Annotated in this window: 57 protein-coding genes and 1 pseudogene (2 of these 58 cut by a window edge); 17 read left to right on the top strand and 41 right to left on the bottom strand. The window is 37.0% G+C overall.

The window, feature by feature from the left end; all coding sequences use genetic code 11:
* The 3 genes in view from BUB91_RS00260 to BUB91_RS00270 are tightly spaced (at most 27 nt apart) and all read left to right on the top strand, a layout consistent with a single transcriptional unit that may run on beyond the window.
* Nucleotides 1-546 carry the 3' end of a serine hydrolase domain-containing protein gene (locus BUB91_RS00260; protein ID WP_073095652.1) on the top strand. Its footprint begins 594 nt before the window's first position, so 546 of the gene's 1,140 nt are visible here — the last part of the coding sequence; the start codon falls outside the window, past its left edge; it ends in the stop codon at nt 544-546.
* Between the two features lie 2 nt (nt 547-548).
* Nucleotides 549-1,262, top strand: a complete 714-nt coding sequence (locus BUB91_RS00265; RefSeq protein WP_073095654.1) for a 3'-5' exonuclease — start codon at nt 549-551, stop codon at nt 1,260-1,262.
* A gap of 27 nt (nt 1,263-1,289) precedes the next feature.
* Nucleotides 1,290-2,981: an ABC transporter ATP-binding protein gene (locus tag BUB91_RS00270; RefSeq protein WP_073095656.1), complete on the top strand. Its 1,692-nt coding sequence runs from the start codon at nt 1,290-1,292 to the stop codon at nt 2,979-2,981.
* 464 nt (nt 2,982-3,445) lie between these two features.
* Here BUB91_RS00270 and BUB91_RS00275 read toward each other — a convergent pair whose 3' ends face one another.
* The 7 genes and pseudogenes from BUB91_RS00275 to BUB91_RS21180 all read right to left on the bottom strand — a co-directional run.
* Complete coding sequence (locus BUB91_RS00275) at nt 3,446-4,102, bottom strand: 3-oxoacid CoA-transferase subunit B (RefSeq protein ID WP_073095658.1); 657 nt, start codon at nt 4,100-4,102, stop codon at nt 3,446-3,448.
* 1 nt (nt 4,103) lies between these two features.
* Entirely contained in the window at nt 4,104-4,742 is a 639-nt protein-coding gene (locus BUB91_RS00280; protein WP_073095660.1) for a peroxiredoxin, read from the bottom strand.
* Nucleotides 4,743-4,776: 34 nt separating this feature from the next.
* Nucleotides 4,777-5,481 carry a CoA transferase subunit A gene (locus BUB91_RS00285; RefSeq protein ID WP_073095662.1) on the bottom strand — a complete coding sequence of 235 codons (705 nt, stop codon included), beginning with the start codon at nt 5,479-5,481 and terminating at the stop codon, nt 4,777-4,779.
* A 117-nt stretch (nt 5,482-5,598) separates the two neighbouring features.
* Entirely contained in the window at nt 5,599-7,935 is a 2,337-nt protein-coding gene (locus BUB91_RS00290) for a penicillin-binding protein 1A (RefSeq protein WP_073095663.1), read from the bottom strand.
* Entirely contained in the window at nt 7,922-8,422 is a 501-nt protein-coding gene (locus BUB91_RS00295; protein WP_073095665.1) for a gliding motility lipoprotein GldH, read from the bottom strand. The genes BUB91_RS00290 and BUB91_RS00295 overlap by 14 nt, the downstream gene beginning before the upstream one ends.
* Complete coding sequence (locus BUB91_RS00300) at nt 8,415-9,584, bottom strand: PSP1 domain-containing protein (RefSeq protein ID WP_073095668.1); 1,170 nt, start codon at nt 9,582-9,584, stop codon at nt 8,415-8,417. Before BUB91_RS00300 ends, BUB91_RS00295 begins: the two co-directional genes overlap by 8 nt.
* Before the next feature lie 295 nt (nt 9,585-9,879).
* Nucleotides 9,880-10,059: pseudogene (locus tag BUB91_RS21180) on the bottom strand (rhodanese-related sulfurtransferase); the annotation flags it as partial.
* A 114-nt stretch (nt 10,060-10,173) separates the two neighbouring features.
* Between BUB91_RS21180 and BUB91_RS00310 the strand changes: the two are divergent.
* The 3 genes from BUB91_RS00310 (at nt 10,174) to BUB91_RS00320 (ending at nt 13,844) form a co-directional block, all read left to right on the top strand.
* Entirely contained in the window at nt 10,174-10,422 is a 249-nt protein-coding gene (locus BUB91_RS00310) for a hypothetical protein (protein WP_073095670.1), read from the top strand.
* 61 nt (nt 10,423-10,483) lie between these two features.
* On the top strand, nt 10,484-11,215 hold the full coding sequence (locus BUB91_RS00315; RefSeq protein ID WP_073095672.1) for a GLPGLI family protein: 732 nt from the start codon (nt 10,484-10,486) through the stop codon (nt 11,213-11,215).
* A gap of 25 nt (nt 11,216-11,240) precedes the next feature.
* The gene (locus tag BUB91_RS00320; RefSeq protein ID WP_073095674.1) at nt 11,241-13,844 is read left to right on the top strand and encodes a hypothetical protein; all 2,604 of its coding nucleotides are present in this window, start codon (nt 11,241-11,243) and stop codon (nt 13,842-13,844) included.
* Here the strand turns inward: BUB91_RS00320 and trhO are convergent.
* A complete protein-coding gene (gene trhO, locus BUB91_RS00325) occupies nt 13,821-14,858 on the bottom strand; it encodes an oxygen-dependent tRNA uridine(34) hydroxylase TrhO (protein WP_073095676.1) in 1,038 nt (345 codons plus the stop codon). The genes BUB91_RS00320 and trhO overlap by 24 nt on opposite strands.
* Nucleotides 14,859-15,489: 631 nt before the next feature.
* On the opposite strand from trhO, the gene recA reads away from it, so the two are divergent.
* The 4 genes from recA (at nt 15,490) to BUB91_RS00350 (ending at nt 19,008) form a co-directional block, all read left to right on the top strand.
* Nucleotides 15,490-16,500: a recombinase RecA gene (gene recA / locus BUB91_RS00335; RefSeq protein ID WP_073095680.1), complete on the top strand. Its 1,011-nt coding sequence runs from the start codon at nt 15,490-15,492 to the stop codon at nt 16,498-16,500.
* 73 nt (nt 16,501-16,573) lie between these two features.
* The gene (locus BUB91_RS00340; protein WP_128759268.1) at nt 16,574-16,987 is read left to right on the top strand and encodes a hypothetical protein; all 414 of its coding nucleotides are present in this window, start codon (nt 16,574-16,576) and stop codon (nt 16,985-16,987) included.
* Between the two features lie 30 nt (nt 16,988-17,017).
* Nucleotides 17,018-17,566 (top strand): RNA polymerase sigma factor, encoded by a 549-nt coding sequence (locus tag BUB91_RS00345; RefSeq protein WP_073095684.1) that lies wholly within the window; start codon nt 17,018-17,020, stop codon nt 17,564-17,566.
* The gene (locus BUB91_RS00350; RefSeq protein ID WP_073095686.1) at nt 17,563-19,008 is read left to right on the top strand and encodes an outer membrane beta-barrel protein; all 1,446 of its coding nucleotides are present in this window, start codon (nt 17,563-17,565) and stop codon (nt 19,006-19,008) included. Before BUB91_RS00345 ends, BUB91_RS00350 begins: the two co-directional genes overlap by 4 nt.
* 137 nt (nt 19,009-19,145) lie before the next feature.
* Here the strand turns inward: BUB91_RS00350 and BUB91_RS00355 are convergent, their stop codons facing one another.
* Nucleotides 19,146-19,892 (bottom strand): lysophospholipid acyltransferase family protein, encoded by a 747-nt coding sequence (locus tag BUB91_RS00355; RefSeq protein WP_073095688.1) that lies wholly within the window; start codon nt 19,890-19,892, stop codon nt 19,146-19,148.
* Between the two features lie 215 nt (nt 19,893-20,107).
* Between BUB91_RS00355 and trpS the strand changes: the two genes are divergently transcribed.
* Entirely contained in the window at nt 20,108-21,076 is a 969-nt protein-coding gene (gene trpS / locus BUB91_RS00360) for a tryptophan--tRNA ligase (protein ID WP_073095690.1), read from the top strand.
* On the opposite strand, the gene dprA is transcribed toward trpS, so the two are convergent.
* A complete protein-coding gene (gene dprA, locus BUB91_RS00365; RefSeq protein ID WP_073095692.1) occupies nt 21,073-22,173 on the bottom strand; it encodes a DNA-processing protein DprA in 1,101 nt (366 codons plus the stop codon). The genes trpS and dprA overlap by 4 nt on opposite strands.
* 95 nt (nt 22,174-22,268) lie before the next feature.
* Here dprA and BUB91_RS00370 point away from each other — a divergent pair, with 95 nt between their 5' ends.
* Both BUB91_RS00370 and BUB91_RS00375 read left to right on the top strand, forming a co-directional pair.
* Complete coding sequence (locus BUB91_RS00370) at nt 22,269-23,198, top strand: HU domain-containing protein (protein WP_073095694.1); 930 nt, start codon at nt 22,269-22,271, stop codon at nt 23,196-23,198.
* Between the two features lie 101 nt (nt 23,199-23,299).
* A complete protein-coding gene (locus BUB91_RS00375; RefSeq protein WP_073096356.1) occupies nt 23,300-23,809 on the top strand; it encodes an acyl-CoA thioesterase in 510 nt (169 codons plus the stop codon).
* A 51-nt stretch (nt 23,810-23,860) separates the two neighbouring features.
* Here the strand turns inward: BUB91_RS00375 and BUB91_RS00380 are convergent, their stop codons facing one another.
* From BUB91_RS00380 to BUB91_RS00480, 20 genes are all read right to left on the bottom strand, one after another.
* A complete protein-coding gene (locus BUB91_RS00380) occupies nt 23,861-25,114 on the bottom strand; it encodes a murein hydrolase activator EnvC family protein (RefSeq protein ID WP_073095696.1) in 1,254 nt (417 codons plus the stop codon).
* On the bottom strand, nt 25,114-25,881 hold the full coding sequence (locus tag BUB91_RS00385; protein WP_073095698.1) for a lipoprotein insertase outer membrane protein LolB1: 768 nt from the start codon (nt 25,879-25,881) through the stop codon (nt 25,114-25,116). The genes BUB91_RS00380 and BUB91_RS00385 overlap by 1 nt, the downstream gene beginning before the upstream one ends.
* A gap of 1 nt (nt 25,882) precedes the next feature.
* Nucleotides 25,883-27,229: a tetratricopeptide repeat protein gene (locus BUB91_RS00390; protein WP_083557792.1), complete on the bottom strand. Its 1,347-nt coding sequence runs from the start codon at nt 27,227-27,229 to the stop codon at nt 25,883-25,885.
* A 9-nt stretch (nt 27,230-27,238) separates the two neighbouring features.
* The gene (locus BUB91_RS00395) at nt 27,239-28,249 is read right to left on the bottom strand and encodes a sugar phosphate nucleotidyltransferase (RefSeq protein ID WP_073095701.1); all 1,011 of its coding nucleotides are present in this window, start codon (nt 28,247-28,249) and stop codon (nt 27,239-27,241) included.
* 85 nt (nt 28,250-28,334) lie between these two features.
* On the bottom strand, nt 28,335-29,141 hold the full coding sequence (locus BUB91_RS00400; protein WP_073095703.1) for an MOSC domain-containing protein: 807 nt from the start codon (nt 29,139-29,141) through the stop codon (nt 28,335-28,337).
* A gap of 11 nt (nt 29,142-29,152) precedes the next feature.
* A complete protein-coding gene (gene dut, locus BUB91_RS00405; RefSeq protein ID WP_073095705.1) occupies nt 29,153-29,587 on the bottom strand; it encodes a dUTP diphosphatase in 435 nt (144 codons plus the stop codon).
* A gap of 3 nt (nt 29,588-29,590) precedes the next feature.
* Nucleotides 29,591-31,027: a lipopolysaccharide biosynthesis protein gene (locus tag BUB91_RS00410; RefSeq protein WP_073095707.1), complete on the bottom strand. Its 1,437-nt coding sequence runs from the start codon at nt 31,025-31,027 to the stop codon at nt 29,591-29,593.
* A 69-nt stretch (nt 31,028-31,096) separates the two neighbouring features.
* Nucleotides 31,097-31,525, bottom strand: a complete 429-nt coding sequence (locus BUB91_RS00415) for a hypothetical protein (protein WP_073095709.1) — start codon at nt 31,523-31,525, stop codon at nt 31,097-31,099.
* Nucleotides 31,526-31,672: 147 nt separating this feature from the next.
* Nucleotides 31,673-32,548, bottom strand: a complete 876-nt coding sequence (gene atpG / locus BUB91_RS00420; protein ID WP_073095710.1) for an ATP synthase F1 subunit gamma — start codon at nt 32,546-32,548, stop codon at nt 31,673-31,675.
* A gap of 29 nt (nt 32,549-32,577) precedes the next feature.
* Nucleotides 32,578-34,158: a F0F1 ATP synthase subunit alpha gene (atpA, locus tag BUB91_RS00425; RefSeq protein WP_073095712.1), complete on the bottom strand. Its 1,581-nt coding sequence runs from the start codon at nt 34,156-34,158 to the stop codon at nt 32,578-32,580.
* A 50-nt stretch (nt 34,159-34,208) separates the two neighbouring features.
* Nucleotides 34,209-34,748 carry an ATP synthase F1 subunit delta gene (gene atpH, locus BUB91_RS00430; RefSeq protein ID WP_073095713.1) on the bottom strand — a complete coding sequence of 180 codons (540 nt, stop codon included), beginning with the start codon at nt 34,746-34,748 and terminating at the stop codon, nt 34,209-34,211.
* Nucleotides 34,749-34,763: 15 nt separating this feature from the next.
* On the bottom strand, nt 34,764-35,264 hold the full coding sequence (locus tag BUB91_RS00435) for a F0F1 ATP synthase subunit B (RefSeq protein ID WP_073095715.1): 501 nt from the start codon (nt 35,262-35,264) through the stop codon (nt 34,764-34,766).
* Between the two features lie 76 nt (nt 35,265-35,340).
* Nucleotides 35,341-35,529 carry an ATP synthase F0 subunit C gene (atpE, locus tag BUB91_RS00440; protein ID WP_004569351.1) on the bottom strand — a complete coding sequence of 63 codons (189 nt, stop codon included), beginning with the start codon at nt 35,527-35,529 and terminating at the stop codon, nt 35,341-35,343.
* Nucleotides 35,530-35,546: 17 nt separating this feature from the next.
* A complete protein-coding gene (gene atpB / locus BUB91_RS00445) occupies nt 35,547-36,734 on the bottom strand; it encodes a F0F1 ATP synthase subunit A (RefSeq protein ID WP_073095716.1) in 1,188 nt (395 codons plus the stop codon).
* Between the two features lie 90 nt (nt 36,735-36,824).
* Nucleotides 36,825-37,223, bottom strand: a complete 399-nt coding sequence (locus BUB91_RS00450) for a DUF6168 family protein (protein ID WP_073095718.1) — start codon at nt 37,221-37,223, stop codon at nt 36,825-36,827.
* Nucleotides 37,220-37,435, bottom strand: a complete 216-nt coding sequence (locus BUB91_RS00455) for an AtpZ/AtpI family protein (protein ID WP_073095719.1) — start codon at nt 37,433-37,435, stop codon at nt 37,220-37,222. Before BUB91_RS00455 ends, BUB91_RS00450 begins: the two co-directional genes overlap by 4 nt.
* Nucleotides 37,404-37,808, bottom strand: a complete 405-nt coding sequence (locus tag BUB91_RS00460) for a bactofilin family protein (protein ID WP_073095721.1) — start codon at nt 37,806-37,808, stop codon at nt 37,404-37,406. Before BUB91_RS00460 ends, BUB91_RS00455 begins: the two co-directional genes overlap by 32 nt.
* Nucleotides 37,805-40,321, bottom strand: a complete 2,517-nt coding sequence (gene porW, locus BUB91_RS00465) for a type IX secretion system periplasmic lipoprotein PorW/SprE (RefSeq protein ID WP_449543903.1) — start codon at nt 40,319-40,321, stop codon at nt 37,805-37,807. The genes BUB91_RS00460 and porW overlap by 4 nt, the downstream gene beginning before the upstream one ends.
* A gap of 536 nt (nt 40,322-40,857) precedes the next feature.
* Complete coding sequence (locus BUB91_RS00475; RefSeq protein WP_073095726.1) at nt 40,858-41,571, bottom strand: ABC transporter ATP-binding protein; 714 nt, start codon at nt 41,569-41,571, stop codon at nt 40,858-40,860.
* A 52-nt stretch (nt 41,572-41,623) separates the two neighbouring features.
* Entirely contained in the window at nt 41,624-43,093 is a 1,470-nt protein-coding gene (locus BUB91_RS00480; protein WP_073095728.1) for a DUF5687 family protein, read from the bottom strand.
* A gap of 107 nt (nt 43,094-43,200) precedes the next feature.
* On the opposite strand from BUB91_RS00480, the gene BUB91_RS00485 reads away from it, so the two are divergent.
* On the top strand, nt 43,201-44,253 hold the full coding sequence (locus BUB91_RS00485) for a ferredoxin--NADP reductase (RefSeq protein ID WP_073095729.1): 1,053 nt from the start codon (nt 43,201-43,203) through the stop codon (nt 44,251-44,253).
* A 77-nt stretch (nt 44,254-44,330) separates the two neighbouring features.
* Here BUB91_RS00485 and BUB91_RS00490 read toward each other — a convergent pair whose 3' ends face one another.
* From BUB91_RS00490 to BUB91_RS00515, 6 genes are all read right to left on the bottom strand, one after another.
* On the bottom strand, nt 44,331-45,275 hold the full coding sequence (locus BUB91_RS00490) for an NAD(P)H-dependent flavin oxidoreductase (RefSeq protein WP_073095731.1): 945 nt from the start codon (nt 45,273-45,275) through the stop codon (nt 44,331-44,333).
* Nucleotides 45,276-45,347: 72 nt separating this feature from the next.
* Nucleotides 45,348-46,388 (bottom strand): glycosyltransferase family 9 protein, encoded by a 1,041-nt coding sequence (locus BUB91_RS00495; RefSeq protein WP_073095733.1) that lies wholly within the window; start codon nt 46,386-46,388, stop codon nt 45,348-45,350.
* Between the two features lie 3 nt (nt 46,389-46,391).
* Nucleotides 46,392-47,006, bottom strand: a complete 615-nt coding sequence (locus BUB91_RS00500; protein WP_073095735.1) for a DUF4254 domain-containing protein — start codon at nt 47,004-47,006, stop codon at nt 46,392-46,394.
* A gap of 6 nt (nt 47,007-47,012) precedes the next feature.
* On the bottom strand, nt 47,013-48,008 hold the full coding sequence (locus tag BUB91_RS00505) for a DNA adenine methylase (protein WP_073095737.1): 996 nt from the start codon (nt 48,006-48,008) through the stop codon (nt 47,013-47,015).
* Entirely contained in the window at nt 48,005-48,685 is a 681-nt protein-coding gene (locus BUB91_RS00510; protein WP_241652545.1) for a hypothetical protein, read from the bottom strand. Before BUB91_RS00510 ends, BUB91_RS00505 begins: the two co-directional genes overlap by 4 nt.
* Nucleotides 48,646-49,569: a DUF6427 family protein gene (locus BUB91_RS00515; protein WP_073095739.1), complete on the bottom strand. Its 924-nt coding sequence runs from the start codon at nt 49,567-49,569 to the stop codon at nt 48,646-48,648. Before BUB91_RS00515 ends, BUB91_RS00510 begins: the two co-directional genes overlap by 40 nt.
* 81 nt (nt 49,570-49,650) lie before the next feature.
* Here BUB91_RS00515 and BUB91_RS00520 point away from each other — a divergent pair, with 81 nt between their 5' ends.
* Complete coding sequence (locus BUB91_RS00520) at nt 49,651-49,866, top strand: DUF6341 family protein (RefSeq protein WP_175550995.1); 216 nt, start codon at nt 49,651-49,653, stop codon at nt 49,864-49,866.
* Between the two features lie 73 nt (nt 49,867-49,939).
* Here the strand turns inward: BUB91_RS00520 and purD are convergent, their stop codons facing one another.
* Nucleotides 49,940-51,211 (bottom strand): phosphoribosylamine--glycine ligase, encoded by a 1,272-nt coding sequence (purD, locus tag BUB91_RS00525; protein ID WP_073095741.1) that lies wholly within the window; start codon nt 51,209-51,211, stop codon nt 49,940-49,942.
* A gap of 70 nt (nt 51,212-51,281) precedes the next feature.
* On the opposite strand from purD, the gene BUB91_RS00530 reads away from it, so the two are divergent.
* The gene (locus tag BUB91_RS00530) at nt 51,282-52,580 is read left to right on the top strand and encodes a phenylacetate--CoA ligase family protein (RefSeq protein WP_073095743.1); all 1,299 of its coding nucleotides are present in this window, start codon (nt 51,282-51,284) and stop codon (nt 52,578-52,580) included.
* Here BUB91_RS00530 and BUB91_RS00535 read toward each other — a convergent pair.
* Together BUB91_RS00535 and BUB91_RS00540 are read right to left on the bottom strand one after the other, a co-directional pair.
* On the bottom strand, nt 52,577-53,347 hold the full coding sequence (locus BUB91_RS00535; protein ID WP_073095745.1) for a glycosyltransferase family 2 protein: 771 nt from the start codon (nt 53,345-53,347) through the stop codon (nt 52,577-52,579). The genes BUB91_RS00530 and BUB91_RS00535 overlap by 4 nt on opposite strands.
* The gene (locus BUB91_RS00540) at nt 53,325-54,677 is read right to left on the bottom strand and encodes an exopolysaccharide biosynthesis polyprenyl glycosylphosphotransferase (protein ID WP_073095747.1); all 1,353 of its coding nucleotides are present in this window, start codon (nt 54,675-54,677) and stop codon (nt 53,325-53,327) included. The genes BUB91_RS00535 and BUB91_RS00540 overlap by 23 nt, the downstream gene beginning before the upstream one ends.
* Before the next feature lie 190 nt (nt 54,678-54,867).
* Between BUB91_RS00540 and BUB91_RS00545 the strand changes: the two genes are divergently transcribed.
* On the top strand, nt 54,868-55,947 hold the full coding sequence (locus tag BUB91_RS00545) for a glycosyltransferase (RefSeq protein ID WP_073095749.1): 1,080 nt from the start codon (nt 54,868-54,870) through the stop codon (nt 55,945-55,947).
* Here the strand turns inward: BUB91_RS00545 and BUB91_RS00550 are convergent.
* Both BUB91_RS00550 and BUB91_RS00555 read right to left on the bottom strand, forming a co-directional pair.
* Nucleotides 55,925-57,208 (bottom strand): O-antigen ligase family protein, encoded by a 1,284-nt coding sequence (locus BUB91_RS00550; protein ID WP_073096362.1) that lies wholly within the window; start codon nt 57,206-57,208, stop codon nt 55,925-55,927. The two genes, BUB91_RS00545 and BUB91_RS00550, sit on opposite strands and share 23 nt — an antisense overlap.
* Nucleotides 57,177-57,671, bottom strand: partial view of a hypothetical protein gene (locus BUB91_RS00555; protein WP_073095751.1) — the 3' portion only. It continues 573 nt past the right edge of the window; 495 of the gene's 1,068 nt are visible here — the last part of the coding sequence; its start codon lies beyond the right edge, outside the window — the gene reads right to left on this strand; its stop codon occupies nt 57,177-57,179. The genes BUB91_RS00550 and BUB91_RS00555 overlap by 32 nt, the downstream gene beginning before the upstream one ends.

Consider the following 57,671-nt stretch of genomic DNA (forward strand, 5'->3'; position numbering starts at 1 on the left):
ATACTTAATTTAGGAGTGAAAGATGAGTCAGGCACCAGTTACACATATCTCAGCGGCAACACCCAATTATTAGCAATGGTTCTGGAACGTGCGACCAGTAAAAAGTTATCCACATATCTTTCTGAAAGTTTCTGGAAACCACTTGGAGCTAACCAAGATGCGCTTTGGCAGCTAGACAGCGAAGAAGGTGGTCTCGTCAAAGCATATTGCTGCATCGCCTCTAATGCACTTGATTTTGCCCGTCTTGGAAAACTTTACAAGGACTATGGTAAATGGAATGGCACCCAAATTCTAGACTCTACTTTTGTTGCCAAATCGATCACACCACGTTTTGCAGGTGAGCCATACGGTTATGGCTTTTGGCTGAAAGATTTTAAAGGCAAAAAGGTATTTATGATGCGTGGGCATCTTGGGCAATATGTGATGGTGATTCCCGAAGATGATCTCATTGTTGTAAGACTGGGGCATAGTCGCGGTGAGATTAATGAAACCTTTTACCCCGATGAATTAGAAACCTACCTTGAAGAAGCGTATAAAATGAACTGAATATGATCTCCCGACTCCAACTTGAAAACATTCTGTTTCTGGATATTGAAACCGTACCACAATACGAGAATTTTAATGATTTGGATGCAGATTTACAACAGCTGTATGCTGATAAAACCGAATATCAACGTAAAGATGAATTCACTGCTGAGGCATTTTATGATCGTGCCGGTATCTGGGCAGAATTTGGGAAGATCGTGTGTATTTCAGTGGGATATTTTCACCATTCTGGGGAGCAACGCAATTTTAGAACAACCTCTTTTCACGGTTCTGAACAACAACAATTGCTGGATTTCAAGAAGTTACTCGGCGAACACTATAACAAACCACAACACGTGCTTTGTGCGCATAATGGTAAAGAATTTGACTTTCCGTTTATTGCTAGGCGTATGATTGTAAATGGCATTAAGCTTCCGTTTAAGCTGGATCTATTTGGTAAAAAACCCTGGGAAGTACCACATCTGGACACCTTAGAGTTGTGGAAATTTGGCGATTACAAACATTACACTTCTTTAAAACTGCTCACTAAAATTTTAGATATTCCTTCCCCAAAAACAGATATAGATGGCAGTCAGGTACGCGATGTTTTTTATAAAGAAAAAGATCTTAAACGCATCGTAGAATATTGCAAACGCGACGTAGTTGCGGTTGCTCAGATCGTTTTACGCCTACGTAATGAAAAACTTCTGGAGGAATCTGAAGTCACTTCGGTATAGAACAAACAGATATTGTAATTTTAAAGTGTGAATAAAACAGCACTTCTTTCAGTAGAAAATCTAAGCATAGGTTTTAAAACCGGCAATAAACTCAACACCGTTTTGCATGACGTTAATTTTGCAGTGTATACAAACGAAATTGTGGGCGTTGTTGGTGAGTCTGGCTCGGGTAAATCTGTGACCAATCTGGCCGTTTTGGGCTTGCTGCCTAAACGTATTTCTGAAGTAATTTCCGGAAAGATCCTTTTTGAAGGAAAAGATCTACTCACCTATTCAGATGCACAACTTCAGAAGATAAGAGGTAACGCGATTTCTATGATTTTTCAAGAACCTATGAGTTCGTTGAACCCTTCAATGCGCTGCGGCAAGCAAGTCACAGAAATCTTAAAAAGACATCAGCAAATCAGTCACGAGGCGGCAAAAGCCGAAACTTTAAGACTCTTTGAGCAAGTAAAACTTCCTCGTTCCAAGAGTGTTTTTAAAGCCTATCCGCACGAGATAAGTGGTGGTCAAAAACAACGCGTAATGATCGCGATGGCGATTGCCTGTAAACCGCAATTACTCATCGCTGATGAACCCACAACTGCTCTTGATGTTACCGTTCAAAAAGAGATTATTCTGCTCTTAAAAGAGTTGCAACAGCAAACAGCGATGAGTATTCTCTTCATTTCACACGATTTATCTTTGGTTAGTGAAATAGCAGATCGGGTTCTGGTTATGTACCGAGGTAAGATCGTAGAGCGCGGCAGTGCAGTTTCCATCTTTAACAACCCGCAGGAAGATTACACCAAAGCTCTGATTTATGCCCGACCGTCAACCACAGAACGTTTAGCTAAGCTCCCCACTGTTGCTGATTTTTTAGGCGGAAAACCTTTAGCACAAGCTGTAAGTTTTCAAACTCGTGAGAGACAACATCAGGATATCTACAGTAAACCGCCATTGCTGGAGATTAAAAACGCGCAGAAAGAATATTATGCTAAAGTTTCCTTTTTTGGTAAAACCGAAACTGTAAAAGCAGTAAACAATGTCAATTTTAAAATTTACGAAGGCGAAACGCTTGGACTTGTGGGTGAAAGCGGCTGCGGAAAATCAACTTTAGGAAACTTAATTCTTCAGCTGGATAAGGCAACTTCCGGAAGCATTTTATACAACGGAAAAGATTTGACAAAACTGAAGTCAAACGAACTTCGGAAACTGCGGAAAGACATTCAGATTATATTTCAGGATCCCTACTCTTCTTTGAATCCGCGATTAACAGTAGGTCAATCGATCACTGAAGCGATGCTGGTTCATAAATTGTACGGCTCCAAAAAAGAACGCAAAGCCGAAGCGCTAAAATTGCTCGAACAAGTGGGTTTATTGCCTGAGCATTATGACCGATATCCGCATGAGTTTAGTGGTGGTCAACGCCAGCGTATAGGGATTGCACGTACGATTGCGGTAAAACCCAAGTTTATTGTTTGTGATGAATCGGTATCTGCGTTGGATATTTCGGTACAGGCTCAAGTACTCAACCTTTTAAATGACTTAAAAGAAACCTACCAGTTTACGTATTTGTTTATCTCACACGATCTGGCGGTAGTAAAGTATATTTCAGACCGTTTATTGGTTATGCGTAACGGACAATTTGAAGAAACCGGCGAAGCCGATGCTGTTTATGCAAATCCTAAAAGCTCTTATACACGAGAACTTATAGATGCCATACCAAAAGGAATTTAAAACATAAAAAAGAATACCTTTTTAGCTAGAAAGAGAAAGGTATTTGCAGTTGCTAAAACTTCTTTAAAGGTAATTTTCGTTTGGTGAAGAAAGGCATTCATATCGTATTCATTAATTAGTTATCTGAAAAATAAAACCGCAGGACTCCCCCGCGGTTTTTAACAAATCATAACATCAAAATACTCCTATTCTGAAGCTAACACATTAAGGACTCCTACTTAATTAAATTTTCTTGTAAATCGTTGATTTGGGCTTTGCTAAAATAACTTATTTTCTAATTATTACAAGTTCAAAACAGCAAAATCTTTAAAAAAAGTTAAAAAAAAGTGTTTTTAATCCTTTTTAGATGCTTATAATCGATGATTTGAAAAACCTATGTATGTTACCGCATTAAAAAATCACTTTATAGAATAAAAAAGGGAGCCGTTAAAAACGGCTCCCCTATATTACTTGTAATTAAACAATTAAGCTAAAATCATTTCGGGCACTTCATCTGGGATTTCTAATTGCCCTTCTGTAGCAGCTTTGATTTCATCTACCGTAACCTCCGGAGCGCGTTCTAAAAGTTTAAAACCATTTTCAGTCACCTCAAGAACAGCTAGATTGGTTACAATTTTAGTAACACAGCCTACGCCGGTAAGCGGCAAAGTACAGCGTTTTAAAAGCTTAGAATCCCCTGTACGATTGGTATGCATCATTGCAACAATAATATTTTCGGCACTCGCAACAAGATCCATTGCGCCACCCATACCTTTTACCATTTTCCCCGGAATCTTCCAGTTTGCGATATCTCCATTTTCGGCAACTTCCATAGCGCCCAAAATAGTGAGATCTACATGCTGTCCTCTAATCATCGAAAAGCTCAATGCAGAATCAAAAAACGAAGCCCCTTTAAGCGTGGTAATGGTTTGTTTTCCGGCGTTAATAATATCGGCATCTTCTTCTCCTTCAAATGGAAAAGGTCCCATACCTAAAACCCCATTTTCACTCTGAAATTCGACTTCTATATCATCTCTCACATAATTGGCTACCAGCGTAGGTATACCAATCCCAAGATTGACATAAAAACCATCTTTAACTTCCCGAGCGATCCGCTTAGCGATTCCGTTTTTGTCTAACATCTTATTTATTAGGTTGTGGAGTCATTCTTAAATAAGGCTTAATTTCTGTATGCCCTTTTGGGAAAAATTCTGGAATTTGTTCATTGCTTACACTTGGTGAAATCACACAATCTTCACCATCTTTCCAATTAGCCGGTGTAGCTACTTTGTGATATGCTGTAAGCTGAAGCGAATCAATAACACGTAAAATTTCATCAAAATTACGACCCGTTGAAGGTGGATAGGTCAGTGTCAATTTGATCTTCTTATCTGGTCCGATCACAAAAACTGAACGTACGGTTGCTTTCTCACTCGCATTGGGATGAATCATATCGTAAAGCTCTGCCACTTTGTGGTCTTCATCTCCAATTATAGGGTAATCTACCGTCGTGTTTTGCGTCTCATTAATATCTTTAATCCACTCTTTATGCGAAGCAACACCGTCAACACTCAATGCAATAGGTTTCACATTACGCTTTTTAAATTCGCCATGGTAGTTTGCAACGGTACCCAATTCTGTAGTACAAACCGGCGTATAATCTGCCGGATGCGAGAATAAAATCCCCCAACTGTCACCCAACCATTCGTGGAAATTGATTTCTCCTTCAGTAGTATCTACTGTAAAATTTGGTGCTATATCTCCTAATCTTAAATGTGCCATTTGTTATTGTATTTAGTTTTAAATTATTTGGAAGTTAGTTTTCTCGTTTTCTTACTGTACGTTGCTCAATACGCTTTTCGTAGTTTGCTCCTTCAAAAATGCGTTGAACAAAGATTCCCGGAATGTGTATCTGATTAGGATCGAGTTCTCCCGCCGGAAGCAACTCTTCTACCTCAGCAACTGTTACAGTTGCCGCACCACACATTACAGGGTTAAAATTACGTGCAGTTCCTTTAAAAATGAGATTTCCGGCAGTGTCACCTTTCCAAGCTTTAATAAATGCAAAATCGGCCTTAAAGGCGTGTTCTAAGACATACATTTTACCATCAAACTCACGGGTTTCTTTACCTTCGGCTACTTCTGTACCGTATCCTGCAGGTGTATAGAAAGCAGGAAAACCGGCTTGTGCAGCACGGCAACGTTCAGCAAGAGTACCTTGCGGAATCAACTCAACATCGAGTTCACCGCTCAACATTTGGCGTTCAAACTCAGCATTTTCTCCTACATACGAAGAAATCATTTTTTTGATTTGCTTCTTCTGAAGTAACAAACCCAGTCCAAAATCATCAACACCTGCATTGTTAGAAATACAGGTCAATCCTTCTACATTGAGTTTGACTAAATGTGCAATTGCATTTTCCGGAATACCGCTCAATCCAAAACCGCCAAGCATCAACGTCATATCATCTTTGACACCTTGCAATGCATTAGAAACCGAGTCTACCGTTTTTGTTATCATTTTCTCATTTTAGAATAAGAAAATTACAAAATACGTTTTCTAACAGCAATCTTTTAGCAGTATTTTATGCTATCTATAATAGCAGAAAATTGCGCTTTTACACTTGAATTTCAGCTCTTAAAAGTCTAACTCGTCAGGTAAATCAATTCCTTGATTTCCTTCCGCAGGTACAGAACAATCTACACGAATAGAAAGATTTTCAGGTTTTTCAAAGTCGTCTTTGGAGATTTTCAGATCTTCATCTGCATAACATTTCTTCATAAATACACCCCAGATAGGTAAGGCCATAGTCGCTCCCTGACCGTAAGTTATAGAAGGGAAATGCACCGAACGATTATCACCGCCTACCCAAACACCACTCACAAGGTTAGGTACCATACCCATAAACCAACCGTCACTTTGATTTTGAGTTGTTCCCGTTTTACCTGCAATAGCGTTCTTAAACATATACGGGTGACCAGTAATTACATTTTTATAGACACTATTGTTTATAGCACCTGAGCGCAATCTAGCACCAGAACCATATTGGGTAACACCTTCCATCAAATTAACCGTTACGTAAGCAGACTCCTGACTAATAATATCTTTTGCCTCTGGAATGCTTTGATAAAGAATCGTTCCGTTTTTATCTACGATGGTCGATACAATTTGCGGCTCTACGTGTACCCCTTTATTTGCAAAAGCAGAATACGCAGAAACCATCTCAAATAAACTCAAATCTGCCGTACCTAATGCAATTGAAGGAACTGCCGGAATATTCTCTGTATCAACACCTAATTTTTCAATAAGATCTATAACAGGTCTTGGACCTACACGATGCATCAAACGTGCAGAAACAGTATTTATTGATTGTGCTAACGCTGATTTTAAAGTTACCATACCTCCATAATCACCACTCGAATTTTCTGGGCACCAGTCTTTTTGAGCTCCCATCTCTCCTGCAGGAATACAATAAGGAATATTAGGAATCGTATCGCAAGGCGAAAGGTGTAGCTGATCTATAGCTGTGGCATATAAAAATGGCTTAAATGTAGAACCTACTTGTCTCTTACCCGTTTTTACGTGATCGTACTGAAAATGCTTATAGTTAATACCACCTACCCAGGCTTTTACTTCACCTGTTTGTGGTGTCATACTGAGTAAGCCTGCACGCAGAAAACGCTTATAGTATAAGATACTGTCTCTAGGTGTCATCACCGTATCAATCTCCTTTGCGCCGTCTTTCCAGATAAAAACACGCATATCAGTCTCTTTATCAAAAGAGGCTTTGATTTGTTCTACAGAAATATCTCGTGCAGCCATCTTTCTCCAGCGGTCAGAATTACGCATTGCACGGTTCAAAATAGACGCTGCTTGTTCTTCGGTTATATCTCTAAAAGGAGCTGTTTTGTTTCTTTCGTTTTGTCTGTCAAATTCACGTTGCAGATTTTCCATATGAGCAGTTACTGCTTCTTCTGCATAGCGCTGCATACGAGAATCTACTGTAGTTGTAATTACCAGTCCGTCGCGGTAGATATTGTAATATTCCTCGTTACCATCTGCATCAACACCTTTAGGATTTTGTTCAATCCAATCAGACATAAATGCTCGCAAATATTCTCTAAAATAAGTCGCAATACCATCTGCATGACCTTCCGGAGAAAAGTTAATTTCCATAGGCATAGCGGTAAGACTATCGCGTTCGATTTGAGTGAGTTTTCCGGTTTCTGCCATCAAGGCTAAAACAGTATTTCTACGCTCTAGTGATTTATCTTTTGAAATCTCCCGATACGGATTAAACTGACGCGGATTTTTAAGCATTCCGGCAATGATCGCAGATTCTTCAGGGCGTAATTCTATGGGTTCTTTATCAAAATAAATTTTTGAAGCAGAACGTATTCCCACTGCCTGAAACAAGAAATCTTGCTTGTTAAGGTACATGGTTATTATTTCTTGCTTTGTATACTGCCGTTCAAGACGTGCTGCAATAATCCATTCTTTCACTTTTTGAAGAACACGCTCAAATTTGCTGCTGGGTGTATCAGAAAAAAGCAATTTTGCCAACTGTTGTGTGATGGTACTCGCCCCACCTTTTGAACCTAAAAATGCCACAGCACGCGCAGTACCACGCATATCAATCCCAGAGTGCTCATAAAAACGTCTGTCTTCGGTAGCAACTACAGCATCGATAAGATTTTGTGGTAAATCTTCATATTTAACCGGAGTACGGTTCTCATTGTAAAATTTCCCCAGGGTTTTTCCGTCAGAAGAAAGTATCTCTGTAGCGAGATTACTCTCGGGATTTTCTAGCTCTTCAAATGTGGGTAGTTTACCAAAGACTCCCCAAGAAGCCAATAGAAATATTAAAACTATAGATGCTATTCCGCCTAAAAATAAAATCCAAAAACCTCTAACATACGGTCGGTAATTGGTTGATTTTGTCTGCTTTGCAGACTTCTTTTTATTCTGAGCCATTTAGTTGTTCTTTTGTTTTTTCAATACGTAAACCTACATCCCTGATTCCTTCTAGGTCAGCAATAGGATCTACGTCTCCGTTGCGACGCATCGCCTGTTTTATAGAAAAGGTGTAGGTACCTGTCTCGTTAAATTGTATGTTTTCTTTATACCAAAGTTTGCTTTCTTTTAAGTCTCCAAAACCACTGCCCATCCAAGTACCGTCTGGCCTAGCCATCTCGTACTCTAAGGTATCTGTAATGGTTTTACCATTAGGAAACTGCATATCTGTTATTAAAAACAAATTACTGAATGCATAAGAATTATCATTCCGCAAGCTTATAAACGCATTATAACGTGCTAAAGTGTCTAAATCTTCAATTTTAAATACCACAGCGGAATCGCTTTGCCAATGGTCTGGCAAAGACTTGAATTCATGAAAGGCTGCTGTCTTATCACAAGATGTGAAACAGAACAAACCCAGAATCGCACCAAAAACTCTATGCATCTTTTTTAGGCCCCTTTTTTCGGTAATTTCCTTTTTTTCTTCGGTTCTTAGAACGCTTTTTTAAAGTCTTAGGCTTGTCGAAACGCGTTAAACTGTCTTGCCCTACTACATTGCCAAAATCCACTTTAGCATCAGTAAGAAGCTCTGCTGCATACTCTTCTAAGCTAGCTACCGGTTGATTTTTCTTGTTTGCTTCAATAATCTCATTAGCCTGCGTAGTGGTTAGCTTATGCCAGTTCATCCACTCGCCTTCGTAAGCGTACCACAAATGCCCCTGAAAAATATCTATCTTCTGGCAAACTGCCGTACCTTTTTCGGTTTTGAGCTTTTGTTCTGTTTTAGGGAAATCTTTAAGCGCATCCAGATAAGCGTCTAACTCATAGTTTAAACAGCACTTTAGCTTACCGCACTGGCCGGCTAATTTTTGAGGATTTAAAGAAAGTTGCTGGTAACGCGCCGCACTCGTAGTAACCGATCTAAAGTCTGTTAACCAAGTTGAGCAACATAATTCACGCCCACAAGATCCTATACCTCCTAAGCGCGCAGCCTCTTGCCTAAAACCTATCTGACGCATCTCAATACGCGTTCTAAATTCTTGTGCAAATTCTTTAATCAATTGTCTAAAATCTACACGCTCTTCTGCAGTATAGAAGAAAGTCGCTTTAGAACCGTCTCCCTGAAATTCTATATCAGAGATTTTCATTTGTAAGCCTAAACGTATCGCTATTTGTCGCGAACGTACTTTAATGGCTTCTTCTCTATCTTTAACACCTTGCCAAACCTCAACATCTTTCTGATTGGCTTTACGGTATATTTTTAAAAATTCATCTGTATTGTAGGGTACTTTTTTCTTTTTCATCTGTATGCGCACCAGTTCACCGGTAAGCGATACGATACCTATATCGTGACCAGAGGCTGCCTGAACAGCGAGTACTTCTCCCACATTAATCTGAAGTTTATCTACGTTTTTCACGTATTCTTTACGGCCGTTTTTGAAGCGAACTTCAACAAAGTCAAAAGCTTCCTGACCCTCTGGCAAACTCATATTTGAGAGCCAGTCAAAGACCGTTAATTTATTACATCCGTCGGTACCGCAAGTACCATTATTTTGACAACCACGTGGTTGACCATTTACGGTTATACCACAATTTCCACACGCCATGAGATCCTATATGTTTGTAAATCTCTAATCTAAAAAGATCAGGATCTAGTTATTTGTATATATCGAAAACGGAAGTCTTCCGTCTTAATTGCTGCTAAAGATAACATTTTAGACATGCAAAAATATAGTAATTCTAATTGGCATCACGTGCTTCCTAAAATCCTTTTAAAATAAAAATTTAGAAAACTGATTTACTTGAGACTTTAAAAAAGTAATTCTATATGCTTAGCATATTAATATTTGAGGATAAAGAGTTATTATACTTTTTCTGGAAATTGCTTATAGTTAACTTGTGTTAAAATTTCTCAGATCTACCCTTTTTAAAAATCTTATTGCTGTTGGGTATGCCCTTTCTCAATTCTTTTTGTACTTCATAAGGCAAAGCAATTATTTCTTTACACTCATCTGAACAGGTGTGATTCATCGCTTCTGCACACTCCTCGCATTGTATAAATAGTAAGTCGCAGAGTTTATTCTTAAAAATTATTAAAGAAAGGTTCAGTAAGTTAATGTTAAAACATTGCCAAATGTTATTGATAAATATTATTGATTAGATTTATGTAAAAGCTAACAATTAAATCCTTTATTTATGAAAAATTTTATTCTATTTGGCTTATTTATTTCATTATGTTCATTTGGACAAAATGAAAAATTAAATGAAAATGACGGTTGCAGCGTGACATGTACTGCAACTGCAACAAATCTTGAAACTGGTGAATCATATAGTTTCACACGTAGAGCTACAAGTTTGTCCTGTGCAGGAGCTGAAAGCCAGGCTTGCGCCCTTGCAGGAGCTGCGGCTGATCAATTTATAAGAGAGCAATTAAACCAGCAATAATACTTTAAATTAATTACAAAAATTAACTTTAATAACTGTTAGCTTTTTTTAATTTAAAAAAATGAAATATATATTTATAGTTTTTGCATCGTTACTATTACCATTTATAACGATAGCACAGCAAAATGCTCTACGAGTAAGTTATATTGAGGAGTTTGGTTCAAATGATTCAGGAGGATTTACAAACTGGAAAACCGATTTAACAATTCTTGATTCTAAATCTTCACTTTATAGAATTGATATAAAATCTGCTAATCAGAAACGAATTGATGCTTCAGATTTTGGTGAAGCTAAGGGGTTTACTCCGTCAAATAGTTCCTATAATTCTTATTACAAAAAGAATAACAATATTTTTTACAAATGGTATATCACGGGTAAAAAATTTTATATTAAAGACCAACCTAATTTTGAATGGAAGATTTTACCCGAAACTAAAGATATTTTAGGATATACTTGTCAAAAAGCAGTAACTACATTTAGAGGTCGCAATTATGAAGCCTATTTTGCCATTATTGACGGAGCAACTGGTGGTCCCTGGAAGTTTAATGGTTTGCCGGGAGTTATTTTGGAAATTGAATCTATTGATGGAGAATTCAAAATTCTATCTTACGGCATAAATACTATCACATTAAATAATACTGTAGTAAATCCATATGAAGATGAAAATTTTATAACCTGGGAAAAGTACAAAGATTTATACAACCAAAAATATATTGAAACTGAAAACACTTTTAAAGACGGTCAGCAAGTTATGAATATGAAAAAAATGCAGAGGGAACGTCTTGTAGATTAACACATTGATTCTTTATTAGTTATAAATGTTAGCGTACTTAAAAATAATTATCACAGGAGCAGTTATAAGCTGCTCCTTTTCTTTTTCTTATAGTCAGACTTTATCAGGTACGCTTCTAAATGGCTTGACAAAAGAACCTGTAGAGGGCGCTTCTGTTATTATAACAAATGAAGATAATCCAGGGATAATACTAGCGTATTCCTACAGCAATAATTTGGGGTTTTTTGAGATCAAAATACCATCAGACTTAAAGTCTGATGTCCAATTAATATTTACAATAACTGCATTAGCCTATGAGAAATACGAAGACCAAGGCACGATCAATTCTATTCAAATACCAGAAATAGTTTTCTTAAAGGAGGCCGAAAATGTGCTACCAGAAATTAAGATTGTAGATGAAAATAAAGCCATTCGTATTAAAAATGACACCACCTTTTTTAAAGTTTCGAAGTTCACTGATGGTACCGAAAAAACAGTAGAAGATTTATTGCGAAAATTACCCGGCATTGACATTGACGATGATGGCACTATCAAATACAAAAAAAAGCGTATCAGCGCCTTTTTAATTGAAGGAGATGATCTTTTTAAGAATGACTACATCAAAGCAAGCCGCAATATAAATATTGGTATAATTGAAGAAATTCAAGCATTAGAGAATTTTTCAGAAAACCCTTTGCTTAAAAACATCGAGAACTCAGATAAAGTTGCAATCAATTTAAAGCTAACTGATGATGCAAATGCTATTTATTCAAATTTAGAATTAGGTCTTGGGACAACAAAGCGTTATCAAAATAATTTAGACTTTTTAGAAATCGCAAAAAAAACTAAAGCATTCGGCCTTGTGAACGCAAACAATACAGGTATAAGAAATGATCAAAAAGCCTTATCATTTGAGAAGGTAAAGACTCTTACATCTAAACCAAATTATATTATATCTCCGCTTAAGTATGGTTCGCTTTTAAAGGGAAATAGAACAAATAGAAATAAGGCACTTTACTCCTCTGTAAATACCATTTTAAACATCTCTCAAACTATAAGCACAAAATTTAATTTTTCCTATTTCACAGATTTAGTAAAGCAAAATACCACTAGTGAAAATAATTTCTTCATAGCTGGAGAAGATATTAAATTACAAAGCAGTCAACAAGCATTTCAAAAACCAAAGTCTTTTATAGGAGATTTTGAAATACTTGCAAACCTTAATCTAAACTCTAAAATTGAAGTGTTATCGCAGTTTGGGAATGACCAACAAGAAGTAGTTTCAAACGTATTAAACAATGGTTTAGCACAAGAACTCGCTATTGAGAATAAACAAATTAACGCCAATACAAATATCAATTACACTCAAAAACTATCTGAAAACAAAGCGTTTACCCTAAATTTAAAAGTTCACAATAGTGAGATCAACCAACTTTTGAAAAGTGAAATAGAAAATCAAAGTAATGACCTATTACAAGTTGTTGCCACATCCTACGATTTGAAAGAATTTGAGGCTAAATTTTACCAAAATTTTGGTAAGGCTAAATTAACGTATAGCCTTGGTGCTTTTTATGAAAATAATGAGATGCAGAGCCAACTAGAAGACAACTCTTTATCAAATAATTATATAAACGATACAAAACTAAATCGAAGTGGACTTTACTTTAAAGGCAGTTATTTTAAAAAACTCAATGATTTTTCAATAAATTTTAAAAGCACTTTAAGTTATTTAAATCAATCATTATCCCAGGAGCAATTAGAAAAAGATGGCATACTATTCAACCCATCGCTCAATCTCAAATATGACTTGAGCAATTCATCTGCGCTAAGCCTTTTCTCGTCATTTAATACTAAAAGCCAACCGCTTTCAAATTTATTTACAAGACCGATTCTTGTTTCATTTAGAACTTTAATATCGAACACACCTGATTTGACGTTAAGTAAAACATTTAATTACGGGGCAAACTACAGGTATACGGATACTTACAACAGCTTCTCAATTAATACTGGGGTTACCATTGATGAAATTCGTAATAATTTTATAGCATCCCAAAATATTTTGCTAAATCAATCACGATTAGATTATTTTGTCGCGGACAATTCTGACAGAAATAATCAAGTATATTTAAATCTGAGTAAATATATTTTTCCCTTAAGAAGTAAATTTTCAGTCAATACACAATACAAAAATTCTCAATTGCGAAGTTCATTCGCTCCTGAAGAATTTCAATACAACACTGTAGATCAATTCAAAATTGATTTTGAAATAAGCAATGGTTTTTTTAAAAAGACACTATTCATAGATAATTCAATCACTTATCGAACTTCAACTTTAAAAACAGCTCCTGACATAAGAAATACGGTATCTAACTTTGAAAATGACTTAGAAATTAAATACCTTTTTTCTGAGAAGTTAAAAAGCCGCCTGAATTATAATTACATTAATAACGGCTCAAATAATTTTAATTTTCTGGACTTTCAAATAGATTATAAAAGTCAGAAACTTAAAGTGGATTTTTCTTTAATTGGTAATAACCTCCTAAATATTAGTTCTTATCAAATAAATTCTAATGATGAGGTCTCACAAACATCAATGTCTTATCAATTAATTGAGCGCTATTTTCTTTTACAAACTTCTTTTAAATTTTAATTTCTCAGATCTACCCTTTTTAAAAATCTTATTGCTGTTGGGTATGCCCTTTCTCAATTCTTTTTGTACTTCATAAGGCAAAGCAATTATTTCTTTACACTCATCTGAACAGGTGTGATTCATCGCTTCTGCACACTCCTCGCATTGTATAAATAGTAAGTGACAGGCTTCATTTTCACAGTTTACGTGCGTATCACAGGGCTTACCGCATTGATGACAATTAGAGATGATATCTTCAGAAATACGCTCGCCACGACGGTGATCAAATACGAAGTTTTTTCCTTTAAATTTATTCTCCAATTTCAGCTGCTCTACCTGACGTGCATATTCAATAATACCGCCTTCTAGCTGATAAACGTGCTTAAAACCCTTGTGTTTATAGTAAGCACTGGCCTTTTCACAACGAATTCCACCAGTGCAATACATCACCAATTTTTTATCTTCTTTATGATCGCGTAAATCTTCTTCTATTAAATCTAAGCTATCGCGAAAGGTATCAACATCTGGAGTAACCGCATTTTTAAAGTGACCTATCTCGCTCTCATAATGATTGCGCATATCTACCAGCACCACATCATCACTTTCTATAAGATCGTTAAAAGTCGCTGCATCTACATGGACACCTTTATTGGTAACATCAAAGGTCTCATCATTAAGACCGTCTGCTACAATTTTATCCCGCACTTTTACCTTCAGCTTTAAAAAAGACTTGGCATCTTGTTCTATCGCAATGTTGAGACGTACGTTTTCAAGAAAATAAATTCCGTCTAGGAAATTTTTAAAAGTTTCAAAATTTTGCGCAGGTACCGAAAGTTGGGCGTTAATTCCCTCGTGAGCGACGTAAATACGACCTAAAACGGCCATTTCATCCCAAGCAATAAACAGATGATTTCTAAAAAGGTGTGGATTTCCAATTTTTGCATATTGGTAGAACGAAAGCGTAAGGCGGTCTTCACCGGCTTCATCAATGAGCGCTGCACGTTCTTTCGCACTTAATTTATTGTACAGTTGCATGCTATACTAGATTTTAAGGTTAAAAGTGGCGCAAAAGTACAGTTTTTAGACGGCTGTGACAACCTCAGCATATTTGCAATGTCGCAAAGCGGAAAGTTTCAGCACAAAAAAATGCCCGCGATAGTTTTCGGAGGCATTTTTCTTGAACGGCTAATTCAGGTTATATATTATTTGATTTCATCAAACTTAACAACCTAACCGCCGTCCAATCTGGCATTGCAATTCAATGTGATGCTGATACATCCTAAAAATTTGCAATATCTAATTTGTGATTTCTGCATCATAGCATTACAGATTAGTTTAATTATAGATACACATATACACAAAAGGTTGCCTGATAGGATGTTAAAATAATCTACTAGGAATTTTTCCTTATCAAACATAGTTGAACTGTGAAACAGAAAGAATGATTGGAATTTTTCCGATAATTTAGCTTCTTATCGTTGTTTCCATAAAAAAGAAATGTTACTTTAGCGCTTTAATTTACGAGATTACTTTTTGAAGCATTTGGGTTTTAAAAAGCACTGTAAATCAGCTTATGAGGAAACTCATAAGATATTAAAAAGAGATGTCATTTTATTTTTAGACATCTACAAAATAGGACCTTGATAGGTATTAAAGATAAAAAACTATGAGTAAAGAACAAGAAGCCAAATTAAAAGCCCTGAAGCTTACCCTTGATAAAATGGATAAAACCTACGGTAAGGGTACTGTAATGAAAATGGGAGATAATGCCATTGTAGAGGTTGAAGCTATTTCTACCGGTTCATTAGGTCTTGATATTGCATTAGGCGTTGGCGGTTTACCTAAGGGTAGAGTTATTGAAATATATGGTCCTGAATCTTCGGGTAAAACTACATTAACCTTACACGCTATTGCAGAAGCGCAGAAAAAAGGAGGTATTGCAGCTTTTATAGATGCAGAACATGCTTTTGACCGTTTTTATGCAGAAAAATTAGGTGTAGATATTGAGAATTTAATCATCTCACAACCGGATAATGGGGAGCAGGCACTTGAAATTACAGACAACCTGATTCGTTCTGGAGCTATTGATATTATCGTAGTCGATTCTGTTGCTGCCTTGACTCCAAAAAGTGAAATTGAAGGCGAAATGGGAGATTCTAAAATGGGGCTTCATGCACGTTTAATGTCTCAGGCGCTACGTAAACTTACCGGTTCTATTAGTAAAACTAACTGTACGGTTATTTTTATCAACCAGCTTCGTGAAAAAATCGGAGTAATGTTTGGTAATCCTGAGACTACAACAGGAGGTAATGCTCTTAAGTTTTACGCTTCGGTACGATTAGATATACGTCGTTCTACTCAGATCAAAGATTCTAATGGTGCTGTACAGGGTAATAAAACCCGTGTAAAAGTGGTTAAAAACAAAGTCGCTCCTCCTTTCCGTCAGGCAGAATTTGACATCATGTATGGTGAAGGAATCTCTAAAGTAGGTGAAATTATTGACATAGGTGTTGATTATGAAATCATCAAAAAAAGCGGTTCGTGGTTTAGCTACCAAGATACCAAACTAGGCCAAGGTCGTGATGCGGTGAAAGCCATCTTAAAAGACAATCCAGATTTATTTGAAGAATTAGAAGTAAAAATTAAAGAAGCTATTAAGCTCGCTATGCAGGCTTAAACTATTTTTCGCTCTAACGCGCAACCTTTTTCATCATTTTGTATCTACTGTAAAAAAGCAGATAAAAAATAAAATGATGAAAAAGGTTTTTTTATTAATTGGTTTATTAGGTTTAGTTGTTAGCTGTTCCCTAGATGACGATAACACTAATGTAAATTATGAGTTTGTTCCTGTAGTAGATTATGAACTACCAGACACACTAGTTTATGGTAAGCGCTACCAGCTTCCTGTAAGATACGTTTCCCCTACAAGCTGCAATCAGTTTTATGGGTTTGATTACGACAGAAAAGACAGTACGCGCTTTGTATTTGTAGTAAACAAAGTTTTTGAAAATGAAACGTGTACAGAAACGCCAACAGATACAGTAGAACAGCTTCTCAAATTTGAAGTTGTTTATGAGTACGATTACATTTTTAAATTCTTTAATGGGCTTGATGAAAATGATGAAGCTACCTATCTTACAGATACCATACCCGTAAAGAGATAATTACAACTGATTAATTAATAGTAGAACAATGTGAGTCAAGAACAACTCATAAAAGACTGTAAAAAGAAAAAACCAAAGGCTCAGGAAGAATTGTACAGGCGTTATTCCCGTACGCTATTTTCTGTAGCCTTGAAGTATGCCCGCAATTACAGTGAGGCAGAAGATATTTTGCAGGAAAGTTTTATAACTATTTTTAATAAAGTAGAGCAGTTTAAATTTAAAGGTTCTTTTGAAGGGTGGTTAAAACGTATTGTGATCAACACTGCTTTACAGCGGTACCGAAAACAAAGTGTTTTTGAACTCGTCAATGAAGAGAACATTGAGCAGGTTGAAGTAGAAGTTGATGAAGATGAAATATCGCTTGAATTTCTACTTCAGATTGTTCAAGAGTTACCAGACCGGTACCGACTGGTTTTTAATTTATATGCATTAGACGGCTATTCTCATAAAGATATTGCCCAAATGCTCAAAATAAGTGAAGGCACTTCTAAATCAAATTTGTCCCGTGCCCGAATAATATTGAAAGAGAAAGTAGAAAACTTTCAAAAAGATACAACCCTACAAGCATCAACGCCGTGAAAGAGCAAAAAAACATAGACCGCTTGTTTCAGGAAAAGTTTAAAAACTTTGAAGCAGAACCCGGCGACCACGTCTGGGCAAATATCGCTGCTCAACAGCAAGGCAAAAAAAAGATTATTATACCACTATGGCTCCAATTAAGCGGTGCCGCGGCAGCCTTATTGCTTTTATTTTTAGCAGGAAATCTCTGGTTTGCTACTGATCTAAATCCAAAATCCAATCCTGCTGTGGTCATAGAAGAACCTGCCACAAACATAGAAAAGGAAAATACAATTGAAGTTAATAAGAAGAAAACTCCTGTTTTAACTTCTCAAGAAACTGAGGATAATATTGAGAGCTCAGAGCAGCTAAAAAAGACAAAGAACGCTTCCAACCATATTACAACTCAAAAAAATAATACTATAGTTTCTGCTAAACAGAATACTTCGCCAAGTACTAACAGCACTCAAAATTCTTCACCTGAGAATTCTAATATTCTTTCACAAAGCGGAAATGACAATGCTGTTGCAAATATTCCATCTTCTGAGATTACTAAAAAGGATGAAGTTTTAACTGAAAATACTTCAGTAGAAAAAACTAACGAAATAGCTGTTGCTGATAATACTGAAGAAACTAATGTTGAAAGCGAAAGCACAATAGACCCGGATGCTTTAGAAAAAATTGCAAATCAACGTAAAGAAGAGGCTATCGCTGAAACTGAAGAAACTTCAGAAATTATAAATCGCTGGGGAATTTCACCAATGATTGCCCCGGTATATTATAACAGTTTTGGAGGCTCTGGTATTGATGCAGAGTTCTCAAACAATAAAAAAAGCGGGGATGTAAATCTGAGTTATGGCGTACAAGTGAGTTATACGGTAAACAACCGTTTAACAGTAAGATCTGGTATTAATAAAGTTGATCTAGGCTATAAAACCGAGCAGGTTAGTTTTTCGCCAAGTATACAACCAAGCACTATTAGCAGTATCAACTACAATGACAACTCCAGTTTGATTCAGTTATCTAGCTCTAATAAAAGCTCACTTGTTAATTCCCCAAGTACAAGCATTGCAGAATTTGATACAAACACAATAAACTCTTCAAATGCTCTAAATCAACAATTGGGCTACATAGAAATACCTGTTGAAGCAGAATATGCTTTAATTAACAAAAAAATAGGGGTTCAACTTATAGGTGGTGTAAGTACTTTATTTCTAAATAATAATTCTATCACACTCGAAGAAGGTAACAATATAGTTTCTGAATTGGGGGAGTCCAATAGCTTAAACGGGACTAGTTTTAGTACTAATGTAGGGCTGGGTTTTGATTATAAATTTACAGATCGCATACAGTTCAATTTAGAGCCTATGTTTAAATATCAACTTAATGCTTATAACAAAAGTGTTAGTGACTTTAGACCGTATTATTTAGGACTTTATACGGGTGTTAGCATTAAGTTTTAACTAAATTATGAAAAGGAGAATTTGAATATCAATTATCAATAAAAGTTAGGTTTAGGTTAGTTTTTTAGTTGGTTAGGTTAATTATTACGCGAGTAATGATGACGAAAGGTCGCCTCTGGTTAGGGCGACCTTTCTGTTTATACCGTTTGATCTTTTAGAAGTTCTGAATGAATCACTTTAAACGTCTCCTCTTTTAAATCACGACGATCTTTAGGTCCTTTTCCTTTTGTTTCTATAAAATTTACAACCTTCACACGCATTTTACCCGGTGAGCCTGAGAAAAAGTTATAAGAAAAACGTTTTTTATTATCGTAGAAAACCATTGGAACAATAGGGATCTGATGATCTATTGCCAGACGGAAAGCTCCATCTTTAAACGTATCTAAGACTATAGATAAATCATCGGGTACGCCGCCCTCGGGAAAAATACAAATACTCAATCCCTGACTTAAGCGTTGTTGTGCACTTTCAAAAACTGCTCTTCTGCTTTTAGGATCACCACGATCTACCAAAATGCAGGTTTGTTTATAGAAGTACCCAAATAATGGAAAACGCGCTAATTCTTGTTTACCCACAAAAACAAAAGGATTACGAGCAGTGTGCAACATGAGCATGATATCGGTCATTGACGTATGATTAGCCACATACATATAACTTTTACCAAGTTCTGTTTTTTCAAGTCTTTTTACTTGTGGCCAGAAACCCATTCCATATAATATAAAACGTGCCCAGAGCTGAGCCATTCTAAAAAAATAAACATACCAAGAGTCTTTCGCAACCGAAATGATCAAAAACGGGAACAAAATAAGAATAGGAATAAGTAGAACAATGTAAAACCAAATGCGCCAAAGCAAAATAAAAAATTTACGCAACAGACTTATCATAGGTTGTTTGAGTCAGTTAAGGTTTACTCGATAATCGAGGTTTAAAATGCTCTGAAGCTTGACAAGAAATTAAAAATTTGCTTCATTTCAATATCTTACAGCCTTCTCAAGGTAATTTATAAGTTAATTAGGTTGTTTGAGCAATCCAAAAATAGGCATTTTAAAAGGAGTTAATTCTTCAAAAGGGGTAACTTTGCCTAAAATATTAGTTAAGCATGTCACGAATTTTAACCGGTGTTCAAAGTACAGGGACACCTCATTTAGGAAATTTATTAGGAGCTATCATCCCGGCAATTGAAATGGCAAACGACTCGAACAACGATTCGTTTTTGTTTATCGCTAATTTGCATACACTTACTCAGATAAAAGATGCCGGTACTTTAAAAGAAAACACCTATTCTGTGGCAGCTACCTGGCTTGCTTTTGGATTAGATATAGAGCAAACTGTATTCTACAGACAAAGTGATGTACCTCAAACTACGGAATTGACTTGGTATTTAAGTTGCTTTTTTCCTTATCAGCGTCTTACTTTAGCCCATTCTTTCAAAGACAAAGCAGATAGATTAGCAGATGTAAATTCAGGATTATTTAGTTATCCTATGTTGATGGCTGCAGATATTTTATTATACGATGCAGAATTTGTTCCCGTTGGTAAAGATCAATTACAACATATAGAAATGACTCGTGATGTAGCTTCTCGTTTTCACGCGCAAATGGGAGATACTTTTATATTACCGGAAGCTAAAATTGAAGAAAACACAAAGTACATCCCGGGAACTGATGGTGAAAAAATGAGTAAATCTCGCGATAATTATATCAACTTATTTTTGCCTGATAAAAAATTGAGAAAACAAGTCATGGGCATTCAAACCGATAGCACTCCCCTTGAAGAACCTAAAGACCCTGACACATGTAATGTATTTAATTTATACAAAGTAATTGCCTCTGAAGAACAAGTAGCTCAAATGCGTCAAAATTATTTAGGTGGAAACTACGGCTATGGGCACGCCAAGCAAGCTTTATACGAACTTTTAGTTGACAAATACGAGAAGCAACGTGAAGCTTACCACTACTATATGAACAATCTTGAAGAGATTGACGCGGCCTTAGAAAAAGGAGCTGAAAAAGCACGCAAGGTTGCTAACGATGTTTTAAATAGAGTACGTACGAAGCTAGGATACTAAGTCAGCTCAAACTGTTTTCCGGGAAGCGGTCGTATTACACCTTTTAATTCCATATTGAGGAGTAAACTCGAAACTTTAAATATGGGCATTTTACAATGGAGTGCAATTAAATCTAATTGTTCTTTGCCCGCATCTGATAAGAATTTCCAGATTAATTTTTCTTCGTCAGTAAGCTCTACAAAAAGTTGTTTTTGAACAGGCTTTAATACCTCATCTACCTGCCAATTGAGTAAATAAATCAAGTCTGCAGCGTTAGTAATGAGTTGCGCCTTTTGAGTTTTAATAAGGTTGTTACAACCCAGGCTTTGAGAATCACCGGGTCTACCAGGAACAGCAAAAACATCTCTATTGTAAGAATTGGCAATATCAGCCGTAACAAGTGAGCCTCCTTTTTCGGCACTTTCAACAACCACTGTAGCTTCACTGATACCTGCAATTATACGGTTACGACTTAAAAAATTGGTTCGGTCAAAATTATCAGAACTCCAGAAATCACTCACAAAAGCTCCTTGATTTTCGACAGCATGTGCATATTTTACGTGCACTTTAGGGTAAATTTGGTTCAATCCGTGAGCTACAATCGCTAGAGTATCTAACCCGTTATCTAAAGCAGCCCGGTGTGCCGCTATATCAACTCCATAAGCAAACCCGGAAACAATCAACGGATTCAACGGCACCAATTCTTCAATAAACTTTTTGATGAAATCAATCGCGTGAGTAGTGACTTTGCGAGTACCCACAATAGAAATTATTTTGGGATTATCATACTTAGCTTTTCCTTTTTTAAAAAGCAAAATGGGGCCATCTATACAATGTTTCAGTCGCTCAGGATAATTTGCATCTTGAAAACAGCTGCATTCAATTTTATTCGTTTCAATAAACTTCAGTTCCTTTTCGGCTTCTAAAGCGTGTTTCTTATTGAAAAACTCTTTCAGTTTATATTCTCCAATTCCATCTATATCAAGCAAAACTGCTTTAGATTGCCGCAAGACATTTTGAGGAGATTCAAACCGATGCACCAGCCTTTTAATGGATGTATCCCCCAGATTAGGGATATGCTGCAAAGTTAAGTATGCGTGTAATTCTTCTTGATTCACTGTTGTAGCTAATTGAAAATAAATATATTACAAAATTGTTAACAATTACCGGTTAACAAGATTATCTCTGAAGAATTTTTTTCTAATTTTACGTTATGCATTTTTCAACTTACATCAGCGACTTATTATACAGATACGAGTGTGTGATCGTTCCCGGTTTTGGAGCATTTTTAGCACATCGCGTTTCTGCCTATCACGATTCTAAAACACAGACTTTTTTTCCACCTCAAAAACGTATTTCGTTTAATGCACAATTAAAAGAAAACGACGGTCTTTTGGCTAATTATGCTGCTTCAGCAAAAAATTTAAGCTACACAGAAGCCTTGAGGAATTTGCAGGAATTTGCATACGAACTGGAGCAAAAACTGATTAAAAATGAAACAGTAGTTCTTGATAAAATAGGTTTGCTTTCTCAAAATGAAGTTGGTAAAATTATTTTTGAGCCGATTATCAATACCAATTATCTTACGGAAGCTTTTGGACTTTCATCGTATGTTTCAAAACCCATTACGCGCGAAGTGCTTAATGAAGAAGTTGAAACTCTCGAAGAAAAAGCTCCAATTCATATCTCTGCTGCTCGCCGAAACAACTGGATGAAGTACGCTGCAGTAGGTATACTTGCTATTGGTTTATCTGGATCATTGGGGTTCTTCTATTTTAAGGATATAGCTGATCACAATTTTGCTGAAAAACAGAAAGCAGAGATCGCTGTAGAAAACACCATTCAGCAAGCGACTTTCACGATTGACAATCCGTTGCCTGCTATTACATTGAATGCGTTTAAACCTAAAGGAAATTACCATATTGTTGCCGGTGCTTTTCGCGTGCCTGAAAACGCAGAGACTCGTGTTCAGCAATTGCGTGAAGCCGGTTATAAAGCCCGAAGCATTGGTGAGAACAAATACGGACTACATCAGGTTGTTTATGGAAGTTATACAGATCGCATAGAAGCCGTAAAAGAAATGAGAGAAATACGAAACAACGACAATCCTAATGCCTGGATGCTTATTCAGGAAATAAAGTAAGCAGTCGTTTTGTAAATGAATATATTCAAAAGCCTTCAAAGTTGGAGGCTTTTTTAATTTATAGAAGGTCTATTCTTACTATTTTTACGCAAAATCATTTTATGAAAGAAAAAACTCCTTCAGAATCGCGTACAATGCAGACTGACTTGGTGTTACCTAATGAGACAAACCCATTAAACAATATGTTTGGTGGTGAACTTCTGGCACGTATGGACCGTGTAGCGAGTATTACGGCAAGAAGACATTCGCGTAGAATTGTAGTTACCGCATCAGTAAACCACGTTGCTTTTAATAAAGCGATACCGCTGGGTAGTGTTGTAACAGTAGAAGCTTCTATTTCTAGAGCTTTTAAAACCTCGATGGAAGTGGTCATAGATGTTTGGGTAGAAGATCGTGAGAGCGGCTTAAAATCAAAAGCAAATGATGCTATATATACGTTTGTTGCCGTAGATGAAACCGGTATGCCCGTTCCTATCCCTCAAATAAAACCAGAGTCAGAACAGGAAGTTCAGCGCTATGAAGCAGCGTTACGTAGAAAACAACTTAGTCTGGTACTTGCAGGTAAAATGAAAGCTAAAGAAGCTACCGAACTCAAGGCTCTTTTTGAATAAACTTCAATAAACTCCTAAAAAAGGGAAGCAAATGATGCTTTCCTTTTTTAGTTACATATTATACACCCAATCTGCTGGGTTTAATCGTTCTGAATCTTTGTAAACCAAAAATTTTAAAATGGTTTTACCACTAAAGGAATTCTCTGCGATTTCGCCTAGTACCTGTTTTGTAGAGACCTTATCGTTTACGTTTACTTTTAAATTTTTAAGGTTCTGATAAACGGTGAGGTAATTTCCGTGGCGAATTAAAACGGTATATCCACCTCCGCGAATCAACTGAATTTGTTGCACGGTTCCTTTAAAAGCAGCGCGCGCAACACTACCCGAGGCAGTCTCAATTTCAACTCCACTGTTATAGGTTGTGATATTAGGTAACGTAGGATGCTGTGAAGTACCAAACTTCTTATAAACACGCCCGCGTTCTACCGGCCAATCCATTCTACCTTTATTTGAAGCAAAATCACTTGCTAAAGCCTTTGCAGCAGGAGTTAACGAGAAGGTGGGCATAGTACCGGCTGTTGCCGTTTTCTCTGAAGCAGTTGCTCCAGACTCTTTCTTAGAAGCCGCAATAGCTTCTCTAATTAAACGATCTATTTCTTTATCTATCCTGTTAGCTTCTGCCTGTTTTTTATTGATTTGAGCCACATACGTTGACTCTTTCTCACGAATGGTAGCAATGAGTTCATCTTGCTGCTTCTTTTCCTCCTGAAGCCTTTTTTGTTCTATTTTATTCTGAGCAATCAATTGCTGCTTTTGCTCTTTCTGATCAATAAGTTTAGTATTGGTTTCCTGTAAAAGTGCCGTACGCTCCTTGATCTGATCGCCTTGCTTTTTACGATAATTGCTGTACTGCTTCATATACTGCACCCGCTTATACGCCTGTAAAAAACTCTCTGAAGAAAGCAAAAACATAATACGGCTCTGGCTGCTTTTACTCTTATACGATTTTTGAACCATCGCTGCATAATCATCTTTCAGCTTAGCCAACTCGTCCCGCAAAGCAGAAATCCTGTTGATATTCTGATTGATTTTTTGCGTAAGTAAATTGGCTTGCGAGTTGGTAACCTTGATCAGGTTTTCGCGTGTTTTAATTTTTGAATCCAGATCTTCAACCTGATTCAAGACATTCTGTTCTTTTTTCTTATTGCTTTGACGCAGTTTACTCAGTTGTTCAATCTGACCCATTAACGCCCGGCGCTGACGCTCTAGATCTGCCTGCTTATCGTTTTGAGACCAAAGATTGGCGCTTCCTCCTAAAAAAAGAAAAATCAGTAAACTGAATGTATAAAACTGCTTCAACTGCATTAAAGTTTAATTTCTTTTAATCCGCCGGGAATGTTAAACGGGAAACTCACATTTGTATTAAAATCAATTCCGCGGTACTCAATATCTATAGTAGTTGTCTTTTCTTCTTCCTGCGCTCTCACGTGAATCTCTGACGGAAAGTAACTTTGTTGTTCTTGAATATAATCTCCGTATTGAATAGTAAGGTCTCTATTTTCTTCGCGTTGTGTAAGGCGTTGCTCCTGAAGTGTAAACGCTCCTGAATTGAGGTAGAAAAACAGATTGAATAATTTTGATTGCTTTTTTGGTGCGATAAGATAGCGAGACGAGGTTGGTCCTGCGCTAAAACCACCACTTCTTAAATCATAAATCGGCTGACCGGTCAATAAGGCTTCAACCTGATCATAGTTTAATTCTGTCCCTAATAAATCACTCAGTAATTCAAAATCACCGTCAAAATAAGTTCCGTCTATCTTCTCATAAAACTGAACCCGATCTCTTGTAATCATCGCTTTTGCAAGAGAAATTCCCAGAACAGAAGCACTCATCCAGATGGTTTCCCCTTTTTGCATACGCAAACTCACCGTTACACTTTGATTGGTCTTCGGGTCAGAATATTTAATCTTTAAACGTGCCGCAAGTGTTTCAAACTGTGGGTGCGTCTCGTAATGCGTTGCAATTATTTTTGCTGAAGCAAGGTCTTCTACCGTTGCTGTGCTTTTTGTAGACTTACAAGCAGCCAAACTTAAAATGCTTGTAAGCACTAAAACTTTATGGAGTGTTCGCATATTATTGTGTCAAATTTGTAAGGCGTTTACGGTAATCGGCTGCTTTAGTAGCATTACCCAATTTATCATAAGCGCGAGCCAGTTCGCTGTAAAAATCAGCTTGCATTTTAGGGTTATCGATGATGTAATCCAGCCCCATCTCCAGATAGTCTGCTGCTTCTTTTGTATTACCTAGTCCGTTTTGAGCAACGCCATATCCCAGATAAAACAAAGCCTGAGCGGGGTACAACATAAGCGCCTCTTCGCTAAGTGCAGCCGCCTTGTCAAACTGACTGGCTTGCAACTGCAACAAAATCAGATTACGCAAAATATTTATATCTGAAGCATCTTTCTTGTATGCAGCTTCATAATACGATAACGCCTTTGCGGTATCTTTATTTTTTAAATAATAAGCACCTAACTCTTCGTTTACATCGGTTTGTTCTTCCGAAGAAAATAAAGCGATTGCCTGTTCCAGCTCCGGTTCATACTCGGGGTTTCTATCCACATAAATCAGAAAATCGTTTAAAACACTGTGCTTTGCTTTAGGCTCAACACGGCTGCTTTTCATCACTTTCTCTAAAGAATTGAATGCCTGTTGCACGTCACCATTCTCTAAATGAAATTTATAAAGCGCCAGATGCACGGCATCTGCTTTAGGATTCACTTTCAATAAACGCTGTGCGATTGCGTAGGCTTTATCAGTGTTGCCTTGCTCGCTGTACACATAAATGAGATTGAGATAATTTTGCTCATTCTCAGGTTCCGCATTAATCTCTTTAAGAAGTACACGCTCTTTAACATCACCACCACTCAGCGCCAAGGCTTGTTCGCGTATCTGATTCCGGTAGGCATCTTTACCCAAATTCTCATCCAATTCATCCAGAACGCTAAGCGCTTTTTCAAAAGCCCCTTTACGTACGTAAATTCGGGCTAAATCTTCTTTATATCTGATATCAAATTTCGCCAGATTCTGTACCAAATCTATCGCCTTATCAAAATCCTGACGCGCATAATACACCTCATAAAGGCTTTCCATAATATCGCGTTGATTCGGTTTGAGTTGTAAGGCTTTTAGATAATTATTTTCTGTTTCCTGAACATTGCCTAGGGCAGCTTCATTTTTTCCTTTTTCAAAATAAAGAATCGCTTCCTGTGGGCGTAAGGCTATGCATTTATCTAAAGCTGCAATCGCCCGGTCATAATTCTCGATCCCTTTTTGTTTTAATGCTTCAAAAAAAGACTCCTGAAAATCATCTGTAACATCTTCAAGATTATCCACATTTACATCTTGCAAGGGACTAGGCTCTTGTGCTTCCGCCAACGGCGAAAACAACAAAGCGATCAACAAAATTATAAATGCTTTCATCTTTATAAATTAAACCAGCTCAGAATAATCCCCAATACTGATTGCCGTAAAGTTACCATCGAATTTAGCATAATTACCAATCATAGCGTTTTTTAACTGCGTGTTAGTAATTGTGCTGAAATTCTGAATCAGGCTTTCTGCGATAGTGCTGTTTTTTATTACGGTTCCTTTTCCTACGGAAACATTAGGACCAATTGTTGAATCTTTTATCACCACATCATCGCCAATAAAACAAGGTGGAATTACAGAAGCGTTCTCCAATTTAGCTGAAGCCGAAACCATATGCTCGCCTTCTCTATGCAAAAACTGAAGCATTCTTCCGTTTGTTTCAACGGTAACATTTTTGTTTCCGCAGTCCATCCACTCATCAATTTTGCCAGGTTTAAAGGTGTAACCTTTAGCCTGCATTTGCTTGATACCGTCATTGATTTGGTATTCGCCACCGTGCATCAGTTTAGCATCTAAAACAGCCTTCAACTCCTTTTTAAGAACGGCTCCATCTTTAAAATAGTAGATGCCAATAACCGCCATATCTGAAACAAAATCTTTAGGTTTTTCAACAAGTCCCACAATCTCGCTTTTTTCGTTTAGCGAAACCACTCCATAAGCATCAGGGTTTTCAACCTGTTTTACCCAGATCACACTATCTGCTTCTTTATCTAACGTAAAATCTGCCCTAAAGAGTGTATCTGCATACGCAATAACACAAGGCCCGCTTAACGACTCTTGAGCACACATAATCGCGTGTCCTGTTCCTAAAGGTTTGTCTTGATAATAAATGGTTACCTTAGCACCTAAACGTTGAGCAATTTGCTTGAGGTTTTCTTCGATTTCAGCACCAAAATCTTCTGCAATAACAAAAGCAATTTCTTCGATTTTTTCCTCTAGAACGTTGGCAATATCTTCTACAAGTCTTTGCACTATTGGTTTACCAGCAATAGGAATCAAGGGTTTGGGAATCGTAAGCGTATGTGGGCGAAGTCGCGAACCGCGACCTGCCATGGGAACAATTATTTTCATACTAATATTTTAATGCTATAGGGATTTCTATAAATTAAAAATAAACCTGTGCAAAATACAAAGGATTTAGGTTTTTAGTGCGTAGCTATTGATTAATCGATATTATGTCGCTTTTTAAAAGTCTTCCTTCGTTTCTGGGAATCAGATACACGCCAAAATTTACTGCTTTTTCCTCTTTTTTATAAGTAGCAAGCGTGCGCAAAGGTTCTTGCCTTTTGTTAATTAAAGCGGTTTTAGGATCAATAGTAATAAGGCTACAACGAGGTGTTTTTTCAATCACATCAAAAATACAGGTTCCGATCGATATTGTTTTCCAAGACTCTTCGGAATATGCGGGGATACCCGATATTATAATATTTGGCCTGAAACGCTCCGCAGGCATCGCATTGTCTAGTTTAGTATTAAGATCTGCCACAGAAGCTTCTGAAACCAAATGAATAGGAAACCCGTCTGCAAAAGAAATGTATTGATTTCCAAGTAGATTATATTTACTGCTTACGGTTCTGAGATTGGTCTTATCTATACGTACGAGACGTAGCGCCTCGCCAAGATAATTTCTAAACCACAAGTTAGCTTCCTCATTGATTAGTTTTCCGAAAGCCGGATTTTCAAAAAGCTGTAATTCCTGAACCTCACCGGAACTCACCTTCAAAGGAATTTGCAATTCTTTACCATTGTCACTTATACTCAAGAAATCCTTGGTAATTGCTACGTTAAGCTGAAGTAATTGTGGCTTTTCACGAGCGGTTAAAACCTTCCCTTCCGAATTAACAAGAGCGAATTCCCGATCCAATTCAAAGCCTAAAGAAGTCACTTGAGTTTCAGAAAGAGAAATACCTCCTGCAGACTTTAGCGGATACGTATATAAAGATTTGATTTGTGGACTGTACACTTTTCTGAACTTTATTTTGTCCCGGTACTACCGAAACCTCCTTCTCCACGAGCCGTTTCGCTTAACACTTCAACCTCACTCCAATCAGCACGCTCGTGCTTCGCTATTACTAACTGCGCAATACGCTCCCCGTTTTCTACGGTAAAATCTTCGTTTGATAAATTGACCAAGATCACTCCTATCTCACCACGGTAATCGGCATCAATAGTTCCGGGGGCGTTAAGAACCGTAACTCCCTTTTTTGCTGCCAAACCACTACGTGGCCGTACCTGCGCTTCAATACCTACGGGTAATTCTATAAATAAACCGGTTCTAATAATAGCTCGTTCTAAAGGTTTTAATACAACCGAAGCTTCAAGTTCTGCACGTAAATCCATACCGGCAGAAGCTTCGGTCTCATAATGGGGTAACGCGTGACTTGATTTGTTGATGATTTTTATTTGCATGCCTTATTGAGATTTTCGGGTTAAAATTCGTTGAAGTTCTGTGCGTTCTAGCATAAAAGTTACTCCTGCAAAAAGCAGTATAAATGCGCTATTAACAGCATGGTTTCCTCTAAATAAATAGAATGAAAGCAAAGCGGCTGCCGTCGCCAGAGAGAGGTACATTGCAATTCTGGAAACGTTATACGGAATATGATAATATTTTTGTCCGTAAAAATACGAAATCAACATCATCACACCATAAGCTGCAACCGTAGCATATGCTGAAGCCATAAAACCAATCAACGGAATCAAAAAGAGGTTTAATAAAATGGTGAGTCCGGCGCCTAAAAGTGAAAAATACATGCCGTAACGCGTTTTATCTGTGAGTTTATACCATATCGATAAATTATGGTAAATACCCAGAAACAGATTACCCAAAAGTATATAAGGAACGATTTCTAATGCTTTGAAATAGGCCTCATCGCCAATGAGTATATCCTTAAAAAAGTCAATAAAGCAAACGATGATCATAAGCCCTAACGCTCCAGCAATCGTAAAATATTTAAGAATGGTTGCGTACGTGGTAGGCGCATTTTTGTTTTGAGCGTGGTTGAAAAAGAAAGGTTCTGCTCCCAGCCTGAATGCTTGTATAAAAATGGTCATAAATACCGCCAACTTATAACAGCCAGAGTACGCACCCATAACGTCCTTATCGAGCATATCACCCAGCAGTAATTTATCGAGATTTTCATTGATCACAAAGGCAATACCGGCAACGAGAACCGGCCATCCATAACGCCATAATTCACCGAAAAGCTTGAAATCAAAAATGAGTTTAGTCTTGAAAAAGTCTGGTGCTATTAAAATAAAGGTGACCAGACTCGCCGCGAGATTAGCGATAAAAATATAAGTAAGTAGTTCGTTTGAATCGTACCAATTAAATGTTAAGCCAAACTTTGGAATAGCCCACAGGAAAAAGAGATTTAAAAATACATAGACCGCTAGATTCATCAACTTAATACCTGCAAACCGCAGTGCTTTACCTTGAGCTCGTAAATATGCGAAAGGAGCTACCACAAGCGCATCTAGTATAGCAACACCTACTAAATAGCCAAAATACTCCACAGGAAGCTCCAGAGCCTCTGTAATGGGTGATTTAAGCAACCAAAGTATTACAAATGCAAGTAAGGCGGTTGTGGTAAGTGCAATAAGTACAGTGCTGTAGACGCGTTTTTTGTTCTGCGCTTTAGAAAAATACCTGAAGAATGCGGTTTCCATCCCATACGTGAGCAGGACATTTAAAAATGCAGCACCTATATAAAATGAGGTGATTCCTGCATATCCCGTCGTGTCTACTTTATCGGTATGCAGATAAACTAAGAAGATATTCATTATACGCGGCAGTATGGTCGCTAAACCATAAACCGCCGTGTCCTGAACAAATCGCTTGAGTACGCTCAAAAAAACAGAAATTTAAATAGTTCTAAAAGTAGTTATATTAATTCAGCAGAAGTCGTTTATACCTTGCTGTTATTGGTTAAGCTCAAGTATGGTAAAAAAAACTTTATCCTTTACTTGATAAGTCAACAGAGCTTGATTTTCTGATATTTTATAAGGTGGCTTAACAGGCATTTGCGGCAAAGGATTATTAGCTTCCTGTGCTCTATCTGTAGAAAGTACACGATCTTCTCCATTTACTTGTGTATCTGAAAATGCAGCATAATAGGTAGCTGTGCTATTCCAATGAACACGTGATTTTTTATTCTGAAAGTACAACTCTTTAAAAACTACATCAGCAGGTAATTCTGATACATCAAATACAACCTGAAACTCACCGGATTTTTCAGCTTTTGTTTGTGTTCTATCAACTTTAAAAGGAGGATTCTTCACGAATTCACTACTACCTCCGCAAGAGATATTCAAAATCAAAAGAAGGAATAAAGATACTCTGTAAATCATTGTATGCTTTTAAGTAACAAACGTTTTATAGGGAATTCGATTGTACCGGTTAATAATAAATAATCTTACTTCCGTAATCTCGATAATCGAGTAAATCAAAAAAAGCCTTGCAATTGCAAGGCTTTAAGATATGAAATAAAATAGTTTTTAATTATTTAATGCTTCTGCACCACCTACAATCTCAAGGATTTCATTGGTAATTGCAGCCTGACGTGCCTTGTTGTAAGTTAACTTAAGTTGATTTCTCAAGTCGGTAGCATTATCAGTTGCTTTGTGCATAGCAGTCATACGCGCACCGTGCTCACTAGCAACAGAATCTCTGATTCCTTTAAAGAATTGTGTTTTAAGCGCTTTAGGAATAAGCTGCTTAACAATCTCTTCTTTAGAAGGTTCAAAAATATAGTCTGAAATATTTGCCGGAGTCACATCTTCAAATTGTTCTTTTAAAGGAACAATAGGCAAGAATTGCTCACGCGTTACAATCTGCGTTGCCGCGTTTTTGAATGAGTTGTAAAGCAACTCTACTTTGTCATAAGTACCTTCAACAAAGAGGTCCATAACACGTTCTGCAACTGCCTCTACATTCTCAAAAGTCAAATCATCAAAAATCGCACTATCGTTATAGATAACTGTATGTGTCTTTTTAAGGATATCATTTGCCTTTTTACCTAAAGTTAAGAAGTGAACTTCTTTACCTGCATAAGCATTTTCTGCAATGTTCTTAGCTTCTTTAACGATGTTAGAATTGAAAGCACCTGCAAGACCTCTATTAGATGAGATCGCTACTACAAGTACTTTTTCTACAGAACGTTCTTCTGCAAAACGGCTCCCGCTGTCTCCTTCCATCGAAGCGCTAAGATTTTGAAGTAACTCGGTCAATTTATCAGAATACGGGCGCATAGCTGTAATAGCATCCTGAGCCTTCTTCAATTTTGCAGCAGACACCATTTTCATAGCGCTAGTGATCTGCATCGTAGAAGATACTGATGTAATTCGGTTACGTATTTCCTTTAAATTTGCCATTTATTTAATGGTTTCTTACTAGGCGAATATTATTTTTTATAACGAGAAGCAAGGTCATTTGCAACAGTAGTCAAAGTATCGATAACTTCGTCTGTTAATTTACCTGCTTTTAAAGTATCTAAAACATCTCTGTGTTTAGCGTTAAGAAATTCAAGATAATCTGTCTCAAATGCTTTTACTTTATCGATAGGCACATTACGCAATAAGTTCTTTGAACCTGCATAGATGATAGCAATCTGATCTTCTACTGTATACGGTGTATTTTCAGCTTGTTTTAGGATCTCTACGTTACGCTTACCTTTTTCAATCACGCTTAAAGTAGCAGCATCAAGATCTGAACCAAACTTAGCAAATGCTTCTAATTCACGGAAAGCAGCCTGATCTAATTTAAGTGTACCAGATACTTTCTTCATAGATTTTATCTGCGCCGATCCACCCACACGTGATACCGAAATACCCACGTTAATTGCCGGACGTACGCCAGAGTTAAATAAATCACCATCTAAGAAAATCTGACCATCTGTAATCGAAATTACGTTAGTAGGAATATACGCCGAAACGTCACCTGCTTGTGTCTCAATTATTGGAAGTGCAGTTAATGAACCACCACCTTTTACGATAGGTTTTAAGGTATCAGGAAGGTCATTCATATTTTTTGCGATATCATCATCTGCAATAACTTTTGCAGCACGCTCTAATAAACGAGAATGTAAGAAGAAAACGTCTCCAGGATATGCTTCACGACCCGGTGGACGACGTAATAAAAGTGACACTTCACGATAGGCGACCGCTTGCTTAGATAAATCATCATAGATTATTAAAGCAGGACGACCAGTATCTCTAAAGTACTCTCCAATTGCAGCACCTGCGAAAGGAGCATATACCTGCATAGGAGCAGGATCTGATGCATTCGCAGCTACAATAGTAGTATATGCTAAAGCTCCTTTTTCTTCAAGAACATTAGCAATACCTGCAACGGTAGATGCTTTCTGACCTACGGCAACATAGATACAGTAAACAGGCTTACCTGCATCATAAAACTCTTTTTGATTTAAAATGGTATCGATACAAACGGTAGTCTTACCAGTCTGACGGTCACCTATAACAAGCTCACGCTGACCACGACCAACCGGAATCATTGCATCAATAGATTTGATACCTGTTTGAAGTGGCTCATTTACCGGCTGACGGTAGATAACACCAGGAGCTTTACGCTCTAATGGCATCTCATAAGTCTCACCTTCTATAGCACCTTTACCGTCTATAGGCTGACCCAGCGTGTTTACTACACGACCCACAATACCTTCACCCACATTAATAGAAGCAATACGTTGTGTACGTTTTACCGTAGCACCTTCTTTTACTTCTTTAGAAGGACCTAAGAGTACAACCCCTACGTTATCTTCTTCTAAGTTAAGTACAATACCTTCAAGACCTCCGTCAAATGCTACGAGTTCTCCGTATTGTGCGTTAGAAAGACCATAAACACGGGCAATACCATCACCTACGGTGAGTACTGTTCCTACCTCATCTAATGAAGCTGATGCTTCAAAGCCTGAAAGTTGTTTCTTTAAAATTGTTGAAACTTCAGCTGGTTTTACTTCTGCCATTTTGTTTGATATCTAAATAAGCTTTGATACAACTCAAAGCTAAGTTGTAATTATAAACGTTTACTAAATTCTTTTTGTACGCTTGCCAGTTGATTATCAATACTTGCATCGTACTGTACATCTCCTACTCGAAGAATGAACCCACCTATAATGCTGGGATCTATGTGATGTTCTAAGGTTACTTCAGTACTGTTTGTTAGCTCTTTTACTTTAGCCAAAACTTTTGACTCTAAACTAGAATCAAGTTCTACTGCTGTGGTAACATGAGCTACAATAATTCCTTTAGACGCATTGTAAAGGTCTAAATAACTTTTTGCTACCTGACCTAAAAGAGAGGTACGCTTTTTATCTACTAAAAGTTCGATTAAGCTTAAAGTGCTGGGATCATACCCTTCGAAAATAGCTTTCAAAGAAGCTCTTTTATCTTCAGCTTTAATAACCGGACTCTTAAGCACACTGCGCAATTCTTTACTAGCACTTAGTGTCGCATCAATAGATTTCATATTACCAAAAACAACTTCTTCAGTACCTTTATCTTGGGCCTGATCTAAAATTGCTTTTGCATAACGTATTGCTGCTCTTGAAGACATGAACTGCTGGTTTTATTAGTTAAGGGTAGCGTCTTGCAGCATTTTATCTACATACTGCATTTGTTTTTTCTTGTCAGAAAGTTCTTCTTTAACCACTTTTTCAGCGATCTCTAAAGATAATTCTGCTACCTGACTTTTAAGTTCTGCTACAGCTGCACGTTTTTCTGCAGCGATAGCTTCCTGAGCCTGGGTGATGATTTTATCAGCTTGTGATTTAGCATCTTCCTCAGCTTCTGCGATCATCTTTGTTCTAATTTCACGAGCTTCTTTTAGCATTGTATCACGCTCAATACGTGCTTCCTGTAAAGCTTTCTCGTTATCAGCCTGAAGATTTTTCATCTCCAAACGCGCTTTTTCTGCTGCTTCTAATGCACCTTGAATACCTTGCTCACGCTCATCAAGTGAACTTAAGATAGGTTTCCATGCAAACTTCTTCATCAATAAGATGAGGATTAATAAAATAACAGCTTGCATAACAAACAAGCCCGGAGAAAAATCATTTAATAATTGATCCATCTTTAATTTAATGTTTTAAATAAAACAACTCCTGTAACCAACCGTTACAGGAATTGCTTAGTTGTTTAAGCTGTGATTATTTACCTAAGATCAACGCACCGAAAGCAAGACCTTCTAAAAGTGCACCTATGATAATCATCGCAGTTTGAATCTTTCCAGCCGCTTCAGGTTGACGAGCGATACCTTCCATCGCTTTACCACCGATTTGTCCTAGTCCGATACCACCACCGATAACGATTAATCCAGCTCCAATTAAATTGTACATAACAATTGATTTAAAAATTAAACAAAACTTTCTCTTACATCCTCTACGTCATCTACTTCGTGATCATCTGTGTCATGCTCATGGTGATGATCGTGTTCTGCCACGGCCATACCTATAAACAATGCAGATAGCATCGTAAAGATGAATGCTTGCAAGAATGCAACTAATATTTCAATAACCGAGATGAACAAGGTAAGAACTAATGATAATCCTGTAGAACCTACTGCGCCAAACTGGGCTTTTAATGTAATCATTAAAGCTACTAACCCCATTACCACTACGTGACCTGCTGTAATATTAGCAAACAAACGTATTAATAGCGAAAAAGGCTTAGTAAGCATACCTAAAACTTCGATAGGTATTAATATAATTTTCATAATTACCGGTACATCTGGCATCCAGAAAATGTGTTTCCAGTAATCTTTGTTACCGCTAAATTGTACGATAAAGAATGTAAACAATGCTAAACAAACGGTAACTGCTATTTGACCGGTAATATTAAAACCAAATGGTGTCATTCCTAACAAATTGGAAACCCAAATAAAGAAGAATACAGTAAGTAAGAAACTCATGTACTTTTTGTATTTGTGCTCACCTATGTTAGGACGAGCAATCTCATCTCGTACATAGATTACCAATGGTTCTAATGCACGACCAAAGCCAGTTGGTATCTTTTTCTTTTTGTACTGCTTCCCCAAAGAACCGAACCAAAAAAGCAACAACAAACCAACTAATAAAATACCAAAAACACTTTTCGTGATTGATAAATCAAAAGGCTTGTGTGCATTTTCAGGATGCTGATCTTCTCCCATCACGATTGAATCTGCACCTTCTTCTAATTCGTAAATTTTATCGTGAAGATTCACAAAACGACTTCCTCCTTTTTCCACTACAACTTCACCGTCAATATCGTGATGAAATTCTGAAGACATAAAAGCTACAGGACCATTACTTGCCCATAAAATTATTGGCAGTGAAAATCCAACACTGTGACGCTCACCATCACTTCCCTGATAAGAGAATAAGTGAAAATCATGAGAATCTTTTAAGTGATGATTAGTGTAATCAGTAATTTCCTGTTGTGTGTTAACAGGACCCTCGTTATTAGCTTCCGCGACACTATGCTCTTGCGCATTTACCAGTGATCCACACAATAGAAAACTGATAACAGCTAGAAAATGAATGGGTAAAGAAGTTATCTTCATTATAGTTTTTTAAAAAATCAGGCTTGCTAAAATTTGGTGCAAAACTAAACATTTTATTCACAAATGCACCTTTTTTATCAAGAAATAGAGTTAAGAATGCTTTTTTAAGATTTTAACAATTACCAAGACCTCGTAAATTAAGAATATAAAGATGGGTATCAGCATACTAAGACGCTCCATTCGTGTAAAAATTGCGTCAGAAAAAAGTAAATTCTTAAAAATTAATGCCAGTAAAAACAGTTTTGCAAAGATGGAAAACAAAAACATAAATCCCAGTTTATCACGAAGCTCGGGAAGCAATTCAGGAAGCGTGATAAATGTGAGACAAATGATCAAACTACTTATGGCTCCAAAAAGATAAAAATTAAGTAAATTATAAGGTAGTTCTACATCTAGCAGATCTAAAATACTCAGGTGTAAAAAATAAAAAACAACACCTAAAGCCACGATAATTAAGGCAGCTGTTGTTAATGGTTTTGTAAGGTTCATGAATTGAGACTTTTTACTGCGCGTATGATCACATACATAGATAAGAAAACGGCTATAAGTGATACGACAGGCTCTAAAAATGTAGTTTCAAATTTACGGTCTAACCAAGCTCCAAAGAGATTCCCCAGATAAATGGTTACTCCCATTTGTATGGCGATGGTAGAAAATTTTGCCCAGCTCTTAAGCGGACTTTCCGGCTTCTTTTCTGACATCGTTGCTTAGATTTTTTACGCCGTTGCCCATATTACAGCTCGCATTAAAGTCGGCACCAGGCTCTACTGCAAGTCTTCCTGTAGCAACTTCACCCTTTACAGTAGCAGATGCTCGTAAATTCAATAAACCCTCAACATTTAGATTACCATCTATAGCACCTTCAAGGTCAGCTTCTTTACAAATAAGCATTCCTTTAAGAAAGCCATTTTTACCGATGACTACTTTGCCGGTACTTTCTATTTTTCCTTCGAGTTTGCCATCTATTCTAAAGTCTCCTTCAGACTTAATTTCTCCTACAATAGACGTTCCTTCACTGATTCTGTTTTGTTTGTTTCCTCCTTCTGGAAACTTTGCAGATCTGTCTTTTCTCATGGTTCTGATTCTAAATTTTGATATGCGTCCATATTTTTATGCAGCTGTATAATTCTGTAATTAGCAGAACTTATTACAACCGGTTCTTGGTCATCTTTTTGCGCCAGCAATTTTGCTTCTTTCAAGCGTTCATTAAAATATAAAGCTTCAACCCTAGATTTAAAACCGTGAACAGCCAGATAACTAATCTCGTTATTATAAACATCTCGTGATACACTCTTATCTACCAGATTATTTTTTGTCAAATAACTACTTATAGAATTTTGTATTTGACCAATTGAATCTCGTTCATTGGCTTTAAACTCGTACAGTAACTTGTAATTTTTAGCTTCGGTATCAGCTATAAAATCTTTACTCTTCAATTGAGGTAAAGCTTTGTCTAAAAGTTCTTTTGCCTTTTTACCCTCTTCTTGGTTAGGATAATTGAGTGCAACATAATTTAAAGCTTCCTCATAGGCCTCATAACCTTGATAGCGCCCTATAGCTGTTGCTTTGAGTAACTCAAATTTTGGCACAAAGGTATCTCCCGCAAATTTATCTATATATCTGTTTGCTTCTGAAATCACACCGGCATATCGCTGATTTTCAAAATCCTGATATAATTTATTATACAATACTTCCGGACTGTCTTCATCCTGGCTCAGGGCTTCATTAGGATTTTTAATAATGCTGGCGTAGCGTGTGTCTGCGTAATTCTGAAGAATATCAAACTTGTATTTATCACTATTGAAAGTATCTCCCTGCGCTTCATAGAGCTGATACAAATTGTATTTAGCAGGAAGCACCAAGCGTTCTTCAGGATCATTAAACAACAAACGTTCTAAGCGATCTATTGCTAAAACCGGCTCTCTCAATTTTTCTTTATAGATCAAACCAAGCTGATAATAAGCGAAATTACGCGCCGTACTGATACTGTCGATGACGGATTTTTCTGAAGGAATTTTTCTGATGTAATTGTCTGCATTATACAAGCCGTTTTCTGCTGTCTCCAGTAAATCACCTTCTCCCGCAATCTCGTTTTGCGCCAATGTACCTGCCTGCTTATCAGAAAATCTCCAATTATCTTCATTAGGACGACTTCCCCAGCGAGTTTTGAAATCAAGCTTTCCCTGAGCAATTTGCACCGGACTGTAAAAATAAAATCCACTTGCAGATGGTGGCTCGTTGTTGTTATCTGCTACAAAAAATTCGTTATTAGACAACGTAGCTTCAGCAACCTCAGCAGCGATTGAATCTTTGGCTTTTTGTTCTTTCAGCCCTGCCATATAAGTTTCAAAATAGGCCAAACGATCAGCTTCATTCATCGAGACCAGATTTAAAATACTGTCGTTACGCGTAGCGATACCTTCATAAAGAATCACATCGCTAAGATTTTCACGCTTTTTATTGATGTTGCGATATTCACGTGTTTTTTTAAGTACAAAAGCAAGCGTGCTATCGTAATAAGCTCCTGCTATAATGTATTCTGAATTATTAAAGTTGAGATCTCCCAGACTTAAATAATTACGTGACGTGAGATATTTGTCCTCACCTTGAGAAGCGATTGATTTGTTATAATAGGAAACTGCGGAATCTTCACGGCCCACATTGCGATAGAACTCTGCAAACTGATGCTGAATGATATCTAGATACGGGCGGTTCTCGCGATTTTCTTCCAGATCAGTAAGCAATTCAAAAAGTTGTTCCTGATCCTGAGTTTCGTAGTTAAAATTCCGGATTTTATTGATGTAGGCATTAATCATATACCGGCGTGGTGAACGACGATTTAGATCAATTACTTTATCATAATTCGCATTAGCTAACTGGTTCTCACCAATCACGTCATACAACTGCCCTTTTATAAAATAATACCGACCTTTTTCTTCGCTCTTACGGGTAAGAAAAGCGGCTTTCTCAATATAAACCAGTGCGCTATCCAGACGGTCTTCATAAATATAACCTTGTGCCAACATCGCCGAAGCATCAGCAAAATCCTGACGGTCTAGCGCATCTTCTTCTTCCAGAAGTTTGTGCAAACTTTCTATTGCGATTTTGGTTTTCTCTAAACGTAAATTGGTTTTAGCCTTCCATATTTTGGCTTGAGCAATGTTGTTACTTGCAGGATAATACGATAGAATATAATTGAAAGCTTCCAACGCCCGTACAAAGCGCAAATCGTAATAACGAGATTTACCAAGCAGCATAAAGGCCTCATCTATTTGCGGATTTCGCTCGGTTCCGTTAATTTCCATACTGTGTTTTTGTATGGCCTTTGTGGCTTTTTCTTCAGCACGTTCAAAACTGGGGTCTTTAGCTGTCCCCGGCAATGGAATAAAATCTGGTGAATCTAAGCGCTCAATGGGTAAAATGGCCCAAAAATTATCTTGATAACCATCTATAAGGGCATTACGACCTTGCTCAAACGCCTGTCGCCCGTTAAAAAGGATGTTATACTCAGCCGTTATCGCGTGAAAATTACGCGACAAAAACTTGTCTTTCTTGCGGGAACACCCCACAAGAACAGCCAGTAACACTAGAAAAACGAATAATTTTTGTTCCAGAGTTTGCAAATCGTTTTAGATTATATAGCAATAACTGCAAAGTAGCAAAATTAGTATGAAGGGGTTAAAAAGACGTTAAAATAATTTTTTGAATCTAATACAGACTAAGTATAATTAATATTTGCCATATCATAGTTATAAAAAAAATAATCCTCGTTCTAAAAAATTTAATTGAATGAAATAGAATACTATAAATATGACTACTATTAGATTCAGATCTATCATTTTGAAGACGTAATTCTAAAATCAAACCCGATATTGAAAAAAATACAATAGAAACTATAGGTTCTTTTAAATTACTAAAAAACAAATCATTAGGTATTCCGAAATTAAAGAGATAATAATTCTGAATAAAAATAAATAGAACAGAAAATCCAATTAAACTAAACAAAAATTTCTTTGCTATAATAAAATCTCTAACGAATAAATAATAGACAAGAAAATTTACAACTCCAAAAAATATTAAATAGACTACTTGGATCACTCTCTTATTTTACAATTATTCATTCCTACTCCACCCCTAAATGCTCCTTACTAAAATAAGCCTCAAGTTCTTTAAGCGTTGCTTCAGAAGTTTTGATGTCGTTCACCACGCTTCCTTTTTCAAGTACTACAATACGCTCGCAAACTTCGGTAACGTGCATCAGATCGTGACTAGAGACCAAAACCGTAACTCCGGTTTCTGCTGCTAGTTTTTTGATGATTCCTTTTAAACGAATTTGAGTTGTAGGATCTAAATTGGCAAAAGGCTCATCTAGAATTACAACTTCAGGATTCCCTATAAGTGTAGCAACGATTCCTACTTTCTTCATATTTCCTTTAGAAAGATCGCGTAGGTATTTGCGTTTTCCCAAAATCTCATCATTAAAAAAATCTTCAAAACCGGCAAGCAGTTTGTCAACATCGGCTTTATTTTGACCGCGCAGTTCACCTATAAAATAGAAATATTCTTCAGCAGTGAGGTAACCTATTAAGAAACTTTCATCAATAAAAGAGGCCGTGTGTGATTTCCACGCTTCGCTTTCATTCACCTTAGCTTCTCCGTTTTGAATATATCCGGTAGTAGGTTGGATCAAATCGAGCAAAGCACTAAACAATGTGGTTTTACCTGCACCATTATTTCCTACCAAGCCAAAGGATTCTCCTTTAGGAATATGAAGTTCGTCTATTTTTAAAACGGTCACACCGTTATAAGTTTTTGATAAGTCGTGTATGTGTATCATAATTTTAGTTTTTATAGTTCCCTTCCCTTGGGGAAGGGTTAGGGATGGGATATTAGTTTTTCTGTTTGTAAGCAGCTATGGTTTTATACTTTTCGGCTTTATAAATGCCAATAATTTTTTTGAACATAAAATCTCTAAATGCAAAACCGGCAACTCCGGCTAAAGCAACTAGCGAATAACCAAATACAGGCCCAAGCGTATAATGCCCAATCGCATATAAAATTATAGGCAACAACAGTTTTGGCATGGTTATCAACAAAGTTTTTACGTTGAAAGACGAGCTATCACCAAATGCTTTTTTATTACTCGTTAGGTCTATTGGAGTTTTAATATAGGCACCGCCCCAAAGCACTACGTGACCGTTAACGCCCATATTGTAAATTCCGCCAACAAATACCGCGGCGTAAGCTTCCCATCCAAAATATAAATAGGCCAAACCTAAAATGGTAGAAATCCCAGAAGCAATCACAACCAGCATCCATTTTGACTTTAAATATTCTTCATAGCTGATGTTTTGCGTCATCATCAACGGGTAGTACGAACTGTCCCAGCTGGGAACAAATTGCCCAAAACTGAACAAGAAACCACCGGTAACAAATATTCCGGCAAAAATCTTCATAAACGGATTATCGTAGCTTTCGATTCCACCGGTAAAAAAAAGAAGTCCGTAGAACAAGAAAACGACACTCATAATCACCGTAGTTTTAGAGCGTTTGTTCCGTTTAATCAGCTTGATATCGTTTTTAAGAAAAAGTGCAGTTTTTCCGAAGCGATCTAACCAATCCAAATTTTCGGTAGTTGCTTCTTTCGCTTTAGCGGCAAGTCCTGCATCAAGGTATAAGCGTTTTAAGAAATACGCGTGTGCCACTTTATACAACCCAATCGCAAGCAAAACAGGAATGGTAAACAACCACAATTGCTCAAACAAACCTTGAAAGTAAGCTCCTGTGTAAGGCGTTACATCAAAAATCCCGTAATACTGCAATGCGCCAAGACCGATTATGACCGAAGCTAAACCAATAACCAGCGGCATCGCATCATTGAGAAAAACATTGATAAAGTTGTTGATGTAAATCATTGCCAGCATTCCCAGATGCCAAGTAATTACATGAACAGGATCATAGCCTTGACCAATTAAAACCACACTAAAAGGAATAAAGAAAAAGGCGTGTACGATATTAAAAAACGAGAGCATGGTTTTGCCCAAAGCAAAATCAACAATTTTAGCCTTTTTAAAAGGCAACAACAGCAAGGGCTTGATGTTGACAACCGGCATTTTTTGAAGCATATATTTTATAACCAGATCCAGAACCACATAATAAATCATAAACCGGTTTACGGTTTCCAGTGGTTCAAGTCCGGCTTTTTCAAGTCCAAAATAAGCACCAACGCCGGCAAGCGTAAAAATCCCAATAAAATAGAGCGCCCCCAGCGCCATAAAGATTTTTAAAACCAGATTGGTTTGAAAAGCAGCAGACCTAAAAAAGCTCTTCCATTCCAGATTGATAAAGTGTTTAACCATCTATTTTGTTTTTTTAGGATTTTTAGTTAATGCATTAGTGCATAAATTATAAAAATGTTACGCCTCAAAACCGTCTTGCTTTGTATTTTTGCCAAAATTTTTAAGCAATGAGCGATTTTCACGCACTTACTATACAAGATATTACACGCGAGACCGAGCAAGCCGTAAGCATTACTTTTGGTGTTCCAGACGCGTTAAAAGAAACCTATTCGTTTGAGGCCGGTCAATACATCACGATAAAAACAACAATTGACGGTAAAGAAGTTCGTCGTGCTTATTCCTTATGTTCTACTCCGCAAAGCGGAAATTTAAAAGTAGCTGTAAAAGAAGTTGAAGGCGGGACCTTTTCTGTGCTTGCAAATAACAAATTAACCGTAGGTCAATCACTAGAAGTACATCCACCGGAAGGTAAATTTATTGTTGAGCCTAACAGCGAAAATGCTAAAGATTATGCGGCTTTTGCTGCCGGAAGCGGTATAACTCCAGTGCTTTCTATCGTAAAAACCGTTTTAGAAGAAGAACCTAAAAGTCGGGTTGTTCTCGCTTACGGAAACCGTACGGTTGAAGAAACCATCTTTCACAAAGAGCTTTTAGAACTGCAATTGCAATACCCGGACCGCTTGTTTATTGAGTTTATCTACAGTCGTAAACAAGAAACCGATGCGCACTTTGGAAGAATCGAAAAAGCAACGGTAAACTTTATTTTGAACAATAAATTTAAATCTCACGATTTTGACCAGTTCTTTTTATGCGGTCCTGAAGAAATGATCAACGGAGTTCGTGGAGTTCTACAAGAAAATGAGATTCCTAAAGAAAAAGTGAAGTTTGAGCTTTTTACCTCTTCTAATGACGGCGCAGAAATCGCTGAAGCTTTAGACGGCAAAACGAACTTAAAAATCATTTGTGACGATGAAGAGTTTGAGTTGGTTATTCCACAGGATAAAATCATTTTAGATGCCGCTCTTGATAATGATATAGATGCGCCTCACTCGTGTCAAGGTGGAATTTGCAGCAGCTGTATTGCCCGCGTTACCGAAGGGACAGCAGTAATGCGTAAAAACCAGATTCTAACTGATGATGAAGTTGAAGAAGGGCTGATTTTAACCTGCCAGGCACTAGCCACATCAGCAAATCTGGTTGTTGATTTTGATGATATTTAAAAATATTCTGTTGTAATAACAAAAAAGTCCCTTAATAAATTGATTTGTTGAGGGACTTTTAATTTCTAATTATCTCGCTATACAAACCGTTCAATAATTTTTGCAATCGGTTCGATGGCTTTGCTATACTCAATGGTAGGGCCGGCAACCCAGACGGTTTTATAAGTGGCTTCTGTAGCGGCTTTAGTCACCATATTGGTTCCTTTTAAAAAGCGCAGCATTTTCACATACTTCTTAAGCCATTTATTTTTATTCAACAGCTTTTCAAGCCAAGTTTGCTCGGTTCCTATTTCTTGTACATAAGGTGTATTAATCACCGTACACGGTGTCCCACTAATCTTTTGGGTCAGTACAATATCATTAGCTCCATACTGCACGCACGCCGTTTTATATTCGTTAGAAACACCAGCTTCTTCTGAAGCGATAAACGGACTTCCAATACTCACACCTACTGCTCCAAAATTTAGTTTCTCTTCTAGTTCGACTTTGGTTCCCACCCCACCAGCAGAGATCACGGGGATGCTTAAGACTTCGTTTAATTCTTCAATTAATTTTTGAGGCGAAAGGCTTCCGCGATGACCGCCGGCTTGATTGTTTACAGCGATTACGGCATCGCAACCTAAGCGTTCAACTTTTTTAGCCTGCTCCAGATTAACCACATCGCAAAATACCAGGGTTCCGTTTTGGTGTGCTTCTTCAATCACTTGTTTTGGGTTTCCTAAAGAGGTAATAAAAAAGTTACAACCCAGCTCACAACAAACCTTTAATTGCTCGGGAAACTTCAGGTTTGATTTATTTACAATTAGATTGAAACCAAATGCGCCGTTTTCAGTTTTTGCAGCTTTCAACTCGGTTATGGCTTCTCGCAATTCAGGTAATGTACGGTAATTTAAAGCTGGGATACAACCGGCAATACCGGCTTGCATAGCGGCTTTTACCATCGCGACATTAGACACCAAAAACATGGGTGCCATGATGATAGGATGCTCAATTTGTAAAAGTTGCGTAAGCGGAGTTTTCATAACACAGAAATTAGAAAAGGAAGATACCTAAACTTTTTTGTGTTTCTAGCTTTAATTCGCAGCGCGAAAAGTCTAATCTAAAATTTCGGTGAGTCGGTTGAGAATGGTTTTAGGCTTAATGCTGTGCATTACGTTCTCATAACCTTCAGGGACTTTATTTCCATAGGCTGAAGTAGGAATCGCAGGGAACTGTTCACGATCTGCTGTAAGCTGATTTTCTTCAGGTTGCATATACGGCGCAAAACCTAAATACGGATGTGTCACGCCCCAAAGTGTTACGGTAGGAACGCCAAAAAGTGCTGCCATATGCCCATTACCACTATCCATCGCAAGCATCGCATCTAGATGAGAAATGAGCGCAAGTTCTTCGGAAAACGAAAATTTACCTGCAACATTCACAGCGTTTTTATACTTTGCCTCAAAAGCATTCAGCAATTGCTGCTCTTCCTTTCCTCCGCCAAAAAGAATAATCTTATACTTTTTAGAAACCAAATCAGCCAGCAAAACGTCTAACAATTCCAACGGATATTTTTTACCATCGTGTGCCGCAAAAGGCGCAATGCCTAGCCACTTAAAAGGTTCGCTTCCCAATGCCTGAAAAACAGCATCTGTTAATTTTTGCTTCGGCAATACCTCATCGCCTTTGAGATCAACAGGGAAACCCAATTCTTTAAAGACAGCTGCATAACGCTGATGTGTAGTTTTAAGCGGTTTAAAAACTTTATTAGTTTGTTGAGTTAATGCTTTTTTTTCGGCTCTGCCTTTATCTATCTGTGTATTTTTTGTTCCGCGGAAGCGAAAAAAAGAAAGCAAGACATTAGACCGAAGCACGTTATGCAAATCTGCAACTGCAGTAAACCGCTTTGGCTTTAAGGTTTTATAGAGTTTAAAAAGTCCGCAAACACCTTTATATTCTTGCTTAACGTCAGCACCATAAAAGGTAAGATTTTGAATTTCTTTAAAGAAAGGTGCAAAAAAAGGTTTAGATAAAACCGTTATTTTAAGTTCTGGATACTGCCGTGTAAGTGCCAGCAACACCGGAACCATCATCGCCACATCTCCCATCGCCGAAAACCGGATGCATAGAATATGTGGCGTTTTTGGAGAAGGCATAACCTACTTTTTATTTTGCCCGCGAAGTACAGGATTAAGCTCGTCGTCGTTGTACATTTTCATCTGTTTGTAGACTTTCATGTACTTATCGCCGTTGCGAATATCTTTAATCAAAGTGTCTATGGCAGTGCAAAGATCTAGACGTTGCTCTAATAAAATATCTAACTTTTGCTGGCAAGCCAATCTGTGCTCTTCAGAAGCATCTTCACGACTCGCTTCTTCTTCCATATGATAGATTTTCAAGGTAAGAATTGACAAACGATCTATTGCCCACGCCGGACTTTCAGTATTTATTGTCGCAGACTTATTAGGCTCAATATCCTTGTATTCATTTAAAAAATAGCTGTCTATGTACTCAACCATATCAGTCCGCTCTTGGTTAGAAGCATCTATTTGACGCTTCAATTTTAAAGCTACAACCGGGTCAATCTGCGGATCTCTAATGATATCTTCATAATGCCACTGCACAGTATCTATCCACGCCTTACGGTATAGTAAATGCTCTAGAAAGTCAACATCTGTATCATACGGATTACTAAATGGCTGATCAACACGATCTTTAATATGGTAATCGTCTACGGCTTTTTGAAAAATGCGTTTTGCAGTATGTGTAATCATAATATTTTATTTTTCCAGTATGTGTAAGTATTCGGTTGTTGCGGTTGCTTTATGGTTTCTACTTTCTGTCCTATCTGCTTTAAAACGCTGATATTCTTTAGTGACTAAATCGTATTTTCCATAACGCTTCATAATGCTTTTTAGGGTTTCTGCGGGCATAAGCCCCTCGTTATTATAACTCAAAAACACCGTTTTAAACTGTGCTGCTTCAATCAACTTTTCAAAGCTTTCTGCTACTTTAGTTTTACTGCAAAAAGCACTTTTTGAATACGCGGGCAAACCGGTTTTTCCTTTGGGTACAAAGGTATCTTTTTTTGCAATAGTATTGAGCACATGATAATTTGCTCCGTATTGGCGTGCGTTGTATGGCGGATCCAAATACAGAATATCGCCTTCAATATCAGTTATCAAGACATTACTATCCCGGTTATAAACCGAATGCTTTCCGGTAGTTATTTTAAAATTTGCCGGTTGAAGTTTTAATTCTTTTTGAGCCGATTTTTTAAGCTTTTTTAAATAAGCGCCATAAACCGAAGCCGTATTGGCAACCTTATCAGCGCTTTCTAAAAGACTTGCTAAAAGGAAAAAATAAAGATCGTCGCTAATTTCTTTCTTTGTAAACCACAGCTCAATTTGTGCTCTAATGGCATCTATTTTTTTTCCATTTTCTGCAGAAAAATACAAGCGGTTTGAACTGCCTTTTTCGCTGTAATTCTTAAAAATAAAACCCTTTTTAGCTGGAAGTGTATTCAGCTTTTCAATATAAAAATCAGCTTCAAGGGGAGTGTTGTTCTCTATATAATTTCGGTTTAATACATAACTGTAATATTCTAAATCGTTGGCAATAAGATTTTTTACAAGCGGCTTAAATGTTCTGCCTACACTACCCGTACCGGCAAACAAATCACAAAAAACTTGATCAGAAAGATCATCGCCACAAACCGTTTTTATATTGCCAAGTAGCCATTCTGAAAGTTTATGTTTTGAGCCTATATAATTCATCGTATCGCCCAGATTATATCAGAATAAGCCGGTTTTGTTTCTGTGATGTGTGGTCTTTTTAATTGCTCCGGATTGAATTCAGCTACATAATTTTCAATCACCATTCTTAGCCAGGCAATTTCAGCTTTCAGCTTATAATGATATCCATCTGTACTGTAAACAATAAGAAATAATCTGTTTTCGGTATGAAATCTTCTACCTGTGCTTTGATTTAAATACAGCCACTTGATGAGCTTCTGTTCGTGACTTTGTGCAAATGTCAAATTCCGCCCAAAGCCTCTTGGAAACTTTGTTGTTTTTAGATCAAATTTCACACGCTGAATACTAAAATCTACCAAGCGATCTCTTTTATTCGTTGCGGCCACAACACCATCAAGCCCTATAAATAGTTGCTCTACAGCTCGCGCACTCCAGTAATTATACCAGCGATTAACGGTATAATAAAAGAAGTGCTTTTTATTTAAATCAAATTTCTTTACAGTAAGATCTATCCGCTCAATAAGGTCTTCAAACCCCTGAATATTATAAATAAAATTACTGTAATCATCCCAAGTATCGTTTTGCTTTCTAAACCAGAGATCTCTGTAAGGCCAGCGCTTCTTAAGCTCGGCCTCTAATTTTATTAGGTCTAACTCTTTCAAAATAGTATCGCTATAGGTATGAGAATTGCTAACCACAAAATCATTTCTTTAAACCAAAAACTTTTACTGGTCTCTATGTAACTAGCCGTTATGATTGCCAGCGGACCAAAGAAAAAATACAATTCGCTCCCGTCGTGTAAAGGTGCCAAAAATATGGCAATGGTTAACGCTACAAGCGAACTGATTAAAATAAGAATATAAGAAGCTTTAAGGTTTTGGGGCGCATCAGAAATCTGAGCTAGATAACGTAACCCGCACCAGAGATAAAGTGCTAAAAAGAACGATGCCGGGATTAATAATTTTATGGTGCTGTAATTTGTATAATCTAAAGTAGGCAACTCAATGTAATTGAGTGTAAACTCTAACGCGCCTTCATAATATAAACTGAACGTAAACGTGAGTATAGCTACAACAAAAATACCGCCTAAAGGCATCAACCAGTTTTGGTATTCACCTCTGCCATAAAAGAGAATCGCAAAGTACAATACGATTAAAAAGAGGATACTCCAGAAAAAAAACAGCGACGCAATCGCTATCCAAAAAGCAGCATCAAATATTTTTTTACTGAAATCATTAGCAGATTTTAAACTGATGATTCTGCGTAAGGCTAAAAAAACAAACACCCCCGAAAGTATCACTCCAGTATTGAAAAAACTTACTGGCACCGCAAACGTAAAACATACGAATAAATATAAAATATAGGTGTTACGCTTGGTAAGTGTATTGCGTTTTACGACAAAATTGAGCACACCCAAAGAAAAAAGATAGACTAAAAGAACCATAAATTGACTCAATATCCCATAAGTTGTTAACTCATAACGATCTGAAACAATATAAAATCCGGTAAAAAACACGACAACTGCTAAAACAATCATCGCAAAATTTATAGGTTTTGAAACGCCAAAAAAGCTTGTAAGCATCCTAGTTTTTTCTATTTTTGCATCGCACAAGTTAAAATCAAATGTGCAAGTGTGGTAATCACGTTGTAAAAGTATACAATTATGGAATTGAAAGATTTATTTTACGGAATTCAAGATTTTTTTGTCAATGTAGCATTGGCACCTTTAGATGCAATTCGTGATCTGCAAGACAGCAGCTGGTTTGCCGCAAACCTGTTAAATTTTGTTTTTATAATCATTGTATCTGTTGCATTTACATACTGGTGTATACAATTAAACAAATTTGACAAAGACGAGCATCACAACATTCACGGTTAAGATTTAATCTTGAATACAACATATTAAAAAAAGCCTGCTAGCAGGCTTTTTTTAATACCATTTCTTTTCTATCTTATAAATCAAAACCTATATCTGTACGGTAATTCATTTGATCAAATTGGATTTTTTTGATATTAGTATATGAAGTTTTAAGTGCTTCTCTAAAATCATCATTTAATGACGTCACAGCCATTACTCGCCCACCGGAAGTAACAACATCTCCATCTTTTAAACTTGTCCCTGCGTGAAAAACTAGAGAGCCTTCAACATTCTCGCTGCCCGTAAGTACTTTTCCTTTTTGATAAGCTTCAGGATAACCACCACTTACAAGCATTACAGTTGCTGCAGAACGCGGATCAAGATCAAGATCAATCTCATCTAATTTTTGAGCGGCTACTTTTTCAAAAACTGAAACCAGGTCGTTTTTAATTCTAGGCAGTACAACTTCTGTTTCCGGGTCCCCCATACGTACGTTGTATTCTATCACTTTAGGCTCATCTCCTATTTTAATCAAACCAATGAAAATAAAACCTTTGTATTCTATTTGTTCAGCTTTTAAGCCATCTACCGTAGGCTTTATAATTCGATTTTCTATTTTTTCCATTAAGGCAGCGTCTGCGAATGGTACCGGAGAGATCGCTCCCATTCCACCGGTATTTAGGCCTTTATCGCCTTCGCCAATACGCTTATAATCTTTTGCAGTAGGTAGGGTGATGTAATTTTTACCATCAGTAAGTACAAACACACTGAGTTCTATACCATCTAAAAATTCTTCAATCACAACCGTTTCACTTGCTGCACCAAATTTTTTATTGGTCAACATATCTGTTAATTCGGCTTTTGCTTCATCAAGATCATTCAGGATCACCACACCTTTTCCGGCTGCTAATCCATCTGCTTTCAATACATACGGTGGTTTCAATTCTTCTAAAAATGATTTACCGGCCTCTAAACTTTCGGCTTTAAAACTTTCGTAAGCTGCTGTTGGGATGTTGTACATCGCCATAAATTCTTTAGCACGCTCTTTACTCCCTTCTAGCAAAGCTCCACGTTTTGACGGACCAATAACAGCAATTTCGCTAAGTGCAACATCGTTCTTAAAAAAGTCATAAACCCCATGTACCAGCGGATCTTCTGGCCCTACTACTACCATGGTGATGTTCTCATCAAGAACCAGCTTTTTAATCGCTTCAAAATCAGTTACACCAATTTCTACGTTTGTGGCTAATGCAGCAGTACCGGCGTTCCCGGGAGCTACAAATAGACGATCACATTTAGAACTCTGTGCAATTTTATAGGCAAAGGTGTGTTCACGACCACCGGCACCAAGAATGAGAATATTCATCGTAATAGCTTAAGATTTAATTAAGCTTCAAAAATAAATGTTTGTAAATTGACCTACTAATTTTAGTCTTGTGAATTTAACCAACCTCAGTTTACAGCTTACCGGATATGATATCACTACCGCGAAAAAAGAACTGAAGGGGCACCAGCAGCGCATAACTAAAGATTATCGGGATTATATTGAAGAGAAAAAAGCTGAAATTTTAGCGTTTCATCTTAAAAACAATATTTTCTATTCAGCTTTGGTAGGAAATAAACCTCAAAATTGGAAACAGCTGCCGGTGTTGACCAAGCAAGATTTGCAGCAACCACTACAAAATAGATTATCAAAAGGTTTTTCTGCAAAAAATACACACGTTCACAAAACCTCCGGTTCGTCTGGACAGCCGTTTATCTTTGCCAAAGACAAATTTGCTCACGCGCTCACTTGGGCTTCTATTAGCGATTTATACGCGTCAAAGGGATTAGACCTCAACACTTCTCACGAAGCGCGTTTTTACGGCATCCCAAATCAGGGATTAGTGCATTATAAAGAGCGTTTAAAAGATTTACTGAGCAATCGCTACCGGTTTTCAATTTTTAATACCTCTTCTGAAAATTTTGAACAGTTTATTAATAGTTTTCAATCGAATAAATTTGGTCACCTCAACGGCTACACCAGTACCTTAGTTCTGTTTGCAAAGTATCTGGCTGAAAAAAACCTGATTTTAAAAGACCTTTGCCCTAGCCTTACACACTGTATTGTGACTGCAGAAATGCTTTTCAAAGAAGATCTGAAGTTATTAAAAAAACAATTTGGTGTAAATATTCTCAACGAATACGGTTCTTCAGAAACCGGTATTTTAGCTTTTGGCCCCGCCGAAGAAGCGCTAAAAATTGATACTAGATTACAATATATTGAGATTCTTGATAAAAACAATAAACCGGTTGCAAATGGAACTTCGGGAAAGATTGTTGTGACTTCTTTATTCAACAAAGCGCATCCCTTTATTCGCTATGAAATAGGAGATCTAGGAACTTTAAGTCTTGTAAATGATCAACCGGTTCTAACCAAATTAGAAGGGAGATTAGGTGATTTTGCATTGCTTCCTGACGGAAAAAAAATCCCGGCGCTGGCTTTTTATTACGTGACCAAAGAAATCATCAAAGACACTGCAAATGTGAAAGAGTTTGTAATTATTCAAAATCAGCCGGATACTTTTACCATTGATTATGTTGCTGATACTGAGTTTTCAAATGCTGAAATTGAAAAAATAAAAAAAGCGATAACTGTTCATTTAAATGCAAATCTTCAGGTAGTTGTCAATAAAAAAAACAGCTTAGACCGAAGCAAACGCGGTAAATTGGAACAGTTTAGACGCACGTTTTAATTTCGGTATTTGATAAAGCCTTTATATGCCCAGCAGCTCATATAATATACGGAGTCTATAAACGATAAACCTTCAACTTCTCGGTAGAATTTCCATTGATATTTGAGTAAACTTTTTTTATTTCGGGAAAGTGAATTTCTTCTGATTCTGTAAATCGCCAACGGTTTTTGAATGCCGTGAGCAAAATCAATTTCCTTTAAATATTGTAGCCATAAACCCATATCCTGACGTTTTTGAATAAGCGGCATATACTTTTTGCCCAACTTCTCAATGTCTAGAAAAGCTGTCAAACAACTGATGGAATTACTTTTTAAAATATCTGTATAACTCACCTTTCGCGGCACGATAAAATCGGATAAATAAGGTTTTAAATTTTCATCTAAACGCCGGTAGGAAGCAAAAACAAAACGATGTTTTTTTGCTTCAGCAATACTCGTTTCTAAAAACTCTGAAAACCAAATATCATCAGCATCTAGAAAAGTCAGGTAGATTCCCTGTGCTTGTTTTATTCCTAAGTTTCGAGCGTTTGCCGGACCTTTATTTTCAGTTAGTGGAAAGCATTTTATACGGGTATCTTCAGCTTGTAATTTCTGTATATACGCAACGGTATCGTCTGATGAAGCATCATCAACAATGAGCATTTCCCAGTCTGTCACGGTCTGATTTTGAACAGAGGCAATGGTTTCAGCAATAAACTTTTCAGAATTAAAACTGGGTGTAACAATAGAAACCAACGGTCGGTCGCTAATAGGCTTTTTTATCGCCATAAATCACTTGAAAAAAGGTTTTGGCTATAATACGCAGATCCATTAGAATAGACCAGTTTTCTACATAAAATATATCAAAACGTACCCTGTTTTTAATATCGAGCTTGGTTTCTATCCCACCGCGATACCCGCTTACTTGCGCTAATCCGGTAATCCCGGGCTTAACCAGATGACGCACCATAAATTTGTCGACTTGATTTTTAAATGAATGTGTGTGACTTACCATATGTGGTCGCGGCCCTACCACAGACATATCACCCATAAATACATTATAAAATTGAGGTAACTCGTCAATACTGGTTCGTCTTAAAAATTTACCCAGTTTAGTCGTGCGCATATCGTTTTTACAAGCCTGTAGGTTATTCGCATCTTTATTTACAGTCATAGACCGGAATTTATAACAGTAAAATTCTGTACCTTCAATACCGTTTCGCTTTTGCCTGAAAAAGAGTGGTCCTTTTGAGCTTAACGGAATAATAAGCGCCAATAACGGTGTAAGCCAAGACAGTATAAATACAATAACCAAAGACGAAAACACAATATCCAAAAAACGTTTCAGAAATAAATTGACAGGTGTGTCTATCGGTAAGGTTCTCAATGCCAAAATGGGTGTGATTCCGTAGTATTGAAAGTCCATTTTCTTGGTGAAAATATCTTTATTATCCGGTAGGAATTTTAAGGCAATAAGGTTGTTATCAGCAAACTGAATCAATTCTTTAATTTCTTTATTCTTCAATTCTGCCACAGAACAGTAAATCTGATGAACTGAATTTTTTAGCGTAAAATTGATCACGTCATCAACACTTGCTTCTTTACTTCTCAAATCAAAATTTTCAACAAACTGAAACCCGTATGCCGGATTGTACCTGAAAAAGTTTTTGAGTTGTTCGGTTTTTGGGTTCTTCCCTAAAATAATTACCCGAATAGTATCTCCACCTAATTGCTTTCGGTATTTCTTTCGCAGATTAAATATTAAAATTTTAATCAGGGCTATTATACCTAGTGCTAAACACGCATATTCTAAAACTGCTGAAACAACTATATCGATTTCGTTAAAAATGCCAAAAAAAGTAAAAAGACATAAAATCAATAATAAGAATTGTCTAAAAATCTTAGATAAGATTTTTAAAAATGGTGTAAATCTATATACCTTATAAAAGCCAAAACCTACTGTTGTTACAAGCCAAGCAAAGGTTATATAAACCGCAAAAAGTTTATAATTAGGAGTAGATAAGTCAAATAAAAGTCCTAGAATGAGGAGTGTACTTATATCTATAAAACCTACGATAGGTTGTAATAGGTGATTATGCTTAGTTCCTTTTACATTCATAAGCGGGCAGCTTGGAGCAAATTGGATTTGGTTAAACGAATCAAATTTAATAAAAGAAATAGGTTTGTAATGCTAATATTTACCAATAGATAAAAAAACGAAATCTGTCTACTACTTGTTTATTATAAGATTCTCTTGCAATCTTGTATGTTTACACAAATAATAACCTCTAAGATCTACACCTTTTTACATGAATAAATTAAACGTAATTCATATTGTAGAAGCTTTAGGCGGTGGTGTTTACAGCTACTTTATCAATCTGACTCACGTACTTTGTGAAGATCCAAATCTTGAGGTTACGGTCATTTATAGTGATCAACGTAAAGAAATTAATCCCAAACAAATTGCAAAAGATTTTCATCCTAATACACGCTTGATCAGTTTGCCCATGCAACGCGAAATCAGTCTTAAACGAGACTGGAATGCCTTAAAAAACATCAGACAAACTCTTCTTAAAATAAAGCCAGATGTGCTGCATTTGCATTCTTCTAAAGCGGGAATTCTTGGTAGATTTGCTTATATTTTTTCTCCTTCGCTTAAGGTAAAATTATTTTATACGCCACACGGATTTTCATTCTTACGGAAAGACATTGGTGCCTTAAAAAGATTAGCTTTCTATCTCATTGAATTTATAAGTCAAAAGTTGAGTGGCGGAACCCTCATTGCCTGCGGAGATACCGAATTGACATATGCTAAAAAAATAGGCCCTGCACTACTTGTAAGAAATGGAATTAAGTACAATCCTGAGCTCAAAAAGCGTCTAAAAGCAAATACTGAAATTAAGAAAATAGGAACTCTTGGTCGAATCACGTATGCCCGCAATCCCGGTTTATTTAATAAAATTGCGCTTGCAAATCCGGATATTAACTTTGTTTGGATAGGTGATGGCGAACTTAGAAAGCTTTTAACTGCGCTCAATATTGAAATCACAGGATGGTTTAATACACAACCTGAAGGTTTGCATGAATTAGAAAAATTAGATCTGTATTTGCAAACTTCGCTATGGGAAGGTTTACCCTTTGCATTACTGGAAGCTTCGGCATGTGAAATTCCTATTCTGGCTACAAATATTATTGGGAATAAAGACATTATAACTTCTGGAAAAACAGGATTTTTATTTGAAAATCTGAAGGAATTTAACGAAACGCTAGAGCTTCTAAAACCAGCAACGATTAGAGAACAAATGGGCAGCGCAGCGGCAAAGCGCACAGCACTTTTATTCAACAGTAATCTAAACTTTAAAAAGCTTATTTCAATTTATCAAGCTTAATATCTAACGCATTTTTAGTAAAAATCGAGAGCCAGATTCCGCTAAAGACAATCCCGTCAAAACGAATTAGAAAATCATCTACAAAATTTGCGCTAGCAAAAAGTATAAAGAAAAATATGCATAAAACTTTTCGCGTAGCAATACCTATGTACAAGAATAAGAACACATAAAGCAGCGCAACCAGAAGCCCGAGAGCGCCAAATTTTATCCAAAAATCCAAATATTGATTATGCACCGGGAACTCATATTTTGCTAAAAACTGCTGTTTTGTATCTTTAAAATAATTGACAACCTCCCGCTTTCCATCTGCTGCCCCTACTCCAATCACCGGATTTTTAAGGGCAACTTCTAAGCTAGATTTCCAAATACTCAGTCGGGTTACTAAGCCGTTAAATGCTTCAGTTTCGGGGTTTTCTAACTGGTCTAATTTTCCCACCTTATCTAGATGTGCAAACGTAACATCAGAAAATTTTTGAATACTGTATGGAAAAAGCTTTATAAAGCCAATTCCCAGCAGTACAAAAACCACTAAACCAACTGTGAGCTTTGTAAAGGTTTTAGCCGAAAAAACAGCTTTATTTCCAAAGAAACTGACTAAAATAATTCCGAAGAAAGCGCTTGCAATTGCCAGTCTGGTGTTGATGTAAAACAGTACGATTAGTGAAAGTAGAAAAAACACAAAACGCCAAATTATATGTGTTTTTCTAATTTGGCCTAAAGCTTCTTTAAAAAAGTAGAAGTTTATCACTACCACAAATGCAACGTGCATATTGAGTGCTGGAGCGTGCATATTTATTGATCTTGCAAACTCGTAACCCATTTCCCAAAGGTCGGTTCCGTTGAGATATTTGTTGAATAATTCAGGAGAAATTATCGCAAATCTAATTAGGCAAAAACTTAGAATTGCCGTAGTAATCAAAGCGTAATAGCGTAAGATTAGAACGGTGTTGAGACGGTGATTTTGGCTTAAAATAAAAAGCGGCAAAAGCAAGAGACTTACGCGCTTTTCGGCATGTTTTATTCCTTCAGCAAAGACGTCATTATTCCAAAAAAACAGGAGATCTAACAAAAAAGGACTTGCAATAAACAGCATAAAAACAAGTCGTTTTCTGGTAAATTTCAATCTCTTAAAAAACACAAGATTATACGCCGTAAAAACAATCAATAGTATCGTTGCCGGAACTCTGAAAATCAAAGAAACTGCGAGAATAGTAAGCCATGCATTGTAACTAAACCGGTATGTTCTTTCTGAAACTATCATAGTACAATGCAAAATAAAGCAACGGCAATATCCCTATTTTATGTTTAACCGCAGAACCTAAGTCGGGCTCAAAAATCCCCTGAATGATAAAATAAGCGAAAACGAGGTAAAAAGCCCAGATTTCGTAAGAATAGCTTTTTCGCTTTGCGAGGCAATTTCGGTATAAAAACATCAGATACAGCGTAAGTATCAATTGCCAGAAGACAAAGGTCACAATCTGCGGCTCAAATAAGTGTTTAAAGCCATTTACAGGCGCATTTACAGACACAAAACCATAAATTATACCGTAGGTCTCCCCATACCAAGTATCAGTCTTTAGCGGAGATGTAATAGCAGAATTTGTAGCTTCTTTTCCCAGACGCTCTTCATTAAGCGTTTCGCGTGTGCTTTGAGACAAATATTCGCCCTTTACAAAACCGTATGACAGGCTTAAAAAAATTGCAATTAAAATTCCCGAAAAAAT

This window comes from Leeuwenhoekiella marinoflava DSM 3653 (genome assembly GCF_900129005.1).
Lineage (GTDB): Bacteria > Bacteroidota > Bacteroidia > Flavobacteriales > Flavobacteriaceae > Leeuwenhoekiella > Leeuwenhoekiella marinoflava.

Bases quoted from the DNA above. Each gene is read 5' to 3' on its own strand.
- BUB91_RS00265 (WP_073095654.1), top strand. From the start codon at position 549: ATGATCTCCCGACTCCAACTTGAAAACATTCTGTTTCTGGATATTGAA.
- BUB91_RS00275 (WP_073095658.1), bottom strand. From the start codon at position 4,102: ATGTTAGACAAAAACGGAATCGCTAAGCGGATCGCTCGGGAAGTTAAA.
- BUB91_RS00280 (WP_073095660.1), bottom strand. From the start codon at position 4,742: ATGGCACATTTAAGATTAGGAGATATAGCACCAAATTTTACAGTAGAT.
- BUB91_RS00285 (WP_073095662.1), bottom strand. From the start codon at position 5,481: ATGATAACAAAAACGGTAGACTCGGTTTCTAATGCATTGCAAGGTGTC.
- BUB91_RS00290 (WP_073095663.1), bottom strand. From the start codon at position 7,935: ATGGCTCAGAATAAAAAGAAGTCTGCAAAGCAGACAAAATCAACCAAT.
- BUB91_RS00295 (WP_073095665.1), bottom strand. From the start codon at position 8,422: ATGCATAGAGTTTTTGGTGCGATTCTGGGTTTGTTCTGTTTCACATCT.
- BUB91_RS00300 (WP_073095668.1), bottom strand. From the start codon at position 9,584: ATGGCGTGTGGAAATTGTGGTATAACCGTAAATGGTCAACCACGTGGT.
- BUB91_RS00310 (WP_073095670.1), top strand. From the start codon at position 10,174: ATGAAAAATTTTATTCTATTTGGCTTATTTATTTCATTATGTTCATTT.
- BUB91_RS00315 (WP_073095672.1), top strand. From the start codon at position 10,484: ATGAAATATATATTTATAGTTTTTGCATCGTTACTATTACCATTTATA.
- BUB91_RS00320 (WP_073095674.1), top strand. From the start codon at position 11,241: ATGTTAGCGTACTTAAAAATAATTATCACAGGAGCAGTTATAAGCTGC.
- trhO (WP_073095676.1), bottom strand. From the start codon at position 14,858: ATGCAACTGTACAATAAATTAAGTGCGAAAGAACGTGCAGCGCTCATT.
- recA (WP_073095680.1), top strand. From the start codon at position 15,490: ATGAGTAAAGAACAAGAAGCCAAATTAAAAGCCCTGAAGCTTACCCTT.
- BUB91_RS00340 (WP_128759268.1), top strand. From the start codon at position 16,574: ATGATGAAAAAGGTTTTTTTATTAATTGGTTTATTAGGTTTAGTTGTT.
- BUB91_RS00355 (WP_073095688.1), bottom strand. From the start codon at position 19,892: ATGATAAGTCTGTTGCGTAAATTTTTTATTTTGCTTTGGCGCATTTGG.
- trpS (WP_073095690.1), top strand. From the start codon at position 20,108: ATGTCACGAATTTTAACCGGTGTTCAAAGTACAGGGACACCTCATTTA.
- BUB91_RS00370 (WP_073095694.1), top strand. From the start codon at position 22,269: ATGCATTTTTCAACTTACATCAGCGACTTATTATACAGATACGAGTGT.
- BUB91_RS00375 (WP_073096356.1), top strand. From the start codon at position 23,300: ATGAAAGAAAAAACTCCTTCAGAATCGCGTACAATGCAGACTGACTTG.
- BUB91_RS00380 (WP_073095696.1), bottom strand. From the start codon at position 25,114: ATGCAGTTGAAGCAGTTTTATACATTCAGTTTACTGATTTTTCTTTTT.
- BUB91_RS00385 (WP_073095698.1), bottom strand. From the start codon at position 25,881: ATGCGAACACTCCATAAAGTTTTAGTGCTTACAAGCATTTTAAGTTTG.
- BUB91_RS00390 (WP_083557792.1), bottom strand. From the start codon at position 27,229: ATGAAAGCATTTATAATTTTGTTGATCGCTTTGTTGTTTTCGCCGTTG.
- BUB91_RS00395 (WP_073095701.1), bottom strand. From the start codon at position 28,249: ATGAAAATAATTGTTCCCATGGCAGGTCGCGGTTCGCGACTTCGCCCA.
- dut (WP_073095705.1), bottom strand. From the start codon at position 29,587: ATGCAAATAAAAATCATCAACAAATCAAGTCACGCGTTACCCCATTAT.
- BUB91_RS00415 (WP_073095709.1), bottom strand. From the start codon at position 31,525: ATGATTTACAGAGTATCTTTATTCCTTCTTTTGATTTTGAATATCTCT.
- atpG (WP_073095710.1), bottom strand. From the start codon at position 32,548: ATGGCAAATTTAAAGGAAATACGTAACCGAATTACATCAGTATCTTCT.
- atpA (WP_073095712.1), bottom strand. From the start codon at position 34,158: ATGGCAGAAGTAAAACCAGCTGAAGTTTCAACAATTTTAAAGAAACAA.
- atpH (WP_073095713.1), bottom strand. From the start codon at position 34,748: ATGTCTTCAAGAGCAGCAATACGTTATGCAAAAGCAATTTTAGATCAG.
- BUB91_RS00435 (WP_073095715.1), bottom strand. From the start codon at position 35,264: ATGGATCAATTATTAAATGATTTTTCTCCGGGCTTGTTTGTTATGCAA.
- atpE (WP_004569351.1), bottom strand. From the start codon at position 35,529: ATGTACAATTTAATTGGAGCTGGATTAATCGTTATCGGTGGTGGTATC.
- atpB (WP_073095716.1), bottom strand. From the start codon at position 36,734: ATGAAGATAACTTCTTTACCCATTCATTTTCTAGCTGTTATCAGTTTT.
- BUB91_RS00450 (WP_073095718.1), bottom strand. From the start codon at position 37,223: ATGAACCTTACAAAACCATTAACAACAGCTGCCTTAATTATCGTGGCT.
- BUB91_RS00455 (WP_073095719.1), bottom strand. From the start codon at position 37,435: ATGTCAGAAAAGAAGCCGGAAAGTCCGCTTAAGAGCTGGGCAAAATTT.
- BUB91_RS00460 (WP_073095721.1), bottom strand. From the start codon at position 37,808: ATGAGAAAAGACAGATCTGCAAAGTTTCCAGAAGGAGGAAACAAACAA.
- BUB91_RS00475 (WP_073095726.1), bottom strand. From the start codon at position 41,571: ATGATACACATACACGACTTATCAAAAACTTATAACGGTGTGACCGTT.
- BUB91_RS00480 (WP_073095728.1), bottom strand. From the start codon at position 43,093: ATGGTTAAACACTTTATCAATCTGGAATGGAAGAGCTTTTTTAGGTCT.
- BUB91_RS00485 (WP_073095729.1), top strand. From the start codon at position 43,201: ATGAGCGATTTTCACGCACTTACTATACAAGATATTACACGCGAGACC.
- BUB91_RS00490 (WP_073095731.1), bottom strand. From the start codon at position 45,275: ATGAAAACTCCGCTTACGCAACTTTTACAAATTGAGCATCCTATCATC.
- BUB91_RS00495 (WP_073095733.1), bottom strand. From the start codon at position 46,388: ATGCCTTCTCCAAAAACGCCACATATTCTATGCATCCGGTTTTCGGCG.
- BUB91_RS00500 (WP_073095735.1), bottom strand. From the start codon at position 47,006: ATGATTACACATACTGCAAAACGCATTTTTCAAAAAGCCGTAGACGAT.
- BUB91_RS00505 (WP_073095737.1), bottom strand. From the start codon at position 48,008: ATGAATTATATAGGCTCAAAACATAAACTTTCAGAATGGCTACTTGGC.
- BUB91_RS00515 (WP_073095739.1), bottom strand. From the start codon at position 49,569: ATGCTTACAAGCTTTTTTGGCGTTTCAAAACCTATAAATTTTGCGATG.
- BUB91_RS00520 (WP_175550995.1), top strand. From the start codon at position 49,651: ATGGAATTGAAAGATTTATTTTACGGAATTCAAGATTTTTTTGTCAAT.
- purD (WP_073095741.1), bottom strand. From the start codon at position 51,211: ATGAATATTCTCATTCTTGGTGCCGGTGGTCGTGAACACACCTTTGCC.
- BUB91_RS00535 (WP_073095745.1), bottom strand. From the start codon at position 53,347: ATGGCGATAAAAAAGCCTATTAGCGACCGACCGTTGGTTTCTATTGTT.
- BUB91_RS00540 (WP_073095747.1), bottom strand. From the start codon at position 54,677: ATGAATGTAAAAGGAACTAAGCATAATCACCTATTACAACCTATCGTA.
- BUB91_RS00545 (WP_073095749.1), top strand. From the start codon at position 54,868: ATGAATAAATTAAACGTAATTCATATTGTAGAAGCTTTAGGCGGTGGT.
- BUB91_RS00550 (WP_073096362.1), bottom strand. From the start codon at position 57,208: ATGATAGTTTCAGAAAGAACATACCGGTTTAGTTACAATGCATGGCTT.